The sequence below is a fragment of the Streptomyces sp. NPDC054975 genome (genome assembly GCF_053609105.1).
The window spans coordinates 1-55919 of sequence record NZ_JBSGWV010000003.1; the positions used below are offsets into that span (position 1 = coordinate 1).

Below are 55919 nucleotides of genomic sequence, written 5' to 3' on the forward strand. Positions count from 1 at the left end.
GCCATGGCTCCGCCATGGCGCCCTCCTCCGCCTTGCGATCCACGGCACCAGACCCCGCTCCCTGATCCGGCCTGATCCAAACGAAAGACCCTAGGCGGCCGCGGGCGGCACCACGCGGATGCCGAATCCGAACGAGTTGATCGCCTTGGCGATGCCGACGAAGAGCAGCGCGAAGTGCTCCTGCCCGCGGGCGGTCACGATGCCCCCCAGGTCGAGCTGGGACTCACGGGGCCAGCCCAGATCGAGCAGCAACCCGCTCACCGTCCGCTTGGCGTCCGTGTCGTCGCCGGACAGGAAGATCGTGCTCGGCCCCTCCAGCGACCCGGGAGCGGTCATCAGCACGCTGTCGACCGTGCAGAGCGTCTTCACCACCGGCGTCCGCGGGAAGGTCCGCTGGAGCTCCTCGCCGAGGCTGACCACCGGGTGCGTGAGGGTGTCGTCCACCTGGTAGCCGACGGCGATGTCGAGCAGGATCTTCCCCTCAAGCGCCGATGCGCCGATCGACTGCAGGAGGGGCACCGACGCCGCCCCCGGCGTCGCGTTCACCAGCACCTCCGCGTGCGCCGCGGCGGCCGACGGATCCCCGACGCGGACGCCCGCGTCGAGCAACTCCTTCAACTCCCCATGGAGTTCGGTGTCCTCGGGTCGCCGCGACCCGAGGACGATGTCATGGCCCGCGCGGTTCCAGCCCGCCGCGAGCGCCTTGGCCACATGTCCCGTACCCAGAAGTCCGATTCGCATGACCATGACGCTAGGCGCGCACGACCGCGTGCCACATCGGACCATGGTCGGGCCGGGGCGTGCGCACGGCCTAGGGCGGGCGGACCAGGCCGATGATCCGGTGTGCCGGTGGAGCTCCCAGCGGCTCGGCGGCGCCCAGGGTTGGTGGCGGGGCTGAGATGATCGTACGTATGCACGCCTCACCCTCCGCCGCGTCGCACGGCGACCTCACCACCGAGCGGCTGCTGCTGCGGCCCGTGCGGGCGGCCGACGTGCCGGCCGTCACCCGGCTGTGGACCGACCCCGAGGTCCGGCGCCACCTGGGCGGGCCGGTCAGCGAGCATGTCGTACGGATCCGGCAGCGGCGGGTCGTCGGAGCACCCGGTGTCCACGCCGTGGTGCGGGCGGCCGACGGGGCCCTGCTCGGGCTCGTGACGGTGGAGCCCGGGGCACGCGACGGGGAGACGGAGGTCTCGTACCAGTTCCTGCCCGAACACTGGGGGCACGGCTACGCGCGCGAGGCCGTCGCCGCCGTCCTCGACGCGACGCTCCGGGACACGCCGAGCGTCGTCGCGCTCACCCAGGAGGCGAACCACCGCTCCCGACGGCTCCTCGAAGCCGTCGGCATGACCCACGTCTCCTCGTTCGTCGAGCACGACGCCCACCAGGTCCTCTACCGACGCGGCGGAGGCCGCACCACGGCGCCGGTCACACCCCCGCCCGTCAGGTGACCTTCTCGCCGGCCGCCAGTTTCGCCACCATCCGCTCCAGGCGCTGCGCCCTGCCCTTCGGCGTGCGCGCCTGCCACAGCCGCATGATCACGAGATACTGATCGGTCTTCCCGAGCCCCTCGTAGAAGACCCGCGCCCGCTCGTCGGCCGCCAGGGCCGCCGCCAGGTCGTCCGGTACGGTCGCCTCCGCCTGCGAGGGGTACGCGGAAGCCCACCGTCCGTCCGCCTGCGCGGCCCGCACCTCGGCGAGGCCCGGCTCCCGTATCCGCCCCGCCGCCGTGAGCGCCTCGACCTTGCGGACGTTCACCTGCGACCAGAGACTGCGGGGCCGACGCGGGGTGTACTTCTGGATGTAGTACCTCTCGTCCCCGCCCTTGCGCTGACCGTCGATCCAGCCGAAGCAGAGCATGCAGTCGAGGATCTCCGGAATGGTGAGGGAGGCGCCGCCCTTGCCCTTCTTCGCGACCCTCAGCCAGACCCCGGGCGTGTCGGCGTGGTGGGCCTCCAGCCACGCCTCCAGCTCCGCGGTCTCGGTGACCGTCATGAGCTCCAACCCCTCGTACCGCTCCATCGAGGCCCCCTGCCGTCGGCGGATGTCGTCCCCGGACGTCGTCCGGAGCGTTCGGTACCACCTTAGGGACCGCCACTGACAAGCGGCCCGACCAGCGCGCGGGACCGGGGCGGGCGGAGGCCCGTGCGCCCCAGCGTGGCGGAGGTGCGTGCGCCCCTTCGTCAGAACCGGGCGTGCGTGGTGATGTCCGACTCGAACTGGGTGATCATCTCCGGCGTGACCGTCGGCCGGCACTGCCCGATGGCCTCCAGGTAGTCCGCCGTCGTCGCGCCGGGCAGCCGCTCGTCGGCCGCCGAGCGGGCGCCGACGGCGACCAGATCGCGTTCGAAGGAGTTCTGCGCGGCGATCCGCGCGGCGTGTTCGATGTCGGCGGGCGTGAACAGGTCGCTCGCCGCCACCAGTTCGTCGATGTCGACATCGGGACGGCCCTCGGTGTAGCGCGCCCAGATCGCCGCGCGGGCCGCCTTGTCCGGCGTACCGATCGGGATGAGGTAGTCGAAGCGCCCTGGGCGCAGGAAGGCCGGATCGAGGGAGCGGATCGAGTTCGTGGCGCAGACGAGCAGCCGCTCGTCCCGCTCACGGAACCCCGGTATGAGCTTGAGGAGTTCGTTGGTCACGCCGTGCATGCCGCCGGGCTGCGCGGGCTCCTGCCGGACCGGGGCGATCTCCTCGACCTCGTCGATGAAGACCAGGACCCGCTCCAGCTCGGCGATCCGGGCGAACGCGGTGCGCAGCGCGGCCGCCAGATTGCCCTCGTCGGCGAGTCGGGACGGCAGGATCTCCACGAACGGCCAGCCGAGCCGGGAGGCGATGCCCCGCGCGAACGTCGTCTTGCCGGTTCCCGGCGGGCCGAAGAGCCCCACCGCGCGCGGTGGCCGCACGCCGTGCCGCGCCGCACGCTCCGGCTCGGCGAGCGGAAGGACGACGCGCCGTTCGATCAGGTCCTTCTCCCGCTCCATGCCGGCGACCTTGGCCCACAGGTCGCCCGGCAGCAGCCGTCCGCCGAGGTCGTCGAGGAGATTGGCGGCGGGCCCGTGCAGCGGCTCCACCTTCTCGAAGTAGGCGACGGCCGGCTGCCGCGTGTACCCGGCGTTGAGGAGACCCTCGCCGAGCAGCTCCTCCTCGGGCAGGACGTACGCGATCCGGCCGACCCGCGCCGCGACCAGCCGCCGCTCCAGCTCGACCAGGAGCGCACTGGCGAGGCCCCGGCCGCGCCACGCGGAGGAGATGGCGATCCGCATCACCCAGGCCCGCTCCCCGGAGACGGAGGCGAGCGCGGCCCCGATGGGAACGCCCTGGTGGACGGCGACGACCGCCGGCTGGCGGGAGGTGAGGGCGCTGATGCACTCGGCCAGGGAGAAGACGGACTCCTGGCCGAGCTCGGCCGTGGTGTCGATCAGGTGGACCACTGCGGCGAGATCGCTCTCGCGGTAGTCATGGATCAGCCAGTTCACCGGTACCGCCCCTCGTTCGTTTGTTCGTGTCGCGCCGTTCCGGTGAGGCTAGGGGCGGGGGAGGAGGCGGGTCGTGCGCCATCGTGCACAAGGCGACACGGGCGATTGCTACGAACCGTCACTGGGCTTGCGGCGCGGAACAGGGGTCCGGAAACGGGGAAGCCCCCGAAGGGGCTTCCTTCGGGGGCTTTGTCGCCGTGGAGCTCAGTACGCCGGAGCGAGCTTCGGGTTCGGGCCGTGGGCGTTGGCCTGCTGGTCACCCTCGGTGGCGAGGAAGACGATCAGGATGATGAAGCCGACCAGCGGGATCAGACTGATCAGGAACCACCAGCCCGAACGGCCGGTGTCGTGCAGACGGCGGACCGTCACGCCCAGGCCGGGCAGGAACACGGCCAGCACGTAGACGACGTACAGCAGCGGGTACGTGCCGATGGCCATGTCGACGACAGCGATGACGATCGCTGCGATGAGGTTGAACAGCGCGAACATCCAGTATTCCTGGCGGCGCGCACGGCCGGTGAATACGGCGTACTTCTTGAGAACGTCGAGGTACCAGTTCACTGAGTCCCCCCAAAGACTGGGAAATGCGAGCGGAGCCTGTCCCTGTGGAGGAGCTTACGCAGAACTTATGTGACCGAAACGCCGCGGCTCAATTCGTTACCCAAGGTGGGGCGTTGGGGGTTGGTGGGTCTGGATTTGATCCTGAGGCATGGCGACGGCGCCCCGTCCCGGGTGGGGACGGGGCGCCGTTCTCGGAGAGGATCAGGCCTTGATCGCTATTTTCGTGCCCTGCTGATCAGCATTCCGCCCGCCGTGAGGGCGAAGAGGCAGACGCAGGCGCCGGTGATGACGTTGGACAGGATCGCGCCGGTTCCGGCATCGGTGGTGGCTACCACCCAGGGGGAGAGGATCAGCCATACGCCGAGCGCCAGGACGACGAAGTTCAGGTCCTGGGACCGCTCCGGAGCCATCGACATACAGAGGCCGAGGACCGCGAGGGCGATACCGGTGACCAGGTTGCTGAGGGCGAGTTCGGGCCTGGCGGTCGAGAAGTGAACCACCCACCCGGAGACCGCGGCGTAGATACCGGCGAGGATCACAAGTTCCTCGACCGCCGCGACACCCCGTGTCTGGAGTATTTGCGAGTAGCGCTCCCGCATTTCCGTCGCGTCGGGGTGTCCCCTGATGTCACCAGGACGGTGAGAGACGTCAGACATACGACTCGCCTCCTTACTGGCGTCCAGCACGTCTGATCGCGCTTGCGGCGTCGTGCCGCGGTTACATTGTGCGCTTATCTGGCCTTTATGTGTAGGTCTGTCCGATATCGGATCCGAACAGAAATCATGGGCCGGAATGCGGTGGATCCCCCAAAGCGAGCGGGCGTCCGTGAATATTCAAGGAAGAGTCATGCGCTGTAGGGGCGGGTGATGATCTCCATGTTGTGGCCGTCGGGATCGTCGAAATAGGCGCCCCGGCCGCCGAAGAGGCCGTTGACGTGCCCGGGATCCTTATGGCCCGGGTCGGAGTAGTACGTGACTCCGGCCGCCTCCAGCCGGGAGATCATCAGGTCGAACTCGTCGTCCGGCACGAGGAAGGCGTAGTGCTGCGAGACGATCGGCTCGTCGGCGTTCTCGTAGAAATCGAGCGTCACGCGGTTGCCCGTGGCCACCGGGAGGAAGGGCCCGAAGGGCGCCCCGACCTCCAGGCCCAGGATCGTGGCGGTGAACTCGGCGGAGAGTCGCTTGTCGGTGGCGTGCACGATGGTGTGGTTGAGCTCGGCGGTCACGGGCGCTCCCGGTGGGTGGACGGCGGAGGTCTTCCTGTCTCGACGGTAGTCCGTCAAGGGGGGCGGGGAGGGGCCTGCGCGACGGCCGGAGGTGGGACGGGCGGCCGGTGAGGAGTGGTCGGCGTAGCCTGGAAGAGGACTCGGGGAACTCACGTCCCACCGCCGGGAGGCGGATGACCATGACCGGAATCGTCTCCAAGAACTTCGACTCGGCGGATGAGACCCGTCCGTTCGAAGGGGGCAAGGGAAGACTCGACCTGATCACCACGGAGCGCGGCCCGGTCGGCCGGGCGGTCTTCGAACCGGGCTGGCAGTGGAGCAAGCACGTCAAGCCCATCGCCGGCACGGACAGTTGCGAGGCCTCTCACGTCGGCTATGTCGTCGGCGGCCGGATGAAGATCACCATGAATGACGGCGAGTCCGTCGAGGTGGGACCCGGCGACTTCTTCACCGTCCAGCCGGGCCACGACGCCTGGGTCCTCGGCGACGAGCCGTGCGTGGCCCTGGACTGGGTCGGCTTCGGCGACTACGCGGTACGCCCGGGTGATTGACGCCCTGACGGGAACGAAATCCGCTGGCGGTTCGACGCCGTGCTTCGGCACGATGACCGGATGTACGAAGATCACCGCGTCCAGCCGCCCCGTACCGCGGACGAGCGGGCCACGCTCACCGCCATGCTTCAGTTCCAGCGCGACACCCTGGAGTTGAAGTGCGCGGGGCTCACCGCCGAGCAGCTCAAGGAGCGGGCGGCGCCTCCGTCGGGCCTCTCCCTCGTGGGGCTGGTGCGGCACGCGGCGGAGGTGGAGCGTGGCTGGTTCCGCAATGTGATCAACGGTGAGGACAGCCGTAGTCCCTGGACCCCGGCCGGTTCGACCGATTGGACCGACTTCGATGTCGACGACCTCGACGAGGCCGGGGTCGCCGAGGCGTTCACCGTCTGGCGCGAGGAATGCGCCCGAGCGCGTGCCGTGGTGGACGCGGCCCGGTCGCTGGACGTGTGCGGTCAAGTGGGGGAGGAGGCGTACTCCCTGCGCTATGTCATTGCCCACATGATCGAGGAGTACGCCCGTCACAACGGCCACGCGGACCTGCTGCGCGAACGCCTCGACGGCGTGACGGGCGAGTAGCGACCCGGGCCAAGGGGGCAGTGCCTGCCGCCCCGAACGGCCACCGAAAGCCCTGATCAACGGAGGCATTGGCCTGTTATCGTCGCCCGCATGCCTGAATTGGTCACCCCCACCACCCGCCTTCACCGTTCCTGGCTGGAAGCACACGCCGAGTGGAACCCCGGCGCCCGCCAGTCGGGCGCGGGGATAGGGCTGGCCGAGGAGGAGGCCCTCGCGATCCCCGAGGTCTTCGCCGCATGGGTGGGCCGGCTGCGAGAACAGGCCGACACGGCGCGCACGTTGAGCGGGGGCCGGGTGCACGCCACGCACTGGTGGATCGTCGAGGACGAGGCGTACGTCGGCGCGATCGACCTGCGCCACCGGCTCAACGACTTCCTGCTGCGCGCGGCCGGCCACGTCGGGTACAGCATCCGCCCGTCCGCCCGCCGCCGCGGCCTCGCCACCTGGGCCCTGGGCGCGATCCTCCCCGAGGCCCGAGCCCTCGGCCTGGACCGCGTCCTGGTGACCTGCGACGAGGACAACATCGCCTCCGCCCGCACGATCGAACGCAACGGCGGCGTCCTGGAGGACATCCGCACCACGGAGCTCGGCCGCAAGCGCCGCTATTGGATCACCTTGTGAGTTCATGCGAGGCGCGTGAAGGGGCCGAGGCGCCCGGGGTGGACGAGTTGCGCGGATCGCGCGGGAAGGTCGAGGGGTCGGAATGAACGAGATGCGGAACGCGCCCGAGGCGGCCGTCGGGCGCGACGCGGCCTTCACCGGCGAAGTCGCCGAGGCGATCGCGGCGGAGCTGCGGCTGCTGGAACCGTCGGTACGTTCCTCGCGCTTGCTGGCGCGGGACCTTCTCGACCCCGAGTTCGTGGAGGTCGGCGCGTCCGGACGTCGGTGGACGTACGAGGAGATGCTCGCCGCGCTGCCCGAGATGCAGGGCGCCGCCGACGACGGGCCGCGCTACGAACCCGCCGGGATGACCGGCACCCTCCTCGCGCCCGGCCTGGTCCACCTGACGTACGCGACGCACATCGACGGCCGACACGCCCTCCGCAGCTCCCTCTGGCGCCGCCACACCGACGGCACCTGGCGCATGTACTACCACCAGGCAACCCCGGTTCCGTCGAACCGACCCGAGGCGACCTGACGTACAAGAAGGGCACGAAGCCTCGGCGTACCGGATGGACGACGAGGCCAAGGACACAAGACAGAATCTCGGCGTCGGCTCGTCACTCCACCGAGGCGCCGGTGAGAGCCTTGGGCTCCCGAGGTCGAACGCGTGCTTGTCGAAGCGGAGGCGTCGAGAACGCAGCGCCGAACCTGCTCGACAGGCGGACAAGAGCCATCGCGACCCACACGGAGAGTGCCCAAGGCGGGCCGCCCTCATGATCGAGCAGTGCGGAAGCACCGATCATCGCGGGCGGCGCGTGAGTGTGGGATGGGTCCGGGGCGGCCCGAAGGCGCCGGCTGCGTGAGTACCGGGACCGCGTCCACCCCGTCACGGCGCGTGCGCGTTCACCCGTAGGCGTCCGTCATGCAGTCCTGGGCGCACGCGCCGCGTTCGTACTCGTGGCGGAGGGCGGCTGCTGCGAGGTGGGGGTTCCCGTTCGGATGGTCGAAGTGTTCGGCGGCCAGGCGCAGGACGTCCGAGACCGTGATGATCGCCGGCTCTCCCGTGCCGGCCGCGCCCCGCGCGGAGGCGATCGCCATGCCCGCCGCCCGCCGGAGCACCCGCCAGTGCTCCCCTTCCGTGGCTGGCCACGCCCGTGCGGGAGCCCACGGCCGCGCCGCGCGGCCCTGGCGGGCGGCGCCGAGCACCATGAGGCCGACCCCGGCGGCGACCGCGAGGATTCCGACCGCCGTCCCCGTCTGCAGTCCCGCCATGCGCGGCCTCCCTCCCCGACGAGCCCTCGTGTCAGTCGTACCCCGGTCGGACGGGCTCCAGTCGGGGCGCCTGCGGAGCCTCGTGACACGCGTAAGTGACACGTGTCACCTTTCCCCTCCAGCCGTTGACGTGGCTGATCAACGGCCGGACGCTGCTTCCATGACCGCCACCACCGTCACCACCACCCGCGGCCCCGTGCGCGGCGAGCGCCGGGCCGACGGGAGCCTCCGCTTCCTCGGCATCCCCTACGCGCAGCCGCCCGTCGGCGATCTCCGCTTCGCGGCGCCCGTGCCGCCGGAGCCGTGGAGCGAACCCCTGGACGCCACCGCCTACGGGCCGACCGCCCAGCGCCGCCCCTTCGCCGACGTCACCACCATCCCCGAGCCCTCCATCCCGGGCGCCGGGGTCCTCAACCTCAACGTCTTCACCCCGGACACCGACCCTGAGGCAGGGCTTCCCGTCCTGGTCTGGATCCACGGCGGCGGTTACGTGGCGGGCTCGGCGGCCAGCCCCTGGTACGACGGAACGGCCTTCAACCGGGACGGTGTCGTCCTGGTCTCCCTCGGCTACCGGCTCGGCATCGAGGGCTTCCTGCACCTCGACGACGCCCCCGACAACCGAGGCGTACGCGACTGGGTCGCCGCCCTCGAATGGGTCCGGGACAACATCGCAGGCTTCGGCGGCGACCCCGCCAAGGTCACCGTCGCCGGCCAGTCGGCGGGCGGCGGCGCCGTGCAGACGCTGCTCGCCGTCCCCGCCGCCAGGGGTCTGTTCCGGGGCGCGCTCTCCGTCTCGGGGGCGGTCATGCGCCCCGACGGCCCCGAGGTCGCCCGCGCCGTGTCCCGCCTGTTCACGGCGCGTACCGGCGTACCCGCCACCGCCGCCGCCCTCCGGGACCTGAGCGACGGCGAACTCCTCGACCTCCAGGACCGCCTGGGCGCTCCCGGCCCGGACCGCGCGGGCCTGCCGCCCCTGCTCTCCCTGGCGCCCTTCGCCGACGGAGAGCTGATCCCGGAACCCGTCCTCGACGCCCTGACGGCCGGGGACGCGGGCGCCGACGTACCGCTGATGCTGGGCTTCACCGCCCACGAGTTCAACGCCGTCCCCGGCCCCGACGGGCCGCCCATGCCGTTCCTCCTCGGCTCGCTCGGACTGGCCGAGGACCGCGTCGAGGCCTTCACCACGGCGTACGCGGCGGCCGGACCGGACACGCTGTTCGGCCAGGCGCTCACGGACGCCACCTTCCGTGCACCCTCACTGACTGTCGCGGACGCCCGCGCCGCACGCCAACGGCCCACCTGGCTCTATGAGTTCCAGTGGACGTCGCCCGTGGACGGCACGGCCTTCCACTGTCTTGACCTGCCGTACGCCTTCGACCTGCTCGACGCCGAAGGCGTCACCGCCGCCGCGGGCGACGCGCCGCCCCGCGCTCTGGCCGACGCGATGCACCGCGCCTGGGTCGCCTTCGTGCGGGACCAGGATCCGGGCGCGTCCTGGCCGCGCTACACCGCCGACGAGCACGCCACGATGCTCTGGGGCGCCGAGCCGCGCGTGGAGCGCGACCCGCTGGCGTCCGTCCGCGAGATCTGGCTCGACTGATCGGAGAATCGGCGGATCGCACGAGTCGGCGCCGGTGGGCTCCCCGGCCGCCCAACATCGGTCCGGGGAGCCCGCCTCCCTCAGGCCATGTGTCTCAAGCGGCCGTCGGGAGTCCTGCCCTGGCCAGGGCTTCGATGATGGCCTCGGAGAATGGCTGGATGTCGGCCGGCTTGCGCGAGGTGATGAGCGGGAAGCCGCCGGAGGCGTCGACCACGACCTCGCGGTCGCGCCAGGTGCCGCCCGCGTTCACGAGGTCGGTGCCGAGCGAGGGGTAGGAGGTGACCTCCTTGTCCGCGACCAGCCCGCTGTCGATGAGCAGCCACGGTCCGTGACAGATCGCCGCGACGATCTTGCCGCCCGTCGCGAACGCCGTGAGGAGCCCCTGAGCCGTCTGGTCGGTCCGCAGCCGGTCGGCGTTGAGGGTCCCGCCCGGCACGACCACCGCGTCGTAGTCGTCCGCCGACACCTTGGCGTACGTCGTGTCGGGTCGGACTTCTTCACCGGGGCGCCGGTCCGACACGAGCGTCACGACGGGTTCGTCGTCCTGCGCGGCCACGGTGACCTGGGCACCCGCCTCCCGTAGGGCCGCGACCGGCTTCGTCAGCTCGTCCTGCTCGGTGCCGTAGTTCGTCGTGAGGACGAGTACGCGCTTTCCGTTGATCGACACGACGTGTGCCTCCTGCCTGTCCGTCCGTCCTGAGCGGCTGTCGTGGTCGTACGCCCTGTCATGGCCGTACGTGTGCTTCGGGCCGGCCTGCCGGCCACACTCAGGCGACTCACCACGCACGGCGAGGTCAAACCGTGCAGGTTCAGCCCGCGCGGAATCCGATGGTCCCGTCGGGCAGGACGGCCTCCACCGTCGCACCGTGCTCGACGGTGCGGCTCACCGTGCAGAACTTCTCGTGCGTGAGCCGCACACCGCGCGCGAAGACCTCGGCGGCCTTCGGATTGTTGTCCGGCAGCTCGAACTCGTAGCTGACCCTGATCCGGCCCACCCGGCCGTCGTCCTCCGGCAGGGAGACCGACTCCACGACGATCCGCAGGTCGTCGTGGTCCACGGCGCGCGCCGTCCGGTCCACGACCATGCCGCCGCAGCCGCCCATGGCCGCGAGCAGCAGTTCGACGGGGGTGAAGGAGGGCTGGGCGTCCGCGTCGTCCGCCGCCCCCATGCGTACCTCCGCGCCCCGGTCGTTGCGGGCGGTCCACTGCCGGTAGCCGGTGCGGACGGTCTCGATGCGGTAGTCGGCCATGGTGTCGTGACTCCTCGTGCGTGGGTGCGATGCGTGTGCGTGGGCGCGGGTGTGCGTGGGCGTGTGCGTACGGTGCGGTCGACCGCCCACGCAACCCCACCCGGGCCACGGCTCGCCAGAGGGCGCGCCGCGACGGCCGCGGGCCGGCCTGAGTATCCCGGGCAGGCCGGGTGAGTACATCGCCGGATGCCCGGCCCCGGCCTCCTCCGGTCGAATGGGGTCATGACCACGGACGCCCGGCCCACCAGCCGTATCCAGCACGTCACGGCCACCGGTTCGGCCGTGGCGGTCGCGCTGCTCCCGCTCGTCGTCGGCATGATGCTGGCGCGGAGCGTGGGAGTCGACCCGATGACCTCTGTGAACGCCCTGATCACCAGTGGTGGCCAGCGTGCCCGGCTCTCCCGCTGCCAGCTGCGCGCCGTACGTCGTCCGGCGCTCCCCACCCTCTCGGCCCTGCCCGCGTTCCCCGCCCGCCGGGGGCGGTGAGGCTTCACCCGACCTTCTCCCCACTCTCCGCCCAACTTCCCATTGGGCGCCCGCCCGTGCGGCCTGACGCCCCGCCCCTGATCCGCCGCGCCCCCGCCCGGCCTGACGCGCCCGCCCCCGTCGCGCGGCCGGCCGCCCGGGGCATCTGCCGTCAGACGGGCTTGCGCGCCATCAGGAGGGCCTGCGGGGTGTTCTCGGTCGCGTCGCCCGGCGCCCGTACCAGGCGGGCGGTCTCGACGAGACCGGCTTCGCCCAGGAGGGCGGCGACGCGGTCCGGTGGGTAGCGGTAGACGTCGAGAGTGACGTCGTGGCCGTACGCCTTCTCCAGCGGCACCCGCTCGTCGCCGACCTTGAAGCCGACGAGGACGAGGCCCCCGGGTGCCAGGACGCGGTGGAACTCGCCGAAGAAGACGGCCAGTTCCTCCTCCGGCGCGTGGACGGTCGACCACCAGGACAGGACGCCGCCCAGTGAGCCGTCGGGCAGGTCAAGGGCCGCCATCGACCCCACCTCGAAGCGCGATCCGGGGTACTCCTCCCGCGCCACCGCGATCATTCCCGGCGACAGGTCGACCCCGAAGACGTCGGCCCCGAGGCCCTGCAGGTACGCCGTCACCCGGCCGGTCCCGCACCCCAGGTCGCCGATCGGTCCCAGGCCGGCCGAACCGACCTGTGAGGCGAAGGCGTCGAGTACCGCGCGGTCCAGGGGAGTGGTGTCGAGGTGGTCACGGAGCAGACGCTGGTAGTCGGCGGCGACGGTGTCGTAGGAAGCTCGGGTCCGGCGCACGCGAAGGTCTTCGGTCATGCGCAGGACCCTAGAGCGGGTAGAGGCCACCGTACCCGAATCCGGCCAACCTCGGCCTCCGAAACCGGCCCGACCTCAGCCCCGGAACGTCGCGGGCCGTTCCGGGGACGCCTCCGCGAGGGCCTTCGTGACCGCTTCCGCTCCGGCCCGCAGGCCGTAGACCGGGGTGTCGGGCTGCTGGCGCCAGGACTCGTCGATCCCGCCCGCGTCGACGGTGTCGAAGCCCAGCTGGTCGATGAGGGCGCGGACGGTCTTCTTCGCGACCTCGTCGTCGCCCGCGACGGGCAGCGCCATGCGCTCCGGGTCTCCGGCCGGGAGGGGCTTGTCCAGGATGTCCTCGGCGTAGGTGCCGTTGAACGCCTTGATCACCGGGTGGCCGAGGTGCTGCTCGACCCAGCGGCTCTCGGTCAGTCCCTCGTCCTCGATCGCCGCGATCCGGCCGTCGCGCTGCTGCGGGTAGTAGTTGTTGGTGTCGATGAGGGCGAAGCCGTCCGCCGCCTCGTCGAAGAGGCCCGCGGGCAGATCCGGAATCGCCTTCAGCGGAATGGTCACCACCACGATCTCGGCGCCGCGCGCCGCCTCGCCGACGGTGACGGGCGTCGCGCCGGTCTCCTCGGCGAGCGCGGTGAGGGTGTGCGGCCCACGGGAGTTCGCGACGGACACGTCGTGGCTGAGGGCGGTGAGGCGACGGGTGAGGTTGCCGCCGATGTTGCCTGCGCCGATGATGCCGATCTTCATGGACGTTCCTTCCGAGCGGGTGCGACGGGGTGTCACGCAAGCCCTGAACCGCCGTTCCCGGGCGTGGTATTCCCTGGTTCGCCCCGCCGTGGCGTGAAGGCACCGCGTGGCCGCCGTGAATCCTGCGCTCTCGCGGACGCGGACCGCCGCGCATGCGCGATGATCCCTCCGACGGGGTGGTTCGTGGAGAGGGCAGTCGATGACCGTGGGCGACGACGCGCAGCAGCAACGCCGACAGGAGGAGTCAGGGCCGGGCGAAGGGCCGGACCGGCGCCGCTTCCTCGGATACGTCCTCGCCGCGCCGACCCTCACGGTCGCCGCGCAGCTCGGCGAGGCGGTCCTCGCCCCCGCGCCGGCGGCCGCAGCGGCTCCCGCGCTGGTGCCCTCCCTGCCCGGGCCGTCCGAGATCTACGACCTCAACGACATGCTCACGCACGCGGCCCTGCCCACCGCGAACCTGATCACCATCCGGATCGAGGCCGACGGCACCGCCTCCTTCGCCCTGCCCCGGGCCGAGGTCGGCCAGGGCATCACCACCTCCTCCGCCATGGTGATCGCCGAGGAGCTCGACCTCCCGCTGGAGAAGGTGCGCGTCACCCTCGCCGACGCCCGCCCGGAGCTGCTGTTCAACCAGATGACCGGCGGCTCCAACACCACCATCGCCACCTTCACCCCCATCCGCGTCGCCGCCGCCGTGGCCCGGGGCCGGCTCCTGCGCGCCGCCGCCCTGGAGCTCGGGGAGCTGCTCGGCTCGCTCACCGCCAAGGCAGGGGCGATCGTCTCGTCGGCGACCGGCCGGAGCATCGGCTACGGCGAACTCGCCGCCAAGGCCGCCGCCGTCAGCGACACGGCGGTCGCGGTCGCCCTCAAGAAGCCGTCCGAGTTCAAGGTCATCGGCACCGCCCAGCGCCGGATCGACGCGCTGGAGGCCGTGACGGGGCGGAAGAAGTTCGCCATGGACGTGGCTGTGCCCGACGCCCTTCCGACGATGGTCTGCCGACCGCCGACGATCAACGGCACCGTCCGCTCGGTCGACAACCTGGCCGAGGCGCGGGCCATGCCCGGCATCACCGACGTCGTACGGATCTCCACCGGCGTCGCCGTCCGCGGCCGCACCTTCGGCCAGTGCATCGACGCCGTCCGCGCCCTGAAGGTCACCTGGGGGCCCGGCACCGCCGAGGGCGCCTCGGACGCGACCGTCCAGCGCACGCTGCGTGCCGCCGAACTTCCGCTCGTCGTACCGCCGTTGCCTCTGCTGACCAAGGCCGTCGACGCCCGCTTCACCTTCCACTTCTCCAGCAACAGCGCCCTGGAGACCAACTGCGCCATCGCGGACGTGCGTCCGCACTCGGCCGAGATCTGGGCGAGCCTGAAGACGCCGATCGTCGCCCAGGAGCAGATCGCCCTCCAACTCGGCCTCCCGGTCACCGCGGTCAAAGTCCATGTCACCGAGGGCGGTGGTTCGTTCGGCCGCAAGCTCTTCCACGACGCCGCCGCCGAGGCCGCCGAGATCTCCCGGGCCATGGGCAAGCCCGTGAAGCTGATGTGGCACCGGACCGACGACTTCCGCCAGGGCCGTACGCACCCCATGTCGACGTCCCGGGTCCGGGCCACGTACACGCTCGGCGAGGTACTGACGTACGAGCAGCGCCACACCTCCGTCGCCACGGACTTCGGCCACGGACTCGGCGAGGTCATCACCTCCACGGCCGCCCAACTGCCTGTGGGTGACCTCGCCTTCTCCGAGACGATCTTCGCGCTCACCCAGCAGAGCCCGTACCACTTCGGCGTGACCACCCAGCTGCTCAGCGAGACCGACAAGGGCTTCAACACCGGCTCCATGCGCGGCATCTACTCGCCCAACGTCCGCTGCGCGCAGGAGCTCGTCGTGGACGAACTCGCCCGGCGCATGGGCAAGGACGCGTACGCGTTCCGTCGCCGGCACCTCAAGGAGGAGCGGGCCCGGGCGGTCCTGGACAAGGTCGCCGAGGTGGGCGACTGGGGTCGGGCGCTGCCCGCCGGCATGGCCCAGGGCATCGCCGTCCACCCCGAGTACCACGCCTTCGTCGCCGTACTCGCGGAGATCGACTGCCGGCCGGAGACGACCGGCCGGAAGATCCACGACGCGTACACCGGCCCCCGTGTCACCAAGGTCGTCTGCGCGGTCGACGTCGGCCTCGCCGTCAACCCGCGCGGTCTGGAGGCCCAGATGATGGGCGGCATCGTGGACGGCATCGCGCTCGCCCTCACCTCCGGACTGCACCTGCGCGACGGCCACTTCCAGGAGGGCAGCTGGGACAACTACTTCTACACCCGGCAGTGGAACACCCCGCCCGAGCTGGAGATCGTCGTCATGCCGCCGACCTCGGACCGGCCGGGCGGTGCGGGCGAGCTGGCCGTCGGCGCGGCGATGGCGGCGGTGGCCTGCGCGTACGGCCGGGCCACCGGCACCATGCCGACGACCTTCCCCGTCAACCACGCCGAGCCGCTCGCCTTCGAGCCGCTGCCCACCACCCCGCCGATCCCCGCCTCGCCGGTCGACGGCCTCGACCACGCGTTCTAGGACCCAGGAGCCACCGTGCCGCGCCACACCTTCATCCTCAACGGCAAGGCCGTCACGGCCGAGGTCGAGGACGACGTCCGGCTGCTGTGGGTGCTCCGGGACGTCCTCGGCGTCACCGGCCCCAAGTACGGCTGCGGGCTCGGCGTCTGTCAGGCGTGCACCAGCCACATCAACGGCAAGGCGTTCAACCCCTGCTCCGTTCCGGTCAAGGACATCGCCCCCACCGACGAGATCACCACGATCGAGGGGCTCCCGGCGACCGTCGGCAAGGAGCTGCACCCCATGCAGGAGGCATGGCTGGATCTCGACGTCGTCCAGTGCGGCTACTGCCAGCCCGGTCAGATCATGACGGCTGTCGCCAAGGTCCGCGCCGCGCGGGACGCCGGACGGGAGATCGACGAGGCCGACCTCGACGAAATCCGCAACATCTGCCGCTGTGGGACCTATAACCGGATCCGTGAGGCGATCGTGGCGGGAGCCCGCCGCATGCCCTGACCGGGCCGCCCGCGCCATTCGCGCACCCCGAGCCCAGCACGAGGGAGACCTGAGCATGCCACGGAAGATCGTCCTGATGATGCAGGTCTCCCTCGACGGGTACATCGAGGGCCCGGACCGCGACATCGACTGGCACATGGTCGACGAGGAACTGCACCAGTACTTCAACGAGCAGGTCGCCTCCATGGGCGGCATCCTCAGCGGCCGGGTCACCCACGAGCTGATGGCCGATTTCTGGCCGACCGCCGACGCCGACCCGAACGCGGCGCCGGAGATGGTCGAGTTCGCGCGGATCTGGCGCGACATCCCCAAAATCGTCTACTCCACGACGCTGGAGCACGCCGACTGGAACACGACGATCGTCCGCCGCGTCGACCCGGACGAGGTCCGGGCCCTCAAGGAGCAGCCCGGCGCCGACCTCGTCCTGGGCGGCGCCGACCTCGCCGCGTCCTTCATGGAGCACGACCTGATCGACGCGTTCCACATCTGCGTCCAGCCGGTCCTCATCGGCCGCGGCAAACCCCTCTTCCGTGAGACGGACGCCGCGACCCCGCTCACCCTCACCGGAACCCGCACCTTCGGCAACGGAGTGGTCCTCCTGCGCTACGACCGGGCCCGCTGACGAGCACCGTCCTGCGCCAGAAGCCGATCGCGCGGGCCTACACCAACGGCTGATCCGAACGAGGTGTTCCGACCTCTTGTGGGCTGCGCGGCAACTCCTTACTGTCGGGTAAGTCGCCCTGGCAGGCAGGGCAGTTGATGCCGCACGGTCTCCTGGAAGGAACACCGATGTCCGCTGCCCGGACGCGGGGCGCCCGTCGCCTCCTGCTCGGTTCCCTGGCCGCCGCCCTGGTCCTCTCCGTCGGGGGCGGTGGCACCGTCGCCGCCGCCTCGCCCGACGCGCCAGGGGCGGCCGACGGGCTGCGCGAGGTGATGTTCGTGGGGAACAACTGGGACGGCACCGCCGACGTCATCGAGGCCTCCGGCGACTTCTCCCGCCTCGGCCGGATCAACGTCATCCCCGACCGCGAGGCCCGGATGTGGGAGATCGGGCTGAACCCGCTCAAGCTCGCGTTCTTCCTCGGCATCCGGCAGGGCCCCGGCGAGGGCCACGACCAGTTCGTCGACGACATGTACGCCACGCCGGACGGCTCGGCGATGGTGGTCTCCCGGCCGAGCTTCGCCGACGTCGTCTCGATCGACCTCCGCACCGGTGGGATCAACTGGCGCTTCCTCGTGTCCGGTTTCCGCTCCGACCACATGGCGGTCTCGCCCGACGGCACCCGTGTGGCCGTCTCGGCCTCCACCTCCAACCGGGTCCACGTCCTCGACATCAGCACGGGCAAGGAGCTCGGCTCGTTCGCCACCGGTGACAAGCCTCACGAGAACGTCTTCACCGCCGACGGCCGGTACCTGTGGAACATGGCCATCGGCGAGGTCACCACCGCTCTCGACGGCCCCGGCTGGGACTGGACCAAGGGCGACCGCAAGATCACCGTCGTCGACGCCCGCACCTTCCAACAGGTCCGCGTCATCGACATGCGCGCCCGGCTCGACGCCTTCGGCCGCAAGGACCTCTCCGACGCGGTCCGGCCCGTCGCCTTCACCCCGGACGAGTCCACGCTCTACTTCCAGGTCTCGTTCTTCAACGGATTCCTGGAGTACGACGTCGCCACCGATCGCATCACCCGCCTGAAGACGCTTCCCGAGAACCCGGCGACCAACCCGGACCGCACCACGTGGGTCAACGACTCGCGCCACCACGGCATGTCCATGAGCCCCGACGGCTCCAAGCTCTGTGTCGCCGCCACCATGGACGACTACGCCACCGTCGTGGACCGTGCGAGTCTGCGGGAGGGCCCGCTGGTCACGGCCGCCAAGCCGTACTGGGCCACCGTCAGCGGCGACGGCCGCTCCTGCGTCATCTCGGAGAGCGGCGCGGACAAGGTGACCGCGATCGACTTCGCCACCGGCCGCGCCGTCGCCTCGGTCCCGGTCGGCGACCACCCGCAGCGCGTCCGCCTGGCCCGAATCCCCGCCGGCTGGACGGCTCCGGCCGCCCGCTGACGGTGGCCCGGTGAGCGTCGAAGGAGCCCGCCGCTGTCAGTGCGCGGCGGGCGAACCCGACGCCAACTTCTCCCGTACGGCGTCGAGATACTCGGCCACCGCGTCCCGGTTCCGGGTCAGGAACCGGATGCGTTCGGTCATCCGGTCCCGTTCGTTCTCCAGTGTGGCGAGCATCTCCGGTGTGGCGTCGGGGAAGTGGATGACCCGGGGCTTGTCGAGGCAGGGCAGGATCTGCTTGATGATCCGCGTCGGCAGCCCCGCGTCGAGGAGGCCGCGGATCTGCAGGACCCGGTCCACGTTCGACTCGTCGTACACGCGATAGCCGTTCGGCAGACGATCGGCGACGATGAGTCCCTGCTCCTCGTAGTAGCGCAGCATCCTGCGCGGAGTGCCGGTGCGGTCCGCCAGTTCTCCGATGCGCATGTGGTCCACCTCACACCACGTCCCTTTGACCTTCACATCAATGTGAAGGTTTCAGCATACGTGGCATGACCAACCACACCGTACAGAAGGCCCGTTCGGGCCGGACCGTGGACAGGCGTCCCACCGGGCGACTGCCGCTGCCGGCGCTACTCGCCCTGGCCACGGCCGTCTTCATCACGAGTCTCACCGAGACCCTGCCCGCCGGAGTCCTCCCCGCGATGAGCGCCGACCTCGGCGTCGGAGAACCCGCCATGGGCCAGTCGGTCACCATCTACGCGATCGGCACGGCACTCACCGCGATCCCGCTGGCCTCCGCCACGGCCGGCTGGCGACGCAAACGACTCCTGCTCACGGCCGTCGTGGGCTTCGCCGTCGCCAACACGGTCACCGCGGTCTCCACCCACTACCCCCTCACCATGGCCGCCCGCTTCCTCGCGGGCGTCGCCGCCGGTCTCGCCTGGGCGCTGCTCGCCGGCTACGCCCGCCGGATGGTGCCCGTCCCGCTCCAGGGCAGGGCGATCGCCGTCGTCATGACGGGCGTCCCGGTCGCCCTCTCCCTCGGCGTCCCCGCCGGCACCTTCCTCGGCGCGGCCCTCGGCTGGCAGGTGGCGTTCCTCCTCATGACCGCGCTCGCCGCCGTCCTCGTTGCCTGGATCGCCCTCACCGTCCCCGACTTTCCCGGGCAGCAGCGGGGCGGCAGGGCTCCCATCCGGCGGACCCTGGCCGTCCCCGGCGTCGCCCCGGTCCTCCTCGTCACCCTCGTCCTCGTCCTCGCCCACACCGTCCTCTACACCTACGTCGCCGCCTTCCTCGACCACCTGGGCATGGGCTCCTCCACCGGCGCCGTCCTCCTGGTCTTCGGTATCGCCTCACTCCTCAGCATCTGGTTCACCGGCCTGCGCATCGACCGAGGCGTACGGGCCCTCACCCTCGCCGGTACCGCCCTGTTCGCCGTCGCCGCGGCCGCCCTCGCCGTCCAGGCGGACAGCGCCGCCCTGGTCTACGCGGCCGCGACGCTGTGGGGACTTGGCTGGGGCGGCGCGCCGACCCTGTTGCAGACAGCCGTCGGCGACGCGGGCGGCGAAGCGGCCGACACCGCGCAGACCATGCTCGTCAGCCTCTGGAACGCGGCCATGGCCGGCGGCGGCATCGCCGGCGGCCTGCTGCTCGACCGCCTCGGCGCGAGCGCCCTCCCCGGGACCGTCCTGGTGCTCCTGATCCTCGTCCTGGCCGTCGTCACGGCCGCCCGCACCCACGGTTTCCCCGCCCGACGAGGCCGCGCCGACGGGTGACGGGGGGCCGGCGACGGTGACGGCGGGCCGGCGGAGGGGGCGGGCCCGCTCCCGGAGAAACGCCACCCTCGACGCCCGGTACGCCACCAACCGGGACGCCGCGCTCGCCGCCACGCGGACCGCCGCCGACTACGGCGACCGGAGGCGTGCCGCCGCCCCCCAGGCGACCGTCTACGCCCACGACACCGGCCTGGTGCGCCCGGCCGGTCGCTGGCCCGCCGGTCGTCGAACGTCAGGCCGTGTCCGTGGCGGGGCTGATCGCGACACGGGGCGCGCCGCCCCGAACGGCCGCGGGTCCCGTTGGAGACCCGTGGCCGCTCGGGCACAGCCCCGTCAGACGGCGGGCGGCACCCGTGACGGGCGGCCGGAGCCACGCGTCAGCGTGTGCCCGGCGACACCGGCAAGTGCGGCGAGCACCCCGCCGGCCGCCGTCCAGATCCAGCGGTCGGACCACCAGCCCGAGGACCAGCCGTCCTCCGGCGCCCGCGCGTCCACGGCCGACGGGGTGTCGGCCGAGGCGGCGTCCTCCGTCGTGGCGCCCGGCACCAGCGGTGCGGCGAGCGAGCCGCCGCCGGCGTACGCCCCACCCTTCTCGGCCGAGACGGCACCGATCCGGGCCGTGAACGACTGTCCGAGGTCCTCCTCGGGCAGGGCCGTCACGGTGAGGCGGACGTAGTAGCTGCCGGGCAGCGGGTCGTCGTCCCAGGTGTCGGCCCACGGGCGGACCGGGCGCAGGGTGCAGGACAGCTCCACGGTCGCGGCCTCCCGGGCCGCCGCGCGGGACTGCATCCCGTACATGCACGGCTGCCGGCGGCGCAGCCCGTCGTAGACGTCGATCCGCCAGGTGGAGGAACCGTGCCGGGCGGTGGACTCGGGCAGGGTGACGGAGGCCGTCACCGTCGGCCGCTGCCCGGTGTCGGCTGGGAAGACCCAGTACAGGAAGTCACCGGTGGAGGCCTCGGCGGTGGCCTGCTGGCCCTGCCGGAAGAAGGCGGCGGTACGGAAGGTGGTGCCGGCCTCGGTCGGTCCTGCCGTCGCGGCGCTCGCGCTGCCGCTCGGGGTCGGGGTGGCGGAGTCCGCGAGGACCGGCACGGCGGCCGGCCCGAAGAGGGCGGCTCCCGCCAGGAGGGCGGCGCTCAGCGCGCGTACGGTACGCATCAGTTGGTCCTCCAGACGGCGACGCGCCAGCGGGACACCCAGCCCCACAGCAGACCGCCCACGAAACCGGCCAGGACGAGCGCGCCGAGCAGCCACCAGCCCCGGCCGAGACCGAAGGCGGCCACGTCGGAGGCCTCGTCGGGCGCGTCGACGATGTCGAGAGCCAGCTCGATCGGCATGCCGGGCGTCGTCTTCACCGACGGCGGCGCGGAGAAGGAGTTGCTGATCTGCAGGCAGACGGTCTCCGCCGCGGGCTTGTCCGCGTCGACGCCGTCCACCGGCTGCTTGGGGTAGCGCAGACCGGTGGAGATGACGTCCGTCCGGCCGTCGCCCGCCTCCGAGCCGCGGACGATCTCCCGGCCGCGCAGGGTCACGGCCCGCATCAGCACGCCGTAGTCGTTGTTGACGGCGCGGTCGGCGAAGACGCTCACCGAGGCGCGGAGCTCCTGGCCGGGCAGGACGTCCACCCGGTACCAGCGGTGCTGACCGAAGGTCTCGCGGTCGGTGTACAGACCCGGCTTGAGCACCGGGGCGTCGGCGCAGCGCCGGGCGCCCTCGGTGGCCACCGGGGTGGCGACCGGGTCGGCCGCACGGTCCACCAACTGCCTTACGCGCTTGGAGAGTTCCTCGGTGTGCCGGACCGAGGTGTACGTGCCGCCGGTCGCCTCCGCGATGCAGGTGAGCTGCTGACGGATCTTGGCGTTCGGGACCAGGCCCAGGGTGTCGATGGTGAGGTGGATGCCCCGGGCGGCGATGTCACGCGCCACCTCGCAGGGGTCGAGCGGGGCGCAGGTGTCCTCGCCGTCCGTGATGAGCACGATGCGGCGGGTGGCGTTCTTGTCGCCCTTGAGGTCCTCCGCCGCGCCGAGCAGGGCGGGCCCGATGGGGGTCCAGCCGGTGGGCGCGAGAGTGGCGACGGCGGTCTTGGCCTCGGTGCGGTCGAGCGGGCCGACCGGGTAGAGCTGCCGGGTGTCCTTGCAGCCCTTCTTGCGATCGTCGCCGGCGTAGTCGGCGCCGAGGGTGCGTATGCCGAGCTCCACCTCCTCGGGCACCGCGTCGAGGACCTCGTTGAAGGCCTGCTTGGCGGCGGCCATCCGGGACTGGCCGTCGATGTCGCGGGCCCGCATCGAGCCGCTGACGTCGAGCACCAGCTCGACCTTGGGGGATTCCTTCGCCGCGGGTTCGTCGGCGGCGGCGCCGCTCGGGAACAGCCCGACGGCCAGGACGGCGAGCAGTGCGCAGGCCCCGGTCGACAGCTGTTTTCTCGTGATCATGGGGCGGATCGTAGGGATGATCGTCCGACAATCCAAAACGGCCTCGTGCGCGGACTCCAGAAGACACGGCCTAGCGGTGTTCGGGGTTCGGGAAGTCGCCGCGCCAGCCGGCGTCCCAGGCCGAGCGTTGGTTGCCGAGGGCGGGGATTCCGCCCGTCCGCTTGAGTATCGCCGCGAGGTGTATCAGGTTCCAGGCCATGAACGAGGTGTTCCGGTTGGTGAAGTCGTTGTCCGGTCCGCCCGAGCCCGGGTCCAGGTACGACGGCCCGGGACCGGCCTCGCCGATCCAGCCCGCGTCCGCCTGCGGCGGGATCGCTTGCCGGGTCGTGAGGCGACGCCGTCCGGGAGGGCCGGAAGCCTGTCGGCGTCGAACAGTCCCGCACTACGCCGACATCGCCGAACGGCGCCTGCGCGGCGAGCTGGAACAGGACGACTTCGCCCTGGCCGGCCCGGAGGAACGCTCACGAGAAGGAAGAGCCCGGGGCCGATGGGCCGCAGACGCCGAAGGGCGGCCGGAACATCGAGAAACAAGTGATCCAGCCGCCCTTCTGCTGAGAGCGCGCCCGTCTGCCGATCCCGGCGTCGTGCGTACGCTCGAAGAGCTCGTAGCGGCAGGCGAGGCCGTCCCCACCGCAGGGTGGGACTTCAGGTCAACTTGCGTGAGGGGCCCGGATTTTTGTTATCCGGGCGGGGTGTAACGCGCCGGAGATGCAACTCGTCGAAAAGCGTTGACGGAACATCAGCTCGAAATCTATCTTCTGCTCGAAGTGCCGCACGCTGTTCGTGATTTCGAACAATCAGGCCCTCCGTCGCAGTGGATCGACCGCGCGGAACGGCCCGGGCCCGGAGGACGCATCGAACGGAACCGCAAGAACGCTGCTCGCCCCGCTGGGCACCCTGTTACTCGTCCCGCCGGGGTCCCCGTCCTTCACAGGTGCCACCTCCGGCGCACTCGCCCCACACGCGGTACGGACTAGGCCCTGTCATCAAACTCCCGCACGCCGAGAACACGCACCGGACGCCGCAGGGCCGCTCTTCAGGCGACGGCGGGAGCTTGAGGACAGGGCCTGGTCCGGCGGCGCCGGAGACCGGGCACCGCATGTCACCGCACCCCTTCAGGCGTCCCGGCTCCGGGCCAGGGCGCTCGAACCGCCTGCTCAAGGATGTGAGAGGTCACCATGCGCAGACGTCGACTCCACCGCGGACACCCGTCCCTGGCGCTCCACGCCGTGCTTGCGGCCCTGGTCTCGCTGGCCGCGATGCTCGTCGCCGGCCCGGCCGAGGCGGCCACCAGCGGCGCCTTGCGCGGTGTCGGTTCCGGCCGGTGTCTCGATGTGCCGGGCGCCGGCCGGACCGATGGCACGAACGTGCAGATCCGGGACTGCCATGGTGGGAGCAACCAGCGCTGGACCCTGACGGACGACAACCGGCTGACCGTGTACGGCGACAAGTGCCTGGACGTTCCGGGCCACGCCACCACGGCCGGGACCCGACCGGTGATCTGGAGCTGCAACGGCGGTACGAACCAGCAGTGGCGGGTCAACGCCGACGGCACGGTCGTCGCCGTGGAGTCCGGGCTGTGTCTGGACGTTTCGGGTGCCGGTACCGCCAACGGCGCCGCGGTGCAGCTGTGGAACTGCAACGGCGGCAGCAATCAGAAGTGGACCGGTCTGTCCGAGCCTGGCAACACGTGTTCCCTTCCGTCGACGTACCGGTGGACCTCGACAGGTCCGCTGACGGAGCCGGCGCATGGGTGGGTCGCGCTGAAGGACTTCACCACCGTGCCGTACAACGGCCAGAACCTGGTCTACGCGACCACCTCCGACGGTTCGTCGTGGGGCACGACGGCGTTCCGTCCCTTCACGAACTGGTCGGACATGGCGACGGCCACCCAGACCGGGATGAGCCAGGGATTGGCGGTGGCGCCCAAACTGTTCTACTTCGCGCCCAAGAACATCTGGGTACTGGCCTCGAACGGGTGGGGTACCGCCTGGCCCTTCACCTACCGCACGTCCAGCGACCCCACCAATCCGAACGGCTGGTCCGCCCCGCAACCGCTGTTCACCGGCAGCCTCCCCGAGTCCGGCCCCATCGACCCGACCCTGATCGGCGACGACCAGAACATGTACCTGTTCTTCGCCGACGACAACGGCAAGATCTACAAGTCGACCATGCCGATCGGGAACTTCCCGAGCAGCTTCGGTTCGTCGTACACGACGGTCATGAGCGACACGGCGAAGAACCTGTTCGAGGCGCCGGAGGTCTACAAGGTCCAGGGCCAGAACCAGTACCTCATGATCGTCGAGGCCCGGGGGCTGAACGAGCACCGCTACTTCCGGTCGTTCACCGCGTCCGGCCTGAACGGTCCGTGGACCCTCCAGGCCGGCAGTGAGAGCAGCCCCTTCGCGGGCAAGGCCAACAGCGGTGCCTCCTGGACCAACGACATCAGCCACGGTGACCTGATCCGCGTCAACGCCGACCAGACCATGACCATCGACCCCTGCAACCTGCGGTTCCTCTACCAGGGCTACGACCCCGGCACACCGCAGGGGACCCCCTACCAGCGACTGCCGTACCGGCCGGGCCTGCTCACCCTGCAGCGCTGATCCCCCGCATCTGATCAACGGCTCATGCCCCCCACCCATCCGGTCCGCACAGCGGCTTCCGTTGTGCGGACCAGGAAGGAATCCTCATGGTTCCCCTGCTCCCACGATTACTGCGTCTCCTCACGGCCACCGCATTGACGCTCACCGCGTGCGTCACCGCCTCCGCCCACACGACCGCCGAGGCCGCGCCGGGCAGCCCGGCGCTCACCCCGCCGATGGGGTGGAACAGCTGGAACAGCTTCGGATGCGGGATCACCGAGGCACAGGTCCGCCAGGCCGCCGACACGATGGTGTCCTCGGGCATGAAGGATGCGGGCTACCAGTACGTCGTCGTCGACGACTGCTGGTTCGACCCGCAGCGCGACGCGGCGGGCAACCTCCGGGCCAATCCGACCACGTTCCCGAGCGGCATGAAGGCGCTGGGGGACTACATCCACAGCAAAGGCCTGAAGTTCGGCATCTACCAGGCACCCAACGAGCGCACCTGCGCCCAGGGCGTGGGCACCTACCCCGGCTCCACCGGCAGCAAGGGCCACGAGGCCCAGGACGCCGCCGCCTTCGCCTCCTGGGGCGTGGACTACCTCAAGTACGACTGGTGCTCCGGCAACGGCACCCTCCGTGAACAGGTCGAACGGTTCACGATCATGCGCGACGCCCTGCGCGCCACCGGTCGCCCGATCGTCTACAGCATCAATCCCAACAGCTTCCACGCCCCCACCGGCGCCACATACGACTGGGGTGAGGTCGCCGACCTGTGGCGGACGACCGAGGACCTGCTCGACATCTGGCAGAACAACAACACCAACAGCTACCCGATGGGCGTCGGCAACGTCCTGGACGTCACCGCGCCGCTGGCCGCTCAGTCGGGTCCGGGTCACTGGAACGACCCCGACATGCTGGTCGTCGGCCGCCCCGGCCTGTCCCTGACCGAGTCCCGCAGCCACTTCGCCCTCTGGGCGCTGCTGGGCGCCCCGCTCATGGCAGGCAACGACATCCGCACCATGTCCGCCGACGTGAGCTCCATCCTGCGCAACCCCCGCCTGGTGGCGGTGAACCAGGACCCGCTGGGCGCGGGTGGACGCAGGGTGCGAGACGACGGCGGCACCGAGGTGTTCGCCAAGCCCCTGGCCGACGGCTCGGTCGCCGTGGGCCTGCTCAACAGGGGAGGGAGCGCGACGACCATCACCGCCACGGCCGCGCAGGTCGGCCTTGCCGGGCAGTCGTTCGCCCTCACCGACCTGTGGACCGGAGGCACGTCGAGCACCTCCGGCCAGATCTCCGCGAGCGTGCCCGCGCACGGTGTCGCCGTGTTCAGGATGACCGGGGGGAGCCCGCAGGCCGCGACCACCGCACGCCTGCGCGGTACCGGATCGGGCCGCTGCCTGGACGTGGACCGCGCCTCCACCGCGGCCGGGGCGCGGGCGCTGATCTGGGACTGTCACACCGCCGCCAACCAGCTCTGGACCACGTGGGCCGGAGGCGAGATCCGCGTCTACGGCGACAAGTGCCTGGACGCCTCCGGCCAGGGCACCACCAATGGCACGCCGGTCGTCATCTGGCCCTGCAACGGCCAGAACAACCAGAAGTGGACCGCGCAGGCCGACGGGTCGATCCGCAACGTCCACGCCGGTCTGTGCCTCGACGCGAACGGGGCCGGCACCGCCAACGGAACCCCCGTCGTCCTGTGGACCTGCAACGGCCAGAGCAACCAGAAGTGGACCACGCTCCCGTGACGCGCCACCCCAAGAAAGGGAACCCCATGAGAAGGTCCTGGATCCGCCCCTTGATCGCGCTCGCCGCCGTCGTGCTCGGAGTGACGGCGGCAGGGGTGGCCCCCGCCTCCGCCGCCTCCGACACACCTCTGAGGGTCATGCCGTTGGGCGACTCGATCACCTGGGGCGTGGGAAGCAGTACGGGCAACGGCTACCGGGCGCCGTTGTGGGACAGGCTCGCGGCGGACGGCCATCCGCTGGACTTCGTGGGCGCGGGGCGGGCCGGTTCGATGTCCGACCCCGACAACGAAGGCCACTCCGGATACCTCATCGAGCAGATCGCCGCCCTCACCGACGCCTCACTGACCCGTTACCGGCCCAACGTCGTGACGCTGCACATCGGCACCAACGACCTCAACCGCTCCCACCAGGTGTCCACCGCCACCGCCCGGCTGAAGTCCCTGGTCGGCAGGATCACCGCCGCCGCACCCGACGCCACCGTCCTCGTGGCCTCCCTGGTGGTGTCCACCAGCGGGTCCGAGGAGCAGTACCGGGGCGCGTACAACCAGGCCATTCCCCAGATCGTGAGCGAGGCGCAGGCCGCGGGCAAGCGCGTCGCGTACGTCGACATGAGCGGCCTGACCACGGCCGACCTGGCCGACGCCCTGCATCCCAACGACTCCGGCTACCGGAAGATGGCCGACGCCTTCCACCGGGGCGTTCAGGCCGCGGACAGCGCCGGGTGGCTGAGGAACCCCGCCCCCGCCCCCGCGCGCGTGCAGTCCGGCATCGCCGGCAAGTGCATGGACGTCAGCGGCGCCGGCACCGCCGACGGGACCGCCGTCCAGACGTGGAGCTGCGGCGGCGGTGCCAACCAGTTCTGGTCCGCGTACACCGACGGCACCCTGCGCTCCGTGGGCAAGTGCCTCGACGCCGCCGGCGGGAGCACCGCCAATGGCACCAAGGTGCAGGTCTGGGCCTGTCACGGCGGCGCCAACCAGGTCTGGCAGCCCCACAACGGCGGCTACCGCAACCCCGCCTCCGGCCGCTGCCTCGACGTCCCGGGCTCCTCCACGGCCGACGGCGCGCAGCTCCAGCTGTGGGACTGCCACGGCGGCTCCAACCAGAAGTGGACGACTCTGACCGCCGGATGACACCTCGTTCCCGGAGCTGACTTCCACAGGACCTCCGAGCGTTCAGGCCCGCACTCAACGGTGCTCTGGGTTCTCGAAGTCGAAGCGGCAGCCGGCGTCCCACTCGGAGCGCTGGTTGCCGTACGCGGGGATCCCGCCCGCGTCCTTGAGCATCCGGGCGAGGTGGAGCTGGTTCCAGGTCATGAAGGTCGTGTTGCGGTTGGTGAAGTCGTTCTCCGGACCGCCCGAGCCCTCGTCGAGGTAGGAAGGGCCGGGTCCGGCCGGGCCGACCCAACCCGCGTCGGCCTGCGGCGGAATGACGTAGCCCAGGTGCTGAAGGCTGTAGATGACGTTCATCGCGCAGTGCTTGGCGCCGTCCTCGTTACCGGTGATCAGACAGCCGCCGACCCGCCCGTAGTACGCGTACTGCCCCTCGGAGTTGAGGATCGAGGAGCATGCGTACAAGCGCTCGACCACCTTCTTCATGACCGAGGAGTTGTCTCCCAGCCATACAGGTCCAGCCAAGGTGAGGATGTCTGCGGCCATCACCTTCGAGTAGATGACGGGCCAGTCATCGGTCTCCCACCCGTGCTCGGTCATGTCCGGCCACACACCGGTCGCGATGTCGAGATCCACCGCCCTGAGCACCTCGACCTCCACGCCCTGGCGCTCCATGATCCCGGTGCTGATGTCGATCAGCCCATGAGTGTGGCTGCGCTCCGGCGACCGCTTGAGGGTGCAGTTGATCACCAGGGCGCGGAGATCACGGTAAGACGTGCCGGTTTCGGCCATCGATGGGTTCCCCTGCGGACGAGTGGGCGGTGGGCGGCGAAACACGCCCGGCTGCCGACATCGATAGGGCCCCGGGTTGGTCCGGCCGAAAATCCCGTCTACTGTCCCGCCTCGTTGGGCGGAATGATCGAATGCCGCGCCAACGGTCACGGAGCCGGCCACCAGATCACCCGCATGGCCCCGCACCGATGACGGTCGATGCGGGAGATGGGTTTGCTCGGCGGTGGCTCCGGCTATCGGCGCAGATCTGGGAGAGGGTGCATCGCCACCCCTCGCAGAGGTGTAGCCGGGGTGCCGGCGTCGTGACCTCGACCGGTTGTGCGCTGTCGTGCCAACCCCTGGGCGCAGGAGGTCAACACGGTCGGTCGGGTCGCTCATAGCTTGAAGGAGTGCCGAGCCGCGGAGGCGGCGGGCACGTTACCGATGGCTTCGAAAGGACCCCTCATGTTCGACCTCGACAAGGTGCAGGCCGCTCCGAGCAAGGACCTGCTCACGCCCGACAACTCGGTCATGCTCTTCGTGGACCACCAGCCGCAGATGTTCTTCGGCACCGGCAGCGGTGACCGTGCCGCGATCATCAACAGCACGGTGGGCCTCGCCAAGGCGGCCAAGGCGTTCGACGTTCCGGCCGTCCTGACCACGGTTGCCGCCGAGTCCTTCTCCGGGCCCCTTCTGCCGCAGCTCGCCGAGGTGTTCCCCAAGCACGAGGTCATCGACCGTACGACCATGAACGCCTGGGAGGACGAGGCGCTCGTGGCGGCGGTCAAGGCGACCGGGCGCAAGAAGATCATCCTGTCCGGCCTGTGGACCGAGGTCTGCCTCGTCCTGCCCGCGCTCTCCGCCCTTGAGCAGGGGTACGAGGTGTACGTCGTCTCCGACGCCTCCGGTGGCGTCAGCCCGGCCGCCCACGAGCACGCGCTGCAGCGGATGATCGCCGCCGGTGCCGTCCCGGTGACCTGGGTGCAGGTGCTCCTGGAGCTGCAGCGCGACTGGGCGCGTCAGGAGACGTACGGCGCGGTCATGGAGATCGTCAAGGCCCACGCGGGCGCATACGGCCTGGGTGTCGTGTATGCGCAGAGCGTCATCGGCGCGCACGCGGCCGGCTGACCCCTGTGGACACCGGCATTCTGATCCTGCGTCTGCTGGTGGGACTGCTCGTCGCCGGCCACGGTGTGCAGAAGGTCAGTTCACACCTGGGCGGCAGGGGACTTGAGGGCGGTACCGAGGAGTTCCGCGCCGACGGCTTCCGCGGCGGCGCCCTCACCGCCGTGGCGGCGGGCGGTGGCCAGATCGGTTCGGGCCTGCTGCTCGCCGCCGGCCTCATGACCCCGCTCGCCTCCACCGGCGTCATCGGGGTCATGACGGTCGCGCTCACCGTGAAATGGCACAACGGGCTCTGGGTGCAGAACGACGGATACGAGTACCCGCTCGTCCTGATAGGCACCGTCACCGCCCTGGCCGCCACCGGCCCCGGCGCCTGGTCCCTCGACGCGGTCCTCGGCCTCACCCCGTACCCGCTGGGGTGGGCCGCCCTCGCGCTCGTGGCCGGGCTCGGCAGCGGACTCCTCACCCGGCTCGTCCTGCACCGGATCCCCGCCGCCCCGGCGACCGCCGAGCGCTGAGCGCCGAGCGCGAGCAACGCAGACCGGGTCCGGCCGCCCGTGTACCCCCGACCGGGCGGCCGGGCCCTCCACCCACTTCTCCCTGTACAGGAGCACTCGATGGACACCCTCACGACCCCGCCCGGCGGCGGCCAGCCGTTGCTGCACCAGAAGGGCGCCGAGACCCAGGCGTTCGGCACGCTCAAGCAGCTGCCGATCGGCCTCGGCCACGACACCCGCATGTACGCCTGCCAGCGGCTGAACCGCGTCCTCGCCGACACTCAGATCCTCTATTCCCTCTACAAGAAGCACCACTGGCTCATGCGTGGGGCGACCTTCTACTCGCTCCACCTGATGCTGGACAAGCACGCGGAGGCCCAACTGGCCATCGTCGACGCGCTGGCCGAGCGCGTCCAGAGCCTCGGGGGCGTCGCCGTCGGGGACCCGCGCCACGTCGCCGAGCTGACCGCGATCCCCCGCCCGCCGGACGGCGTCGAGCCGGTGCCCGTCATGCTGTCGCGGCTCCTCGACGCGCATGAGCGGATCCTGATCGACGCCAGGGACGCCGCCGCCCGGCTCTCCCGGGAGGGCGACGAGGGCAGCGCCGACCTGCTCGTCTCCGACGTCATCCGCACCGGCGAGGCTCAGGTGTGGTTCCTGGCCGAGCACCTCGTGGACACCCCTCTGGTGCACGGCTGATGGACACGTACGACGACGTCGTCGTGGTCGGCGGCGGCCCGGCCGGCGAGGTCGTCGCAGGCCGGGCCGCTGGGTCGGGGCTGACCGCCGTCGTCGAGGCCGAGGCGGTCGGTGGCACGCCGTGCCCGCCTTCCCGACGGTGAGCGAGGTCTGGCTCCGGCTCCTGGAGGCGTACGGCCTGTGAGTCCTGGTCCCCCCGCACCGAACCCCGAGCCCCACTCGACCGAGCGCACCCGAACGCTTCACCACCCGACAAGGAACCACCCACCCATGCAGCTCACGAGGCGCACCCTCGCCCTCGCCATGCCCGCGACGCTCGCCGCCCTGATCGGCGCCGCACCCGCGAGCCGCCCGGCCGCCGAGAACACCGACCGGCCCGATCCCAGGCCCACCATCGTCCTGGTCCACGGAGCGTTCGCCGACGCCTCCAGCTGGAGCGGCACGATCAGGCGGCTGCAGCGCGCCGGCTACCCCGTCCTGGCCCCCGCCAACCCGCTGCGCGGCCTCGCCGAGGACACCGCCTACCTGCGCAGCGTGCTGGCCGCCGTCGACGGACCCGTCGTCCTGGTCGGCCACTCCTACGGCGGCGCCGTCATCAACGGCGCCGCGGTGGGCAACAGCCGGGTGAAGGCCCTCGTCCACATCGCCGCGTTCACCCCGGACAAGGGCGAGAGCGCGGCCGAGCTCGCCGCCAAGTTCCCCGGCTCCACCCTCGGCGACACCGTGAACCCGCGGTCGTACCCGCTGCCCGGCGGTGGCACCGGCACCGAACTCGTCATCGAACGGACCAAGTTCCACCAGCAGTTCGCCGCGGACGTCCCCACCGCCGATGCGGCCGTCATGGCCGTGACCCAGCGCCCGGTCGCCACCGCCGCGCTGGAGGAGAAGGCAGGGGAAGCCGCCTGGAAGACGATCCCGTCCTGGGCGCTGATCGCCACCGCCGACAACAACATCCCTCCGGCCGCCCAACAGTGGATGGCCCGGCGCGCGGGCTCGCACGTCACCGAAGTGGCCGCGTCGCACGCAGTGGCCGTCTCCCGGCCGGCCGTGGTCACCCACGTGATCCTCGCCGCCGCGCGGGCGACCCGCTGACGCGCCACCCCGTCCCGTACATCCCCCGAAGGAGAACCCCTCATGAAGAACCGTCCGGTCCTCGAACCCGCCGCCCAGGCGTTCGCCGACGCCACCGCCCAGCCACCGTTCCTCCACCAGATCCCCGTCGCGGAGGGCCGCAAGGCCGTCGACGACGTCCAGAGCAGCGAAGGGGTCCCGCTGCCCGACGTCGACGAGGAGTGGATCACCGTCCACGGCGGCCCGACCGGCGACGTCCGCGCCCGGATCGTCCGGCCCCGCGGCGCCACCGGCACGCTCCCCGTCATCCTCTACATCCACGGCGCCGGATGGGTCTTCGGCAACGCCCACACCCACGACCGGCTCGTCCGCGAACTCGCCGTCGGCACGGGAGCGGCCGTGGTCTTCCCCGAGTACGACCTCTCGCCCGAGGCCCGCTACCCCGTCGCCGTCGAGCAGAACTACAGCGTCGCCCAGTGGGTCGCCCGCGAGGGACACCACAAGGACCTCGACGGCACCCGGATCGCCGTCGCGGGCGACTCCGTCGGCGGCAACATGACCGCCGCCCTCACCCTCATGGCCAAGCAGCGCGGCGACGTCCGCCTCACCCACCAGGTCCTCTTCTACCCGGTCACCGACGCGAGCTTCGACACCGACTCGTACCACCGGTTCGGCGAGGGCTACTTCCTGCGCCGCGACGCCATGAAGTGGTTCTGGGACCAGTACACGACCGACGAGGCCGAGCGCGTACAGATCACCGCCTCCCCGCTGCACGCCTCCACCGAGCAGCTCACCGGCCTGCCGCCCGCCCTGGTCGTCACCGCCGAGGCCGACGTCCTGCGGGACGAGGGCGAGGCGTACGCGGCGAAGCTCCGTGCCGCCGGGGTCCCCGTCACCGCCATACGCGTCCAGGGGGTCATCCACGACTTCGTGATGCTGAACGCGCTGCGGGACACGCAGGGCGCGGAGCTCGCCATCGGTCTCGCCGTCGACACCCTGCGGAAGGCCCTCGCATGACCATGACCGGGTCCTCGACGAGCATGCCGGTGGCGGGTCTGGTGCCCGCCCCGCGCCGGGAACACGCGCAGGCCGACCTCCTCGTCCGCAACGCGAAGGTGTTCACCGGAGACCCCGACCGTCCCGAGGCCCGCGCCGTCGCGATCCGCGACGGCCGGGTCACGGCCCTCGGCGACGACCACGACCTCGCCCACCTCGTCGGGCCGGCCACCAAGGTCGTCGACGCGCTGGGCCGCCGGGTGATCCCCGGACTCAACGACTCGCACCTGCACGTCATCCGGGGCGGCCTGAACTACGTACTGGAGCTGCGCTGGGACGGGGTGCGCAGTCTGCGCCAGGCCCTGGCCATGCTGCGCGAGCAGGCCGGCCGGACCCCGAAGGGGCAGTGGATCCGCGTCGTGGGCGGCTGGACCGCCGAACAGTTCGTCGAGCGCAGGATGCCGACCGTCGCCGAGCTGAACCTTGCCGCTCCCGACACCCCGGTCTTCGTCCTGCACCTGTACCAGTCGGCCCTGATGAACCGAGCCGCGGTACAGGCAGCCGGATTCACGCGCGACACCCCGGATCCCCGCGGCGGGCAGATCGTCCGGGGCCGGGACGGCGAACCCAGCGGCGTCCTCCTCGCGGCGCCGAGCGCCCTCATCCTGTACTCGACCCTGGCCAAGGCGCCGGCTCTCGACGAGGCCGACAAGCGGACCTCGACGCGCCACTTCCTGCGCGAGCTGAACCGCTTCGGGCTGACGTCCGCGGTCGACGCCGCCGGCGGGTTCCAGAACTTCCCCGACAACTACGCCACGGTCATCGACCTCGCCCGGTCGGGGGAGCTGACCCTCCGGATCGCCTACCACCTGTTCCCGCAGACGGCCGGTCAGGAACTGGCCGACCTGAAGCGCTGGACCGAGATGGTCAAGCCCGGGGACGGGGACGAGTGGCTCCGGCTGAACGGGGCGGGTGAGAACTTGACCTGGGCCGCCGCCGACTTCGAGAACTTCTCCGAGCCCCGTCCGGAGCTCGCCACGGGGTACGAGACCGAGTTCGAGCAGGCCGTACGGCTCCTGCTGGAGAACGGCTGGGGCTTCCGGCTCCACGCGACCTACGACGAGACGATCCGCCGCGACCTGGCCGTCTTCGAGAAGCTCGCCGCCGAAGGACTCTTCCCCGGCGGCAACCGCTGGCTCTTCGACCATGCGGAGACCGTGTCGGCCGGCAGCCTGGACCGGATCGTGGCCCTCGGCGGCGCCGTCTCGGTCCAGAACCGGATGTCCTTCCAGGGCACCGCGTTCCTCGACCGCTACGGCGCCGAGGCGACCGCCCACACCCCTCCGGTGCGGGCCATGCTGGACCAGGGCCTGACCGTCGCCGCCGGAACCGACGCCACCCGCGTCTCCTCGTACAACCCGTGGGTCGCGCTCCACTGGCTGGTGACCGGCCGGACCGTCGGCGGCACCGCGCTCTACCCGGCGGGGAACCTGATCGACCGGGAGACCGCCCTCGACCTCTACACGCGCGGGGGAGCCCGGCTCACCGGCGAGCAGGACGTCAAGGGAACCCTGCGCGAAGGTTCGTACGGCGACCTCGCGATCCTGTCCGACGACTACCTCACCGTGCCCGAGGACGTCATCCCTGACATCGAGTCCGTCCTCACCGTCGTCGGCGGCCGCATCGTCTGGGCGACCTCGGAGTACGAGGGTCTCGACGAGGCCGTCCCGCCGGTGAGCCCGGAGTGGAGCCCGGTGGCCCACTTCGGCGGCTACCAGTCGGGCCAGGGGGGCGTTCGTCAGGCCTCGCTCGTGGCCGAGGCCGTCGCGGAGTCCGAGCAGCACCGCCTGTGGCGCGTCGCACGCGGCTCCCTCCCCGACACCCAACCGTCGTTCGTCGACCCCTGCTTCGAGCACTGAGAGAGATCCACACGATGAGTACCGCCTCACCCACCGCCGACAGCGGCGCTGACAGCGGCGACGACGCCGTGGGCACCTCGCCGGACGCACCCGCGGGGCGCCGTTTCGAGCCGGACCTCCGGTCGATGACCCGGATCAACCTGCGCCCCATCGCCTCACCCATGCCGCTCGGCTTCTTCACGATCGCCATCGCGTCCGTGATGACGGGCTGCCTCCAGCTCGGGATCTTCGGCGAGGAGGCCCGCACCGCCGTCGCCTTCACGGTGCTGCCGGCCTTCGTCCTCCAACTCCTGGTCAGTTTCCTGGCCTTCGGCGCCCGTGACGTGATCGCGGCCACGCTGATGGCGGTGTTCGCCGGCAGCTGGCTGCCCTACTCGCTCATCATGCTCAGCGGCGCGGCCGACGGCCTGAAGGTCCTTGGCGTCTTCAACCTGGCGTTTTTCTGCTTCGGCGCGCTGATGACAGCCGTGACCGGGCCCAAGCGGGCGCTGTGGCTCGTCCTCGCGGTCTCCCTGCCCCGCTGGGCGGCCACCGGACTCGCGGGCGTCACCGGCGCCGAATGGCTGACGCGCACGTCCGGGGCGCTCGGCCTCGTCGTGGCGTTCGTCGCGATGTACACGGCGTTCGCGCTGATGCTGGAGGACATGCGCAGCGAGCAGGTCCTGCCCATCGGCCGCAGCGGCCCCGCCCACCTCGCGGTGGAAGGCGACCTGGCCGTCCAGCTCCGCAACCTGGAACGCCAGGCGGGCGTGCGCCGCACGCTCTGACCCCTGCCACTGGCCTCCGTAACACCACGACCAGACAGGAACGCCCATGGAACCCCAGGTCATCGACCGGCCCGAGAAGTCCCGTTACGAGATCGTCGCCGGCGACGACGGCGCCGGGACCGCCGGCTTCGCCGAGTACCACCTCTCCGAGGGCGAGATCGCCTTCATCCACACCGAGATCGATCCCCGCTTCGGCGGCCGGGGTCTGGGCGGGCTGCTCGCCCGTGGCGCCCTCGACGACGCCCGGGCCCGCGGGATGCGCGTCCTGCCGTATTGCCCCTTCATCCGGGGCTGGATCGGTAAGCACCCCGAGTACGCCGACCTGGTGCCCGAGGCACGCCGTGCCCGCTTCGGCCTGTGAACCACCCCACAAGCACGCCACAACGACCTTCCCCGTCCGCTCACCGAGGAGTTCCCCTCATGCCCCGACACGCCCGCCCCACCGTCGTCCTGGTCCACGGAGCCTTCGCCGACGCTTCCAGCTTCGCCCGCGTCATCCCCGAACTGACGGCCGCCGGCATGGAGGTGATCGCCCCGGCGGTGCCCAACCGCAGCCTCGTCGACGACGCCGCGTACATCGCCTCGGTGGTCCGTGCCGTCGAAGGCCCCGTGATCCTGGTGGGGCACTCCTACGGGGGCGCCGTCATCACCCTCGCCGGGACGGAGGACAACGTCCGCGCTCTGGTGTACCTCGCGGGATACGCGCTCGAGGAGGGCGAGAGCCTGGGCGAGCTGCAGGGCGGATTCCCCGACTCCGGTCTCGGCGAGGCGCTCGTCCACACCCCGTTCCCGGTGGCCGGCTCCAGCGAGACCGGTACCGACGTCTCGGTGGAGATCGAGAAGTTCCCCGCCCTGTTCGCCGCCGACGTCGACCCCGCCCTCGCCGCGGTGCTCGCCGTCTCCCAGCGCCCCCTGGCCGCGCGGGCCTTCTCGGAGGCGGCGCCGGTCGCGGCGTGGAAGACCAAGCCCTCCTGGGGCCTGGTGGCTTCCGCCGACCGCACGATCAACCCCGATGTGGAGCGATTCGGGTACCGGCGCGCCGGCATGACCACCGTCGAGGTCGAGTCCTCGCACCTGGTCATGCTGTCCCAGCCCAAGGCCGTGGCAGATCTGATCCTGGACGCGGCCCGGTCCACGGGGCACTGATCCGACACTTGAACATCGAACGATTGGTCTATGTCGTTCGAACGAGGTAGCTTTCCGAAACGCCCGCCGAGAGCATGGGGCGGGCGATCGGAGGAAGCACACCCATGAGGTTCGGCGCGAGGCTTGCGCTCGCCGTCATCACCCTCGCCGTCACGGCCACGGCCTGCGGCACCCCGCAGGACAGCGACGCGCGGTCGCACACCACCGCGGATTGCGCACCGTACGCCCGCTACGGCAAGCACCCCGGCACCAAGGTCACCGTCTACGCGGAGAACCGGGACCGGGAGGCCGATCTGTTCGAAGAGACCTGGGCGGACTTCGCCGACTGCACGGGAATCGACGTCCAGTACGAGGGGGACGGGGAGTTCGAGGCCCAGATCCAGGTCCGGGTCGACGGCGGGAGCGCCCCCGACGTGGCGTTCTTCCCTCAGCCCGGGCTCCTGGAACGCTTCGCGCGGGCCGGGAAGCTCAAGCCCGTGAGCCCCGGGGTCGCGACCCTGGCGAAGCAGGGCTGGTCGGCGGACTGGAACCGCTACGCGACCGTGAACGGCACCCTCTACGGCACGCCGCTGGTCGCGAACGTGAAGTCGTTCGTCTGGTACTCCCCGAAGTTCTTCCGCGACAGGGGACTGAGCGTTCCCCGCACGTGGGCCGAGCTGATGGCCGTGACGGAGAAGGTCGCGGCGTCGGGCGTCAAGCCGTGGTGCGCGGGCGTCGAGTCCGCCGAGGCGACCGGCTGGCCCGTGACGGACTGGATCGAGGACGTCCTGCTGCGCCAGCAGGGCACCGACGTGTACGACCAGTGGGTCGCCCACGAGATCCCGTTCAACGACCCGCGTGTGGTCAAGGCCATGGACACCGTCGGGTCCATCCTCAAGAACGACCGGTACGCCAACGGGGGTTTCGGTCCAGCCCGGTCGATGGCGTCGATCTCCTTCCAGGAGGCCGGCACACCGGTCCTCTCCGGCGACTGTGCGATGCACCGTCAGGCCTCGTTCTACGCCGACATGTGGCCGACGGGCACCGAGATCGGACCGGACGAGGACGTCTACGCCTTCCTCCTGCCGGGTGCCGACCCGGCGAGCCGCCCCGTCCTGGGGGGCGGAGTGTTCACCTCGGCGTTCGCCGACCGCGCCGAGGTGCGGGCGTTCCAGGAGTACCTGGCCTCCGCCGACTTCGCGAACGCGCGGATGAGGAAGGGCCCGTTCGTCTCGGCGAACGTGGGCGTGGATCCGGCGAACTCCGCGACCCCGGTCGACCGGCTCTCGATCCAGCTACTCCAGGACCCAGGGACTCAATTCAGATTCGACGGTTCGGACCTGATGCCGGCGTCGGTCGGCACCGGGACGTTCTGGAAGGGAGCCGTCGACTGGATCGGCGGCGCGAGCACCCGGCAGGTCGCCGACTCCATCGAACGGTCCTGGCCGAGCCGCTGATGTCGTTCGACGCCGTCGCCCAGCAGCCCAAGCTGGTGTATCTGCTCCAGGGTGTCGCCGCCTTCGCGGCGGTGGTCGCCTTGATCCTGCTCGCACTCCATCGGGGGCCGGTACGGAGGAGGGCCGCGGCCCTGATCCTGCTGGCCCCGGCTCTGCTGCTCCTCACGGTTGGTCTTCTCCTCCCTGGTCTGCGCACCCTGGTCCTGTCGTTCACCGACGGCGGGGGAGACGCGTGGGCCGGGTTCGACAACTACGTCTGGATGGTCACCGACCCCCGGGCGCTGGTGGCGCTGCGCAACACCCTGGCGTGGGTGGTGCTCGTGCCGCTGACGGCGACCGCGGTCGGTCTGCTCTACGCGGCGGCCGTCGTACGGTCGCGGTTCAGAGCGTTCGCGCTCTCCCTCGTCCTGACACCGATGGCGATCTCCTTCGTCGGCGCGGGTGTCGTGTGGAAGTTCGTCTACGCCTACCGTCCTGCGGCGGTCGGGCAGATCGGGCTGCTGAACCAGCTCGTCGTGGCGTTCGGCGGTGAACCGCGGCAATGGCTCGTGGACTCCCCCTGGAACGTCCTGTTCCTCATCGTGGCGATGGTGTGGACACAGGCGGGCTTCGCGGCCGTCCTGCTGGCCGGCGCGATCAGGGCCGTTCCCGGTGAGCTGATCGAGGCGGCCCGACTCGACGGCGCGTCCCCCCGACAGATCTTCTGGCGGATCACGATGCCGTCTATCAGGCCCACGCTGCTCGTCGTGGTCCTCGCCCAGGCGATCGGCACCTTCAAGGCCTTCGACATCGTCAAGACCATGACCGGCGGGCAGTTCGACACGGGCGTCATCGCCCACGAGATGTACGGCCAGGCCTTCCGCCACGGCGAGACGGGCCGCGGCGCGGCGCTCGCCGTGCTCCTCTTCGTCCTCGTCACCCCCTTCGTCGCCCATCAGATCCGGGCGCAGCGGAGGAGGGGGTGATCGGCGTCCGGGAGCGTCTGGTCTCCCGTGCCTTCACGTCGATCGCCGTGGTGATCGCGGTCCTCTGGACGACACCGACCCTCGGTCTCCTGCTCTCCTCGTTCCGCCCCGAGGAGGAGATCAAGACGACGGGCTGGTGGACCGTGTTCGGCGCGCCCCGCCTCACGCTCGACAACTACGGCGACGTGCTGTCGGGCGGCGGGAACGGGTCGGGGCGGCTCGCGGAGTACTTCGTCAACTCCGTCGTCATCACCGTTCCCTCGGTACTGTTCCCGCTCGTCCTGGCCTTCTTCGCGGCGTACGCCCTGGCCTGGATCGACTTCAGGGGGCGCGACGCGCTCGTCGTCGGCATCTTCGCGCTCCAGGTCGTGCCGCTCCAGATGGCGCTCGTCCCCCTCCTGAAGCTCTTCTCCGAGGGCTGGCTGTTCCTGCCCGCGTGGAATCTCACCGGCCCTGCGCGGTTCGGTCACGTCTGGTTCGCCCACACGGTCTTCGCGCTGCCGTTCGCGGTGTTCCTCCTGCACAACTTCCTGGCCGGGCTGCCCCGGGACCTGATCGAGGCCGCCCGCGTCGACGGCGCGTCGCACGGGACGCTACTGCTCCGGATCGTGCTGCCCCTGGCCCGCCCGGCCCTGGTCACCTTCGCCATCATCCAGTTCATCTGGGTGTGGAACGACCTCCTCGTCGCGCTGACGCTGTCGGGCGGAACGGCCGAGACCGCGCCGATGACGGTCAGACTGGCGAGCCTGGCCGGGACGTACGGCAACGAGTGGCAGCGACTCACCGCGGGAGCCTTCGTGGCGGGGTTCGTCCCGCTGCTCGTCTTCCTCTCCCTCCGGCGGCACTTCGCACGAGGACTGCTCGCCGGATCGGTCAAGGGATGAGCCCCGACCGGCCCGAGGAACAAGGCGTGATGAGGCTGAGCCGGCCCGGGTTGCGGGGGCGCGAAGCCGAGCTGGAGCGGCTGCGCGCCCTGGTCGAGGCGGTGCGCGACGGCGAGGGAGGAGCGATCGCGCTGCTCCTGGGCGAGCCCGGGATCGGGAAGACCGCGCTGCTGCAGGAGACCGTCTCGCTCGCGCGCTCCCACGGATTCCTTGTCAGCAATGGACGGGCCGAGGAACTGCACGAGCTGGCACCGTTCGCCTCACTGGCCTCGGGCCTCCTGCACGGCGACCCGCCGCTGCTGGCCGGCGCGGACTTCGCGGACCTCGCCGGCCACCACGACCAGCGCATCTGGCTCGTCGAACGGCTGGCCCAGCTGATCGAGGAACGCTCGGCGGGTACACCGGTACTGATCGCGGTCGACGACGTCCAATGGGCCGACCCGCTGAGCCGGTTCGCCTTGAGTGTCATGCCGGCACGGCTGCTGAGCTCCCCGGTCCTCTGGCTGCTCACGGGCCGGGAAGACCCGGAACTGTACGGGCAGGGGCCGGTGGCGACGACCCTCCCGCTGCGGCCGCTGTCCGGTACGGCCCTGGCCGAGCTGGCACGCGATGTCCTCGGCGACGACGTGCCGGCGCGGGTCGAGGGGCTCCTCGACGGGGCGGGCGGCAACCCCTTCCTCGCGGCCGAGACGCTCGCGGGCATCGCGGCGTCGGGTGCGGACGGGCCGGAACCGCCCGAGCGGCTGGTCCTCGGCGTACGCGGCCGACTGGCCGGCCTCCGGCCGGACACCCTGCACTTCCTGCGGATCGGCTCGGTCCTCGGCCGCGCGTTCTCGCTCGCCGACGCCGCCGCCCTCTGCGGCCGACCCGCCTCGGGACTCAGCGCCGAAGTGGACGAGGCGATCGCCGCCGCCCTCCTCCACGACGACGGCGAACGCCTGCTGTTCCGCCACGACCTGCTCCGCCAGGCGGTGTACGCCGACCTCGCCCCCTCCGTACGCCGGGCGCTGCACCGGGAGACCGCGAGGGTGCTCGTCGCGGTGGGCCGGAGCTCCGTCGACGCGGTCCCGCACCTGCTGAAGAGCGCCGAGCCCGGAGACATGGAGGCGATCGGACTGCTCGGCACGGCCGCCACGGACGTGGGCGCCGTGATGCCCGACCTCGCCGCCGATCTGGCCGTACGCGCCCTGGAACTCGTACCGCCGCGTGCGCCTCTGGCGTACGACGTGGGAGAACGGGCCATCGTCGCGCTGACCCGCGCGGGCCGGTACACGCAGGCACGGGACACCGGCGACGCGCTGCTCGCCCGGCGGCCGCCCCTCGACGTCTTCGCCCGTCTGCAGTCCGTACTCGGTGACGTGCTGTGGCACCTCGACGACATCCAGGAGCTGACCCGCCGCTCCACCGCGGCACTGGCAGCTGTCACCGACCCGGTGATCCGGGCCCGCCTGACCGCCCGGCAGGCACTGGCCCGGTCCCGCGGACGCGACCTCACGGCCGCGCGCGAGACCGGCGAACGGGCGCTCGCCGAGGCGGAGCTGGCCGGTGACCGGGAGGCCCGCGTCCTCGCGCTGTGGGGTCTCGGCGAGATCGCCCTCAACGCGGGCGACTGCGCCGCCGCCGTCGAACACCACACGGCGCTGAGCGTGTTCGACGCGGCCTTCCTTCCCGAGGAGGCCGTCGCCCTGATCCACATGGACGAGTTCGACACCGTACGGCGACTGCTCCGGACGGCGGGCGACGCTCCCCTGCGCCCCGCCATGTTCGTCTGGGCCCAGGGAACCCTGAACCTGGGGCTCGGGCGGCTTGACGACGCGGATGCCGACTTCGCCACCGCCGGGCGTCTCGAAGCGGAACTCCACGTGCCCAGCAACCTGGTCAACATCCGCGTCAACCGCGGCCTCCTCGCCATGCTGCGCGGCGACCGCGAAGCCGCGCGGGAACACCTGGACGTCGTGCGCGCGACCGTGGCCGACCGGCCGAACACCGGCAACCACGCCACACACCAGTACTTCGAAGCCGTCGTCGCGGACGCCGACGGCGACCACGCGGTGGCGGCCGAACTCGTTCGGTCCGTGCAGCGCGACCACCCCTTCCTCCGGTGGCGGCTCCTGCGCCCCCATGTCGTCCAGGCCGTGCGGATCGCCGTGCGGGGCGGGGACCGGCACCTCGCCGAGGACCTCGCCGCCCAGGCCGGCGACCACGCCACCCGCAACCCCACCGTGCCGACCGCCCAAGGGACGGCCGCCCACGCGTCCGCCCTGGTGAACGCCGACCAGGGACTCCTGGAGCGGGCTGTCCGTATCCTCGGCACGGGTCCCCGGCCGCTGCACCTCGCTGCGGCGTCCGCCGACCTCGGGCGCGCTCTCCTCTCGGCAGGCGACTCCGCCGCGACACCCGCCCTGACCAGGGCGCACGCCATCTACGCCCAGGCCGGGGCCGACGCCGAGGCCGACCGGGTCCGGGCCGATCTGGAACGGGCCACCAGCCGATCCGGTCGGCGTACCGGGCGCCGCCGGCCGCGCGTCGACCAGGGGTGGGACGCGCTCACGGCCTCGGAACGCAAGGTGGCCCGGTTGATCGCCGCGGGTCACACCAACCGGTCGGCCGCGGAGGCACTCGTCGTCTCCCCGCACACGGTCAACACGCATCTGGCGTCGATCTTCCGCAAGCTCGCGGTGCGCTCCCGGGTCCACCTGGCCCGGATCGTCCTCGCGGAGGACGACGCCGGAACGGCCACCGGCGACTGAGTGACCTCTGCGTCCCTGTGCAAGGGGTGGTGCGCGGGACGGCAAGAGGAGGTGCGCGACCGGTCCTAGCGTGACGGGCATACCGCGCCGCGCCGACGCGCGGACCAGTCACCCCGAATCGAGGAAGCATCCCCATGCCGTACATCACCGTGGGCCAGGAGAACACCAACCCCGTCGAGCTGTACTTCGAGGACCAGGGAGACGGGCAGCCCGTCGTCCTCATCCACGGCTTCCCGCTCGACGGCCACTCGTGGGAGCGCCAGAGCGCAGCTCTGCTCGAAGCCGGCCACCGCGTGATCACGTACGACCGCCGCGGCTTCGGGCAGTCCTCGCAGCCGACCACCGGATACGACTACGACACCTTCGCGGCCGACCTGAACACCGTGATGGAGACGCTCGACCTGAACGACGCCGTCCTCGTCGGTTTCTCCATGGGCACCGGCGAGGTCGCCCGCTACGTCTCCACGTACGGCTCCGCCCGCGTCGCCAAGGTCGCCTTCCTGGCCTCCCTGGAGCCCTGCCTGCTCAAGAGCGACGACAACCCGGAGGGCGTCGCCCCGAAGGAGTTCTTCGACGGCGTCGTCGCCGCGGTCAAGGCCGACCGGTACGCCTACTACACGGCCTTCTTCAACGACTTCTACAACCTCGACGACAACCTGGGCACGCGCATCAGCGAGGAGGCCGTCCGCAACAGCTGGAACACCGCGGCGCGCGGCGGCTCCTTCGCCGCGTCCGCCGCGCCGGCGACCTGGTACACGGACTTCCGCGCCGACATCCCCGCCGTCGACGTGCCGGCCCTGATCCTGCACGGCACCGCCGACCGGATCCTGCCGGCCGAGGGCACCGCGCGCCCCTTCCACAAGGCGCTGCCGTCGGCCGACTACGTCGAGATCGAGGGCGCCCCGCACGGTCTGCTGTGGACCCACGCCGAGGAGGTCAACACCGCTCTCCTCGCCTTCCTGGCGAAGTGACGCCGCACGGTTGACCCACCGGGTGACGCCGGAGCCCCGGCGTCACCCGCCCCCGGTTTCGCCGGTTCTCCGGTGAAGGAACCGGACGAGCTCAGGAGAGTAGAGACACCCATGCAGTTCGGCATCTTCACCGTCGGGGACGTGACCCCCGACCCCACCACCGGCCGCACTCCGACCGAACGCGAGCGCATCAAGGCGATGGTGGCCATCGCACTCAAGGCCGAGGAGGTCGGCCTCGATGTCTTCGCGACCGGCGAGCACCACAATCCGCCGTTCGTACCGTCGTCACCGACCACCATGCTCGGCTACATCGCGGCCCGCACCGAGAAGCTGATCCTGTCCACGTCCACGACGCTGATCACCACCAACGACCCGGTGAAGATCGCCGAGGACTACGCGATGCTCCAGCACCTGGCCGACGGTCGGGTCGACCTCATGCTGGGGCGCGGCAACACCGGTCCCGTCTACCCGTGGTTCGGACAGGACATCCGCCAGGGCATCAATCTCGCCAGGGAGAACTACGCGCTGCTGCGCCGGCTGTGGCGCGAGGACGTCGTGGACTGGGAGGGCACGTTCCGCACGCCGCTCCAGGCCTTCACCTCGACACCGCGGCCCCTGGACGGCGTCCCGCCCTTCGTCTGGCACGGATCCATCAGGTCCCCCGAAATCGCGGAGCAGGCCGCCTTCCACGGCGACGGCTTCTTCCACAACAACATCTTCTGGCCGGCCGACCACACCAGGCGAATGGTGCAGCTGTACCGGCGCCGGTTCGCCCACCACGGCCACGGCCGGCCGGAGGACGCGATCGTCGGCCTGGGCGGACAGGTCTTCATGCGGAGGAACTCCCAGGACGCCGTGAGGGAGTTCCGGCCCTACTTCGACAACGCGCCGGTGTACGGCCACGGCCCGTCGCTGGAGGACTTCGCCGAGCAGACGCCGCTGACGGTGGGCTCTCCCCAGCAGGTCATCGAACGGACCCTGTCGTTCCGGGAGACCGTCGGAAACTACCAGCGCCAGCTGTTCCTGATGGACCACGCGGGCCTGCCCCTGAAGACCGTCCTGGAACAGCTCGACATCCTCGGCGAAGAGGTGGTGCCCGTGCTGCGGAGGGAGTTCGCCGAAGGGCGTCCGGCCGACGTGCCGGAGGCTCCCACGCACGCGTCCCTGCGCGCCGCCCGGGAGGTGTCCGCCGCGTGAAGCTGATCGTCGTCTCCGCGGGGCTGAGCACCCCCTCCTCCACCCGTCTGCTCGCGGACCGGCTCACCGAATCGGCCCGCGACGAACTCGCCCGACGGAGCCACGAGGCGTCCACCGAGGTCGTGGAGCTGCGCGAACTGGCCGGCGACATCGCCAACCACCTCGTGACCGGATTCCCACCCCCGCGACTGAGCGCCGCGATCGACGCGGTGACGGCGGCCGACGGCCTGATCGTCGTGACTCCCGTGTTCGCGGCCTCCTACAGCGGTCTCTTCAAGTCCTTCTTCGACGTGATCGATCCGGACGCCCTCACGGGAAAGCCGGTCCTGACCGCGGCGACCGGCGGTACCGCCCGCCACTCCCTGGTGCTGGAGCACGCCGTGCGCCCGCTCTTCGCCTACCTCCGCGCCGTCGTCGTGCCCACCGCCGTGTTCGCGGCCTCCGAGGACTGGGGCTCTGGTGGGGACGAGTACACCGACGGCCTGCCCGGCCGCGTCCGCCGGGCGGGCGCCGAGCTCGCCACGCTCATGGCGGCGCGCCCGGCCGGGGAGGAGCTCGAGGACGACGTCACGGTCCTCGAACGGCAACTCGCCGACCTGCGCTTCGACTGAGACGGGCCCCGGGCCGGGCGACGGCGGGGTGGTTCATGTGGTTCATACTGTTCCGCCGTATGAGCGTGAACCGAGTGACGACAACGACCGTGCCCCCGGAGCTCGACGGAGTACGGACGCCCCTGCGCGGCAGGGACGTCGAACTGGCGTTCATCGAGGCGCGGCTCGACGCCCTCGACCGGGGCGAAGGCGGGATCGTCCGCGTCGAAGGCCCCGCCGGCATCGGCAGGTCCAGGATCCTCGCGGAGGCCGCGGCAGCCGCGCGGCAGCGCGGGACGAGGGTCTTCGAGGGGTCGGCGGACCCCGACGCACAGTTCGTGCCGCTCGGCCCGCTCCTCGACGGCGTGCTCGCCGCCACGGGGCCGCTGTCGGGCACCGTCCGTCTCCGGGACCTCGCCACGACACCCGGCCAGCGGTTCTGGCTGCTCCAGGAACTGGGGGACCGCTTGCGGGAGACCGTGCGAAACGGCCCCCTGCTCGTCGTCCTCGACGACCTCCAGTGGTGCGACGACCTGACCCTCCTCACCTTCCACACCCTCGCGGCCGGACTCTCGTCGCACGCCATCCTCTGGCTGGTCGCCGTGCGCGGCGGCAGCGTGCCGTCGGGAGTGCGCACCACCCTGGACAGGATCCGGCAGGCAGGCGCACGCGAGCTGGCGCTGGGCGCCCTGGGGGACCGGGCGACCGCACAGATCAGCGAGGACGTCCTGGGAGCCACTCCCGACCCGGACGTCCTGCGCGTCGCACGCCGTGCCGAGGGGGTGCCGCAGCTGCTGGTCGAGCTTCTCGGCTCGCTGCGGGAGGACGAGGCGGTGACGATCGAGAACGGCATGGCGAGGCTGTCCGCCGGACCCCCGGCCCCACGGGTGCTTCCCTCCGTCGTGCGCCGTCTCGACCAGCTGTCGGACGAAGCGCGGGACCTGGTGCGGACGGCGGCCGCCGTGGGCGGGCCGGTCACCGTCGCACAACTCGCCGAGCTACTCAGCAAGTCCCCGGCGGTGCTGATCAGAACGGTGCAGGAGTCCCTCGAAGCCGATCTGCTTGCCGAAAGCGGCGATCGCCTCGCGTTCCGCCACGACCTGATCCGCGAGGCGGTGGAAGCCGGCATCCCCCTGCCCCTGCGTCAGGCCCTTGGCCGACAGGCCGCCGGGCTGCCGGCGGGGAGCGCACCGGCAGATGCGGCGGAGACCGGGAGAGCGGCGCCGGGAGACGTCGCGGAGGCCGACCGGCTGCGCACCGAAGCGGCGGAACTCGCGGCCACCGCTCCCGGACCCGCCGCGGAGCGCAGCCTCAAGGCCCTGGAACTCATCGCGGTGGACGCTCCGGAGCGGCCGCGGTTCATCGCCGAGACGATCCCCCTGCTCTGGCAGACGGGCCGGGCCGCACAGGCGCGTGAGCTGGGCGCCTCCGCCCTGGCGGCCGGCGGTCTCGGACCCGAGAACGAGGCGCTCATACGCCTCGCCCTGGCACGCCTCGCCGTACCGTTCGACTTCTCCGAGGCGGTCCGGCAGGCCCGCGCCGGGGCGGCACTGCCCGGGATCTCCGCGACCGCGAGGGGGCGTCTGCTCGCCATGCTCGCCGTCGGCCTGTCGATGTCGGGCGAGCACGCGGCGGCCGAGCAGGTCGCCACGGAGGCGTGGGAGACCGCCGCCGCAGCGGGGGACCGTACCGCCGAGGCCACGCTGACGACGGTCCGCTCGGCCGTCAGTTTCCACCGCATGGACCTGACCGAGGCGTTCCGGCAGGCCGAGCGGTCCGCCGCGCTGGCCGACGCCCTGGGCGTCACTACCTCGCTGTGGGTGCCGGAGGCCTTGTGGCACGCCCTCCTGTCGAACACCACAGGACGCACCGCGGAGGCGATCGCCGTCGCGGAGGAGGGCATCCGGATCACCAGGGAGCAGGGCCGTACGGCCGCCACCCGCATGTGGCTCATGACCCGCTCCCGCATCCTGCTGGAAGCCGGACGGCTGGCGGAAGCCCGGGCCGACTGCGAAGCCGCGTCCGCGACCGACGATCCCGGCCCGGGCAACCTCGCCGACGTCACACTCCGGTACGTGATGCTGCGCGTCGCCCTCCACACCGACGACCGGAAGACCGCACAGGCGTACGCGGCGGAGGCGAGGCGCATGCGGAGCGACGGCGCACCCGTCGTCCGGCACTTCGGCTCCTGGATGCTGGCACTGATGGCCGACTTCGAAGGCCGGCCCGACCGTGCCATGGCCGAACTCGACGCGGTGATGACGTCGCCCGCCGAGGACCGGCCCGCGTACGCCGGCCTGATCGACCCCGCCGACGCCCCGGTGCTCGTCCGTCTGGCGCTGCGGGCGGGCGCGCTCGAACGGGCCGCGCAGGCGGTCGCCCAGGCCGAGCGGCGAGCCGCACTCAATCCCGACCTCACGTTCCTCGCCGCCACCGCCGCGCACGCCCGGGGGCTCCTCGACAACGACCTCGGCTGGCTGGTACGTGCGGTCCGGTTGTACGAGGACTGCCCCCGGGTGCTGGCCCGGGCGTCGGCACTGGAGGACGCCGGACGCAGGCTGGCGGCCACCCGTACGTCCGAAGCGGTGCCGTACTTCGAGACGGCCCTCGCGCTCCATGTGCGAGCGGGCGCCGAACGGGACGCCGCACGGGTACGCCGACGCCTTCGGGCCGCCGGTGTCCGCCGGCGGCCCTCGCCCGCCGGACTCGACGGCGCATGGCCCGAGTTGACGGCCGCGGAGCTACGGGTGGTACGGCTCGTTGCCCGAGGGCTGACCAACCAACAGGCGGCCGAGCAGCTCTCCCTCTCACCGCACACGGTGAGTTCGCACCTGCGTCGGTCCTTCACCAAGCTGGACGTCACCTCGCGCGCGGAGCTGACCCGCCTGGTGAAGCACCGCGACAGCGGAGAGTAGTCACTTCGTATCCCACGTGGGCGTCACGGCAATGGACGATTCATGCGATGTGCCGACGTCGGCGTTTCCTCAAAATGATCAATATCCGCGGAATGGAGAAGTCTGCGGGGAACCCTTGATCGAAAGAGGAACAGCGCATGACCGTAAGGCTCCAGCGAGCCCGCCCTGGCAGCCCGGAGCTCCAGGCACTCGTCGACGAGCTGGCGGAGCGGCTCGGCCGGTCCGTCGCCGTCGACGACCCGCTGGTCCGCATGGTCTGCACGAGCCGTCACTTCGGCGACGAGGACCCGGTGCGCATCGGCACCCTGCTGCAGGGCCGCGCCGACAACGCGGCCATCCGCTACGTCCTCGCCCAGGGCGTGACCCAGTGGTCGAGGCCCGGGTTCATCGACGGCCGTGACGATCTCGGACTGCTGCCCCGCTACGTCGTGCCGCTGCGCGAGCGCGGGCATCTCCTCGGGCTGCTCATGGTGGTCGTGCCCGAGAAAAAGCTGGGGAAGGAGGAGACCGCCGCCATCGCCCGGGCCGCGGACGCCATGTCGGCCCAGATGTACGGAGAGCACATCGCCGCCGACACCCGGAAGACCGACGAGCGGGACCTGGCCCTCGCACTCGTCGGCGCCGACGCCGCCGCACGCACCACCGCGCGTCGGCACGGCAAGGAGCTCGGTCTGCTCGGGTCGGCGGAGCACGTCCTGGTCACCGTCGTCCAGCTGAGCTGCGGGACGCAGCTCGTACGGCAGTCCGAGGCGGCGCTGTGGGCGGCGTTGGAGGGCTTCCGGCATACGCGCTCCGCCCAGGGCCTCATAGCGATCGGAAAGGAGCGCGCCATACTGCTCCAGCTCCGCGACCGGCCGCCCGGCCCGGACGAGATCGCCGCCCAGTCCGCTCGCATCCTCGACGAACTCCGCACCTTCCTGGACCCGTCGGCGGACCCCGTGATCGGCGTCGGTGGCCGGCACCCCAGACTGGACGACGCCTGGACGTCACACGAGCAGGCGCTCGTGGCGGCCCGCGCGGCACGCCGGCTGCCCTCCCTGAAGAGCGCCGGTGACTGGGAACTCCTCGGGGAGCTCGCGGTTCTGCTCCAGCTCCCCGAGCACGCCCTGAACACGTCCCTGGTCCCGAAGCCGCTCCGCACTCTGGCCGAGGCTCACAGCGGCGACCGCCTGCGGGACACCCTGCGCTGCTTCCTCGAACACGCGGGATCGATTCCCAGGACCGCGGACACGCTGGGAATCCACCGCACCTCGCTCTACTACCGCCTGCGCCAGATCCAGGAGATCACCGGACTCGAACTCGACGACGGGGCCCACCGGCTCGCGCTCCACCTCGGCCTCAGGATCGAGGAACTCCTCGCCCCGGGCGACGGCGGGGCCGTCTGACCACGGACTCGCTTCGACAAGGCGAGGAGGATCCACGGCCCGATTCCTACAGCTCGCGGTGGTGCGGGCGGCGGGCCTCATTCGATGATGTTTGGGACGGGCGGGGACGACGTACCGCCTCTGACCAGGGGAGAGGTCATGAAGCAACTGATCACGACGGACGGCGTACGGCTCGCGTACCAGGACACCGGCGGCGAGGGCGTCCCGCTGGTGATGCTGCACGGCTGGGGGCAGACGCAGGCGATGTTCCGCCACCAGGTCGAGGGGTTGGCGCCCGGCCGTCGCGTCGTCACCGTCGACTTCCGCGGCCACGGGAAGTCCGGCATACCGCATCACGGCTACCGCATTGCCCGGCTGTCCCGCGACGTGCTCGAACTCGTCGACCATCTCGGTCTCGACGGTTTCGACGCACTGGGCTGGTCCATGGGCGTCTCGGTGTGGTGGAGCTTCATCGACCAGTACGGGACCGGTCGGATCCGGCGATTCGTCGCCGTCGACCAGCCCGCGGCGGTCGCCGCCGTGCCCTGGATGACAGAGCGGGAACAGCGGGACTCCGGCGCCATCTTCGACGTGTCGGGGCTGCTGTACCTGGGCGCGTCCCTCGCGGGGCCGGAGGGCGACACGGTCCGCGCCGACTTCGTGCGCGGCATGTTCTCCGGCGAACCCGACCCCGAGGTGCTGGCCTTCGTCGCCGAGGAGATCAGGTCGATGCCCGCCTACGCGGGCGTGCCGCTGCTGTTCGACCACTGCGCGCAGGACTGGCGGGACGTGCTCCCCCGGATCGACGTGCCGACCCTGGTGATCGGCTGCGAGGGAAGCCATGTGCACCCCGATTCGCAGCGCTTCGTCGCCGAGCGGATTCCCGGCGCACGCCTGCACGTCTTCACCTCCGACGTGGCGAGCTCGCACTTCCCCTTCCTGGAGAACCCGCCGGCCTTCAACGCCGTGGTGGGGAAGTTCCTGGCCGAGGAGCCGGCGAACGGGGCGTGAAATCGTCCGCCACCCGCACGAGCCTACGGCTAGGAATTCCCATGCCCCTTACACTGATGTCACATGCGCCCGACCGGGCGCCCCGGCAGGCGCCCGCTCCGACCGCGCGCTCCTCCCGCTCGGGGTGGCTGGTCCAGGTGCTCTCCGAGATGCCGGACACGAACGACCGCAACCACGTCTACCTCGGCGTCCATGTCCGTGGGGCCGTCACCGTCGTCCATGAGCGTGCCAAGACCCTGCTGGAGCCGGACGACCTGGTCTTCTGCGACCCGGCCCGACGGCACCTGCTGCGGTTCGGCGAGGACTGCCAGATGATCTTCTTCCGGGTGCCTCGCTGCTATCTGGGCGTCTCGGAGTCGGAACTGGACCGGGTGCTCGGCGTCCCCGTGCGCGGCGGGGAGGGCATCGGGGCGCTGGCGTCCGACTTCCTGACCGCGCTCGCCGCCAAGGCGGAGTTCCGCCGTTCCACGATCGGGGACCGGCGTGCCCGCACGGCTGTACACCTCCTCTCCGTCCTGGTCATGGAGCTCCTCGAAGCGGACACGACGGACGCGGCCGACGACGCGTTCGGGGCCGGCAACGAGATGCTGTCCCGTATCCACGCCCACATCGAAGAACACCTGATGGACCCGGGCCTCTCGCCGGAGTCGATCGCACGCGCCCACCACATCTCCGTCCGGTACCTGCAGAAGCTGTTCCAGAACGACGGCAGCACGGTGAGCCAGTGGGTGCGGCAGCGCAGGCTCGAGTCCTGCCGGTTCGAGCTGGGCCGCTCCACCCGGAGAATCACGATGGCCGCGATGGCACACCGCTGGGGCTTCAGCAGCCCCTCGCACTTCAGCCGCACGTTCCGCGGGGCCTACGGCATGAGCCCCAGCGAATGGCAGGCCCTGGCGACCTCGGCCCTCGCACCGGTGATCGCCGACGCCCAGGACGAGCGACGGCGCTGAGACACGTGCGCTCCGTCATGCCCGACACCGAGAAGAGAACTCGCATGCCCCACCCCACCGTCGTCCTCGTGCACGGTGCCTTCGCCGACGCGACCGGCTGGATAGGCGTCATCGCGGAACTGCGGAGCAGCGGTATCCCGGTGATCGCCCCGCCGAACCCGCTCCGGGGCCTGGCATCGGACGCGGCCTACCTCGCCTCCGTCCTGTCGCAGGTCGAGGGTCCGGCCGTACTCGTCGGCCACTCGTACGGTGGTGCGCTGATCACCGTGGCCGGCGCCGCGGAGAACGTCGTGGGGCTCGTCTACGTGGCCGCCTACGTGCCCCATGAGGGCGAGAGCCTCGGCCAGCTCCAGGGGAGATTCCCCGATCCTCCGCTGACGGGCAAGCTGAAGGAGTGGACCTACCCGCTCCACGATGGCGCCCACGCGGTCGAGGTCACCATCGAGGAGAGTGCATTTCCCACCGTCTTCGCGGCGGACGTGCCCGAGGATGTCGCCGGCGTCCTGGCGGCGGCCCAACGCCCGCTCGCCGCAGGCGCGTTCACCGAGACCGCAGCCGTGGCGGCATGGCGGACGAAACCGTCCTGGGCCCTGGTCGCCGGGGCCGACCGCACGATCAGCCCCGAGATCCAGCGCTTTGGCGCCGCACGGGCCGGCGCCGTCGTCTTCGAACTCCCGGATGCCTCCCACGCCGTCGCCCTCTCCGAGCCCACAAGGGTCGCCGATCTGATCAGGGCCGCGGTACGAGCGACGAGCTGACCGACCGACCGGGCTGGCCTCGACCTGCCGTTGTCGAAATGGCGCCCCCTTGCTCCTTCTTCGGGGTAAGGAGGAAAAGGAGAGTTGTGTACGGGAAGAAGCCCTTCGGCACCGTTCTGCGCGGTCTGCGGCAGCGAGGCCGTCTGACGATGGAGGAGCTGGCCGAGGCGTCGGGTGTGAGTGTCCGGGCCATTGGCGACATGGAGCGGGGACGCAGTCTGGTTCCGCAGCGGCGCACGGTGGTGGCGCTGGCGGAGGGGCTTGGACTGACGGACCATGAGCGGGAGGCGCTGCTGACCACGGCGCGGGCGGCGCGTCCGACGCGCGGGGTCGCGGTGGCGGGAACGGTCGTGCCGCCGCGATCGGTGGGGGACTTCACGGGGCGCGAACCGGAGCTGGCTCTCTTGCGGATGGCCGCGGAACGGGCCCCGGCCGACGGGGGAGCGTCGGTGTGGGTCGTCTCGGGTCCTCCGGGGTGCGGGAAGACGACGCTGGCGCTGAAGGCGGCGGCGGATCTGGCGGAGGGGTTCCCCGACGGCTGTTTCGTGGTGGACCTGCACGGGGTGGACGGCCCCGTGGACACCGGTGAGGCGCTGGTGAAGCTGCTGAAGGCCCTCGGCGTGTCGGACCGCCGGCTGGGGCAGGAGGACCAGCAGGGCCGCGCCGGGCTGCTGCGGGCGCTGTTGGGCAACCGCCGGTGCCTGGTGGTGCTGGACAACGCCCGCGGCGAGAGGCAGGTGCGTGAGCTGTTGCCGGCAGGCGGGCGGAGTCTGGTGCTGGTCACCAGTCGGCGGCCCTTGACCGGCCTTGAGGATGTCCACCGCCTCCCGCTGTCGGAGATGACGCAGGAGGAGGCGGTCGATCTGCTGTGCCGGATTCTGGGTGCGGAGCGGGCGGACGCGGAAGCCGCGGCTGTGGCGCGGGTGGCGGAGCTGTGCGGGCGACTGCCGCTGGCCCTGCGTGTGGCGGCAAACTGGCTGACGGTCCGCTCCGGATGGACCGTCGACCACCTGGTCCGGCGCCTGGCCGACGAAGAACGCCGTCTGGGCGCGCTCGCCGCCGGCGACGTGCGGGTGGAGGCGGCGTTCGAACTGTCCTACCGTCAGCTGACCGACCAGGCGGCGCGCATGCTGCGGCTGCTGAGTCTGGTTCCAGGGCCGGACATGACCGCTGCCCACGGTGCCGCTCTGACCGCCACCGACGTCTTCGCGGCCGAGGATGTGATGGAGGAGCTCGTCGAGGCCGGCTTGTTGCAGGCCACCTTCACCGGCCGCTACCAGTTGCACGACCTGCTGCGGCTGTTCGCCCGCGCCCGGCTGTCCCGCGAGGAGGAACCCGATGAGCGGGAGGAGGCCGAGGACCGGTTGCGCACCTGGCTCCTTGAGACGGCCGTCGTTGCCGGCCGCTGGTACAAGCGCGAGTACGGGCCGCCGCCGCCCTCCTGGCAAGGGCTGGTTCCGCTGGAGAGCGCCGAGGAGGCCCGTGCCTGGCTTCAGAACGAAGCCCCATCCTGGCTGGCCGCGCTGCGCGGCGCCCATCGACGGGGTGAGCACGCCCAGGTCCTGGAGACCACCCATGCCATGGAATGGTTCGTCAACCTGTGGGTCCACTGGGGACACTGGCCGGAGGTGTTCCGTTTGGCCGTCGTGTCCGCCGCCGCGCTTGACGACCTCGACATGCGGGCCTTTCACCTCAACATGCTCTCCTGGTCCCTCTCCTGCGAATCCCGGTACAGGGAGGCCGTCGAACAGGCCACCGAAGGGTTGCACTTCGCCCGACGCGCCCGGAACGCTCCCCAACAGGCCTCGGCACTGACGCTGGCGGCATGGGCCCAATCGGCGCTCGGCGAAGCCCAGGAGGCGGCCGACACGTCGCTCGCCGCGATAGGCCTCTACGAAGAGACCGACGACCGCGAGGGCTGGCTGGGTGCCATGTTCACCCACGGCACCTCTCTGCGCCTGCTGGGTCGTGCCGAGGAAGCCCTGATCCAGCATCAGCGCGTCATCGCCTTCCTGGACATGCCCGACTGCCCGGTGAGCGGGCACATCGCCGACATGAACCGTGCCAACACGACCCGCGCGCTCGGTCGCGGCTACGCCGAAGCACAGCGGTGGCGCGAGGCGGCCGACCACTATCGCGAAGCTCTGGTCCTGTCCACTCGCATCGGCATTCCCCACATCGAGGGCAGCACGTTCGTGTACCTGGGAGAGGCCCTGATCGAACTGGGAGAAACCGAGGAAGCCCGCTCCTGTCTCCGTCAGGCCGTCGCCCTCGGCGACGCGGTCGACAGCAAGGACCTGAAGACCGCGCACAAGCTCCTGGACTCACTCCCCGCCGCGTAGCTGACCCCTCCGGCGGAGGGCTCAGCCGCGGTGCCGGTGCAGTGCGACGTGCACGGTGTCGAGAGCCTGGATGAGGGCGGCGCGGGCGGCGTCCGTGTCGCGGAGCGGATCCAGCACCATGAAGTCGTGGATCGTCCCGTGGTAGCGCATGGACACCACCGGTACGCCGGCCGCCCGGAGCTTCGCCGCGTACGCCTCACCCTCGTCGCGCACCACGTCGGCCTCGCCGGTGACCACCAGTGCCGGGGGAAGCCCGGCGAGCTGTTCCAGAGAGGCTCGCAGCGGCGACGCCGTGGCCTGGCTCCGCTGTCGTACGTCGGGCAGGTACTGGTCCCAGAACCAGCGCATGGTCTCACCGCCGAGGAAGTAGCCGGTGGCGAACTCCCGGTACGAGGGGGTGTCGAATCCGGCGTCGGTGACTGGGCAGATCAGCACCTGCTGCCGCAGCCGTACCCCTCCGCGTTCCTTGGCGAGCAGGGTCAGTGCCGCCACCAGGTTGCCGCCCGTCGAATCGCCCACGGCAGCCATCCGGCTTCCGTCCAGGCCGATTTCGCTGCCTCGCTCGCAGACCCACTGCGCGACGGCGTAGCACTGCTCGACGGCGACCGGATACCGCGCCTCGGGGGCGCGCTCGTACTCGACGAAGACCACGGCCGCGTCCGTGCCGAGGGCGAACGAGCGCACCAGACGTTCATGGGTGTCGGCGTCGCCCAGAACCCAGCCGAGGCCGTGCAGGAACAGCACGACGGGGATCTCGCCGACGCTGTCGGCGGGCCTGACCACCTGCACCCGTATGTGACCGGTCGGCCCGCCCGGCAGGGCGAACCACTCCGTGGAGACGGCTTGCTCGTCGAGGGGGTCGGGGGCGTCCGTGCCCTGGAGACGCGCGAGGTCCAGACGGGCCTGTTCCAGGTCCTGGCCGTGCGCCGACG

The 55919-nt window shown here is 71.2% G+C and carries 54 protein-coding genes and 2 pseudogenes (1 of these 56 running past the window's edge); 39 read left to right on the forward strand and 17 right to left on the reverse strand.

Annotated features, from left to right (window positions below; genetic code table 11):
- Positions 1–90: 90 nt before the first annotated feature.
- Positions 91–741 (reverse strand): NADPH-dependent F420 reductase, encoded by a 651-nt coding sequence (locus ACWF79_RS04825; RefSeq protein ID WP_453726604.1) that lies wholly within the window; start codon positions 739–741, stop codon positions 91–93.
- Between the two features lie 170 nt (positions 742–911).
- On the opposite strand from ACWF79_RS04825, the gene ACWF79_RS04830 reads away from it, so the two are divergent.
- Complete coding sequence (locus tag ACWF79_RS04830) at positions 912–1451, forward strand: GNAT family N-acetyltransferase (protein ID WP_453726605.1); 540 nt, start codon at positions 912–914, stop codon at positions 1449–1451.
- On the opposite strand, the gene ACWF79_RS04835 is transcribed toward ACWF79_RS04830, so the two are convergent.
- The 5 genes from ACWF79_RS04835 to ACWF79_RS04855 all read right to left on the reverse strand — a co-directional run bounded on the left by ACWF79_RS04835 (position 1444) and on the right by ACWF79_RS04855 (position 5262).
- Positions 1444–2022, reverse strand: a complete 579-nt coding sequence (locus tag ACWF79_RS04835; protein WP_453726606.1) for a YdeI/OmpD-associated family protein — start codon at positions 2020–2022, stop codon at positions 1444–1446. The two genes, ACWF79_RS04830 and ACWF79_RS04835, sit on opposite strands and share 8 nt — an antisense overlap.
- A 161-nt stretch (positions 2023–2183) precedes the next feature.
- Entirely contained in the window at positions 2184–3476 is a 1293-nt protein-coding gene (locus ACWF79_RS04840; protein ID WP_453726607.1) for an ATP-binding protein, read from the reverse strand.
- 204 nt (positions 3477–3680) lie between these two features.
- Positions 3681–4037, reverse strand: coding sequence for a DUF805 domain-containing protein (locus ACWF79_RS04845; protein WP_453726608.1), 357 nt, complete (start codon positions 4035–4037; stop codon positions 3681–3683).
- Positions 4038–4252: 215 nt separating this feature from the next.
- Complete coding sequence (locus tag ACWF79_RS04850; RefSeq protein ID WP_453726609.1) at positions 4253–4693, reverse strand: SPW repeat protein; 441 nt, start codon at positions 4691–4693, stop codon at positions 4253–4255.
- 188 nt (positions 4694–4881) lie between these two features.
- Entirely contained in the window at positions 4882–5262 is a 381-nt protein-coding gene (locus ACWF79_RS04855) for a VOC family protein (protein ID WP_453726610.1), read from the reverse strand.
- Positions 5263–5441: 179 nt separating this feature from the next.
- On the opposite strand from ACWF79_RS04855, the gene ACWF79_RS04860 reads away from it, so the two are divergent.
- The 4 genes from ACWF79_RS04860 (at position 5442) to ACWF79_RS04875 (ending at position 7527) form a co-directional block, all read left to right on the forward strand.
- Complete coding sequence (locus tag ACWF79_RS04860; RefSeq protein WP_453726892.1) at positions 5442–5813, forward strand: cupin domain-containing protein; 372 nt, start codon at positions 5442–5444, stop codon at positions 5811–5813.
- Positions 5814–5873: 60 nt separating this feature from the next.
- Complete coding sequence (locus ACWF79_RS04865) at positions 5874–6389, forward strand: DinB family protein (protein WP_453726611.1); 516 nt, start codon at positions 5874–5876, stop codon at positions 6387–6389.
- A 90-nt stretch (positions 6390–6479) separates the two neighbouring features.
- Entirely contained in the window at positions 6480–7010 is a 531-nt protein-coding gene (locus tag ACWF79_RS04870; RefSeq protein ID WP_453726612.1) for a GNAT family N-acetyltransferase, read from the forward strand.
- Between the two features lie 91 nt (positions 7011–7101).
- The gene (locus ACWF79_RS04875; protein WP_453726893.1) at positions 7102–7527 is read left to right on the forward strand and encodes a nuclear transport factor 2 family protein; all 426 of its coding nucleotides are present in this window, start codon (positions 7102–7104) and stop codon (positions 7525–7527) included.
- A gap of 368 nt (positions 7528–7895) precedes the next feature.
- On the opposite strand, the gene ACWF79_RS04880 is transcribed toward ACWF79_RS04875, so the two are convergent.
- A complete protein-coding gene (locus ACWF79_RS04880) occupies positions 7896–8264 on the reverse strand; it encodes a hypothetical protein (RefSeq protein ID WP_453726613.1) in 369 nt (122 codons plus the stop codon).
- A gap of 160 nt (positions 8265–8424) precedes the next feature.
- On the opposite strand from ACWF79_RS04880, the gene ACWF79_RS04885 reads away from it, so the two are divergent.
- Entirely contained in the window at positions 8425–9864 is a 1440-nt protein-coding gene (locus ACWF79_RS04885; RefSeq protein ID WP_453726614.1) for a carboxylesterase/lipase family protein, read from the forward strand.
- A 94-nt stretch (positions 9865–9958) separates the two neighbouring features.
- Here ACWF79_RS04885 and ACWF79_RS04890 read toward each other — a convergent pair whose 3' ends face one another.
- Entirely contained in the window at positions 9959–10531 is a 573-nt protein-coding gene (locus ACWF79_RS04890) for a type 1 glutamine amidotransferase domain-containing protein (RefSeq protein ID WP_453726615.1), read from the reverse strand.
- Between the two features lie 142 nt (positions 10532–10673).
- The gene (locus tag ACWF79_RS04895; protein ID WP_453726616.1) at positions 10674–11114 is read right to left on the reverse strand and encodes an OsmC family protein; all 441 of its coding nucleotides are present in this window, start codon (positions 11112–11114) and stop codon (positions 10674–10676) included.
- A gap of 222 nt (positions 11115–11336) precedes the next feature.
- Here ACWF79_RS04895 and ACWF79_RS04900 point away from each other — a divergent pair, with 222 nt between their 5' ends.
- On the forward strand, positions 11337–11600 hold the full coding sequence (locus ACWF79_RS04900; RefSeq protein ID WP_453726617.1) for a hypothetical protein: 264 nt from the start codon (positions 11337–11339) through the stop codon (positions 11598–11600).
- A gap of 151 nt (positions 11601–11751) precedes the next feature.
- Here ACWF79_RS04900 and ACWF79_RS04905 read toward each other — a convergent pair whose 3' ends face one another.
- Both ACWF79_RS04905 and ACWF79_RS04910 read right to left on the reverse strand, forming a co-directional pair.
- The gene (locus ACWF79_RS04905; RefSeq protein ID WP_453726618.1) at positions 11752–12402 is read right to left on the reverse strand and encodes a class I SAM-dependent DNA methyltransferase; all 651 of its coding nucleotides are present in this window, start codon (positions 12400–12402) and stop codon (positions 11752–11754) included.
- A gap of 75 nt (positions 12403–12477) precedes the next feature.
- On the reverse strand, positions 12478–13452 hold the full coding sequence (locus tag ACWF79_RS04910; protein ID WP_453726619.1) for an NADPH-dependent F420 reductase: 975 nt from the start codon (positions 13450–13452) through the stop codon (positions 12478–12480).
- Between ACWF79_RS04910 and ACWF79_RS04915 the strand changes: the two genes are divergently transcribed.
- The 4 genes from ACWF79_RS04915 (at position 13340) to ACWF79_RS04930 (ending at position 18265) form a co-directional block, all read left to right on the forward strand.
- A complete protein-coding gene (locus ACWF79_RS04915) occupies positions 13340–15703 on the forward strand; it encodes a molybdopterin cofactor-binding domain-containing protein (RefSeq protein ID WP_453726620.1) in 2364 nt (787 codons plus the stop codon). The two genes, ACWF79_RS04910 and ACWF79_RS04915, sit on opposite strands and share 113 nt — an antisense overlap.
- A gap of 15 nt (positions 15704–15718) precedes the next feature.
- Complete coding sequence (locus ACWF79_RS04920) at positions 15719–16198, forward strand: (2Fe-2S)-binding protein (RefSeq protein WP_453726621.1); 480 nt, start codon at positions 15719–15721, stop codon at positions 16196–16198.
- A gap of 55 nt (positions 16199–16253) precedes the next feature.
- Positions 16254–16820 carry a dihydrofolate reductase family protein gene (locus ACWF79_RS04925; RefSeq protein WP_453726622.1) on the forward strand — a complete coding sequence of 189 codons (567 nt, stop codon included), beginning with the start codon at positions 16254–16256 and terminating at the stop codon, positions 16818–16820.
- Between the two features lie 167 nt (positions 16821–16987).
- Positions 16988–18265 (forward strand): YncE family protein, encoded by a 1278-nt coding sequence (locus tag ACWF79_RS04930; RefSeq protein WP_453726623.1) that lies wholly within the window; start codon positions 16988–16990, stop codon positions 18263–18265.
- A 36-nt stretch (positions 18266–18301) separates the two neighbouring features.
- Here the strand turns inward: ACWF79_RS04930 and ACWF79_RS04935 are convergent, their stop codons facing one another.
- Positions 18302–18688, reverse strand: coding sequence for a MerR family transcriptional regulator (locus tag ACWF79_RS04935; protein WP_453726624.1), 387 nt, complete (start codon positions 18686–18688; stop codon positions 18302–18304).
- Between the two features lie 65 nt (positions 18689–18753).
- On the opposite strand from ACWF79_RS04935, the gene ACWF79_RS04940 reads away from it, so the two are divergent.
- A complete protein-coding gene (locus ACWF79_RS04940) occupies positions 18754–19980 on the forward strand; it encodes an MFS transporter (RefSeq protein ID WP_453726625.1) in 1227 nt (408 codons plus the stop codon).
- Positions 19981–20313: 333 nt separating this feature from the next.
- Here the strand turns inward: ACWF79_RS04940 and ACWF79_RS04945 are convergent, their stop codons facing one another.
- The 3 genes and pseudogenes from ACWF79_RS04945 to ACWF79_RS04955 all read right to left on the reverse strand — a co-directional run.
- Positions 20314–21138, reverse strand: a complete 825-nt coding sequence (locus tag ACWF79_RS04945; protein ID WP_453726626.1) for a hypothetical protein — start codon at positions 21136–21138, stop codon at positions 20314–20316.
- A complete protein-coding gene (locus tag ACWF79_RS04950) occupies positions 21138–22412 on the reverse strand; it encodes a VWA domain-containing protein (RefSeq protein WP_453726627.1) in 1275 nt (424 codons plus the stop codon). The genes ACWF79_RS04945 and ACWF79_RS04950 overlap by 1 nt, the downstream gene beginning before the upstream one ends.
- Positions 22413–22482: 70 nt before the next feature.
- A pseudogene (locus ACWF79_RS04955) lies at positions 22483–22728 on the reverse strand (flavodoxin family protein); the annotation flags it as partial.
- A gap of 20 nt (positions 22729–22748) precedes the next feature.
- Between ACWF79_RS04955 and ACWF79_RS04960 the strand changes: the two are divergent.
- From ACWF79_RS04960 to ACWF79_RS04975, 4 genes and pseudogenes are all read left to right on the forward strand, one after another.
- Positions 22749–22870, forward strand: a pseudogene (locus ACWF79_RS04960) (site-specific DNA-methyltransferase); the annotation flags it as partial.
- Positions 22871–23590: 720 nt separating this feature from the next.
- Positions 23591–25018 (forward strand): non-reducing end alpha-L-arabinofuranosidase family hydrolase, encoded by a 1428-nt coding sequence (locus ACWF79_RS04965; protein WP_453726628.1) that lies wholly within the window; start codon positions 23591–23593, stop codon positions 25016–25018.
- An 86-nt stretch (positions 25019–25104) separates the two neighbouring features.
- Positions 25105–26751 carry a glycoside hydrolase family 27 protein gene (locus tag ACWF79_RS04970; RefSeq protein WP_453726629.1) on the forward strand — a complete coding sequence of 549 codons (1647 nt, stop codon included), beginning with the start codon at positions 25105–25107 and terminating at the stop codon, positions 26749–26751.
- Between the two features lie 26 nt (positions 26752–26777).
- Positions 26778–27884, forward strand: a complete 1107-nt coding sequence (locus ACWF79_RS04975; protein WP_453726630.1) for a ricin-type beta-trefoil lectin domain protein — start codon at positions 26778–26780, stop codon at positions 27882–27884.
- A 54-nt stretch (positions 27885–27938) separates the two neighbouring features.
- On the opposite strand, the gene ACWF79_RS04980 is transcribed toward ACWF79_RS04975, so the two are convergent.
- The gene (locus ACWF79_RS04980) at positions 27939–28655 is read right to left on the reverse strand and encodes a flavodoxin family protein (protein ID WP_453726631.1); all 717 of its coding nucleotides are present in this window, start codon (positions 28653–28655) and stop codon (positions 27939–27941) included.
- 444 nt (positions 28656–29099) lie between these two features.
- On the opposite strand from ACWF79_RS04980, the gene ACWF79_RS04985 reads away from it, so the two are divergent.
- The 23 genes from ACWF79_RS04985 to ACWF79_RS05095 all read left to right on the forward strand — a co-directional run bounded on the left by ACWF79_RS04985 (position 29100) and on the right by ACWF79_RS05095 (position 54987).
- Positions 29100–29762 (forward strand): hydrolase, encoded by a 663-nt coding sequence (locus ACWF79_RS04985; protein WP_453726632.1) that lies wholly within the window; start codon positions 29100–29102, stop codon positions 29760–29762.
- Positions 29763–29767: 5 nt separating this feature from the next.
- Positions 29768–30277 (forward strand): DoxX family protein, encoded by a 510-nt coding sequence (locus ACWF79_RS04990; RefSeq protein ID WP_453726633.1) that lies wholly within the window; start codon positions 29768–29770, stop codon positions 30275–30277.
- 99 nt (positions 30278–30376) lie between these two features.
- Complete coding sequence (locus tag ACWF79_RS04995; RefSeq protein WP_453726634.1) at positions 30377–30955, forward strand: Dps family protein; 579 nt, start codon at positions 30377–30379, stop codon at positions 30953–30955.
- Entirely contained in the window at positions 30955–31098 is a 144-nt protein-coding gene (locus tag ACWF79_RS05000; protein ID WP_453726635.1) for a hypothetical protein, read from the forward strand. Before ACWF79_RS04995 ends, ACWF79_RS05000 begins: the two co-directional genes overlap by 1 nt.
- Positions 31099–31225: 127 nt before the next feature.
- Entirely contained in the window at positions 31226–32047 is an 822-nt protein-coding gene (locus tag ACWF79_RS05005) for an alpha/beta fold hydrolase (protein WP_453726636.1), read from the forward strand.
- Positions 32048–32089: 42 nt separating this feature from the next.
- Positions 32090–33043 carry an alpha/beta hydrolase gene (locus ACWF79_RS05010; RefSeq protein ID WP_453726637.1) on the forward strand — a complete coding sequence of 318 codons (954 nt, stop codon included), beginning with the start codon at positions 32090–32092 and terminating at the stop codon, positions 33041–33043.
- Positions 33044–33045: 2 nt separating this feature from the next.
- Positions 33046–34941, forward strand: coding sequence for an amidohydrolase (locus ACWF79_RS05015; protein WP_453726894.1), 1896 nt, complete (start codon positions 33046–33048; stop codon positions 34939–34941).
- A gap of 14 nt (positions 34942–34955) precedes the next feature.
- Complete coding sequence (locus ACWF79_RS05020; RefSeq protein ID WP_453726638.1) at positions 34956–35708, forward strand: GPR1/FUN34/YaaH family transporter; 753 nt, start codon at positions 34956–34958, stop codon at positions 35706–35708.
- 46 nt (positions 35709–35754) lie between these two features.
- The gene (locus tag ACWF79_RS05025) at positions 35755–36069 is read left to right on the forward strand and encodes a GNAT family N-acetyltransferase (RefSeq protein WP_453726639.1); all 315 of its coding nucleotides are present in this window, start codon (positions 35755–35757) and stop codon (positions 36067–36069) included.
- A gap of 59 nt (positions 36070–36128) precedes the next feature.
- Positions 36129–36854, forward strand: coding sequence for an alpha/beta fold hydrolase (locus tag ACWF79_RS05030; RefSeq protein ID WP_453726640.1), 726 nt, complete (start codon positions 36129–36131; stop codon positions 36852–36854).
- A 104-nt stretch (positions 36855–36958) separates the two neighbouring features.
- Positions 36959–38290, forward strand: coding sequence for an ABC transporter substrate-binding protein (locus ACWF79_RS05035; RefSeq protein ID WP_453726641.1), 1332 nt, complete (start codon positions 36959–36961; stop codon positions 38288–38290).
- Positions 38290–39255 (forward strand): carbohydrate ABC transporter permease, encoded by a 966-nt coding sequence (locus ACWF79_RS05040; protein ID WP_453726642.1) that lies wholly within the window; start codon positions 38290–38292, stop codon positions 39253–39255. The genes ACWF79_RS05035 and ACWF79_RS05040 overlap by 1 nt, the downstream gene beginning before the upstream one ends.
- The gene (locus ACWF79_RS05045; protein WP_453726643.1) at positions 39252–40139 is read left to right on the forward strand and encodes a carbohydrate ABC transporter permease; all 888 of its coding nucleotides are present in this window, start codon (positions 39252–39254) and stop codon (positions 40137–40139) included. Before ACWF79_RS05040 ends, ACWF79_RS05045 begins: the two co-directional genes overlap by 4 nt.
- Complete coding sequence (locus tag ACWF79_RS05050; protein WP_453726644.1) at positions 40136–42889, forward strand: ATP-binding protein; 2754 nt, start codon at positions 40136–40138, stop codon at positions 42887–42889. Before ACWF79_RS05045 ends, ACWF79_RS05050 begins: the two co-directional genes overlap by 4 nt.
- Positions 42890–43023: 134 nt before the next feature.
- Positions 43024–43860 (forward strand): alpha/beta fold hydrolase, encoded by an 837-nt coding sequence (locus ACWF79_RS05055; protein WP_453726645.1) that lies wholly within the window; start codon positions 43024–43026, stop codon positions 43858–43860.
- Positions 43861–43971: 111 nt separating this feature from the next.
- Positions 43972–45057 carry an LLM class flavin-dependent oxidoreductase gene (locus ACWF79_RS05060; protein WP_453726646.1) on the forward strand — a complete coding sequence of 362 codons (1086 nt, stop codon included), beginning with the start codon at positions 43972–43974 and terminating at the stop codon, positions 45055–45057.
- Entirely contained in the window at positions 45054–45668 is a 615-nt protein-coding gene (locus ACWF79_RS05065; RefSeq protein WP_453726647.1) for an FMN reductase, read from the forward strand. The genes ACWF79_RS05060 and ACWF79_RS05065 overlap by 4 nt, the downstream gene beginning before the upstream one ends.
- Positions 45669–45727: 59 nt before the next feature.
- On the forward strand, positions 45728–48562 hold the full coding sequence (locus ACWF79_RS05070; protein WP_453726648.1) for an ATP-binding protein: 2835 nt from the start codon (positions 45728–45730) through the stop codon (positions 48560–48562).
- A gap of 137 nt (positions 48563–48699) precedes the next feature.
- Positions 48700–49947 carry a PucR family transcriptional regulator gene (locus tag ACWF79_RS05075; protein WP_453726649.1) on the forward strand — a complete coding sequence of 416 codons (1248 nt, stop codon included), beginning with the start codon at positions 48700–48702 and terminating at the stop codon, positions 49945–49947.
- Between the two features lie 138 nt (positions 49948–50085).
- Positions 50086–50937, forward strand: a complete 852-nt coding sequence (locus tag ACWF79_RS05080; protein WP_453726650.1) for an alpha/beta fold hydrolase — start codon at positions 50086–50088, stop codon at positions 50935–50937.
- 41 nt (positions 50938–50978) lie between these two features.
- Positions 50979–51887, forward strand: coding sequence for a helix-turn-helix domain-containing protein (locus tag ACWF79_RS05085; protein ID WP_453726651.1), 909 nt, complete (start codon positions 50979–50981; stop codon positions 51885–51887).
- 44 nt (positions 51888–51931) lie between these two features.
- Positions 51932–52645 (forward strand): alpha/beta fold hydrolase, encoded by a 714-nt coding sequence (locus ACWF79_RS05090; RefSeq protein WP_453726652.1) that lies wholly within the window; start codon positions 51932–51934, stop codon positions 52643–52645.
- A gap of 86 nt (positions 52646–52731) precedes the next feature.
- Complete coding sequence (locus tag ACWF79_RS05095) at positions 52732–54987, forward strand: helix-turn-helix domain-containing protein (RefSeq protein WP_453726653.1); 2256 nt, start codon at positions 52732–52734, stop codon at positions 54985–54987.
- Between the two features lie 21 nt (positions 54988–55008).
- On the opposite strand, the gene ACWF79_RS05100 is transcribed toward ACWF79_RS05095, so the two are convergent.
- On the reverse strand, positions 55009–55919 hold the 3' portion of the coding sequence (locus ACWF79_RS05100) for an alpha/beta hydrolase (RefSeq protein ID WP_453726654.1). 22 nt of this gene lie beyond the right edge of the window; the window shows 911 of its 933 coding nt (coding positions 23–933); the start codon falls outside the window, past its right edge — the gene reads right to left on this strand; it ends in the stop codon at positions 55009–55011.

Excerpts from the sequence above, each read along its gene's own strand:
- ACWF79_RS04825 (WP_453726604.1), bottom strand. The coding sequence starts at position 741 with ATGCGAATCGGACTTCTGGGTACGGGACATGTGGCCAAGGCGCTCGCG.
- ACWF79_RS04830 (WP_453726605.1), top strand. The coding sequence starts at position 912 with ATGCACGCCTCACCCTCCGCCGCGTCGCACGGCGACCTCACCACCGAG.
- ACWF79_RS04835 (WP_453726606.1), bottom strand. The coding sequence starts at position 2,022 with ATGGAGCGGTACGAGGGGTTGGAGCTCATGACGGTCACCGAGACCGCG.
- ACWF79_RS04850 (WP_453726609.1), bottom strand. The coding sequence starts at position 4,693 with ATGTCTGACGTCTCTCACCGTCCTGGTGACATCAGGGGACACCCCGAC.
- ACWF79_RS04860 (WP_453726892.1), top strand. The coding sequence starts at position 5,442 with ATGACCGGAATCGTCTCCAAGAACTTCGACTCGGCGGATGAGACCCGT.
- ACWF79_RS04865 (WP_453726611.1), top strand. The coding sequence starts at position 5,874 with ATGTACGAAGATCACCGCGTCCAGCCGCCCCGTACCGCGGACGAGCGG.
- ACWF79_RS04870 (WP_453726612.1), top strand. The coding sequence starts at position 6,480 with ATGCCTGAATTGGTCACCCCCACCACCCGCCTTCACCGTTCCTGGCTG.
- ACWF79_RS04875 (WP_453726893.1), top strand. The coding sequence starts at position 7,102 with ATGCGGAACGCGCCCGAGGCGGCCGTCGGGCGCGACGCGGCCTTCACC.
- ACWF79_RS04880 (WP_453726613.1), bottom strand. The coding sequence starts at position 8,264 with ATGGCGGGACTGCAGACGGGGACGGCGGTCGGAATCCTCGCGGTCGCC.
- ACWF79_RS04885 (WP_453726614.1), top strand. The coding sequence starts at position 8,425 with ATGACCGCCACCACCGTCACCACCACCCGCGGCCCCGTGCGCGGCGAG.
- ACWF79_RS04895 (WP_453726616.1), bottom strand. The coding sequence starts at position 11,114 with ATGGCCGACTACCGCATCGAGACCGTCCGCACCGGCTACCGGCAGTGG.
- ACWF79_RS04900 (WP_453726617.1), top strand. The coding sequence starts at position 11,337 with ATGACCACGGACGCCCGGCCCACCAGCCGTATCCAGCACGTCACGGCC.
- ACWF79_RS04905 (WP_453726618.1), bottom strand. The coding sequence starts at position 12,402 with ATGACCGAAGACCTTCGCGTGCGCCGGACCCGAGCTTCCTACGACACC.
- ACWF79_RS04915 (WP_453726620.1), top strand. The coding sequence starts at position 13,340 with ATGACCGTGGGCGACGACGCGCAGCAGCAACGCCGACAGGAGGAGTCA.
- ACWF79_RS04925 (WP_453726622.1), top strand. The coding sequence starts at position 16,254 with ATGCCACGGAAGATCGTCCTGATGATGCAGGTCTCCCTCGACGGGTAC.
- ACWF79_RS04930 (WP_453726623.1), top strand. The coding sequence starts at position 16,988 with ATGTCCGCTGCCCGGACGCGGGGCGCCCGTCGCCTCCTGCTCGGTTCC.
- ACWF79_RS04935 (WP_453726624.1), bottom strand. The coding sequence starts at position 18,688 with ATGCGCATCGGAGAACTGGCGGACCGCACCGGCACTCCGCGCAGGATG.
- ACWF79_RS04940 (WP_453726625.1), top strand. The coding sequence starts at position 18,754 with ATGACCAACCACACCGTACAGAAGGCCCGTTCGGGCCGGACCGTGGAC.
- ACWF79_RS04945 (WP_453726626.1), bottom strand. The coding sequence starts at position 21,138 with ATGCGTACCGTACGCGCGCTGAGCGCCGCCCTCCTGGCGGGAGCCGCC.
- ACWF79_RS04950 (WP_453726627.1), bottom strand. The coding sequence starts at position 22,412 with ATGATCACGAGAAAACAGCTGTCGACCGGGGCCTGCGCACTGCTCGCC.
- ACWF79_RS04965 (WP_453726628.1), top strand. The coding sequence starts at position 23,591 with ATGCGCAGACGTCGACTCCACCGCGGACACCCGTCCCTGGCGCTCCAC.
- ACWF79_RS04970 (WP_453726629.1), top strand. The coding sequence starts at position 25,105 with ATGGTTCCCCTGCTCCCACGATTACTGCGTCTCCTCACGGCCACCGCA.
- ACWF79_RS04975 (WP_453726630.1), top strand. The coding sequence starts at position 26,778 with ATGAGAAGGTCCTGGATCCGCCCCTTGATCGCGCTCGCCGCCGTCGTG.
- ACWF79_RS04980 (WP_453726631.1), bottom strand. The coding sequence starts at position 28,655 with ATGGCCGAAACCGGCACGTCTTACCGTGATCTCCGCGCCCTGGTGATC.
- ACWF79_RS04985 (WP_453726632.1), top strand. The coding sequence starts at position 29,100 with ATGTTCGACCTCGACAAGGTGCAGGCCGCTCCGAGCAAGGACCTGCTC.
- ACWF79_RS04995 (WP_453726634.1), top strand. The coding sequence starts at position 30,377 with ATGGACACCCTCACGACCCCGCCCGGCGGCGGCCAGCCGTTGCTGCAC.
- ACWF79_RS05000 (WP_453726635.1), top strand. The coding sequence starts at position 30,955 with ATGGACACGTACGACGACGTCGTCGTGGTCGGCGGCGGCCCGGCCGGC.
- ACWF79_RS05005 (WP_453726636.1), top strand. The coding sequence starts at position 31,226 with ATGCAGCTCACGAGGCGCACCCTCGCCCTCGCCATGCCCGCGACGCTC.
- ACWF79_RS05010 (WP_453726637.1), top strand. The coding sequence starts at position 32,090 with ATGAAGAACCGTCCGGTCCTCGAACCCGCCGCCCAGGCGTTCGCCGAC.
- ACWF79_RS05015 (WP_453726894.1), top strand. The coding sequence starts at position 33,046 with ATGACCGGGTCCTCGACGAGCATGCCGGTGGCGGGTCTGGTGCCCGCC.
- ACWF79_RS05020 (WP_453726638.1), top strand. The coding sequence starts at position 34,956 with ATGAGTACCGCCTCACCCACCGCCGACAGCGGCGCTGACAGCGGCGAC.
- ACWF79_RS05025 (WP_453726639.1), top strand. The coding sequence starts at position 35,755 with ATGGAACCCCAGGTCATCGACCGGCCCGAGAAGTCCCGTTACGAGATC.
- ACWF79_RS05030 (WP_453726640.1), top strand. The coding sequence starts at position 36,129 with ATGCCCCGACACGCCCGCCCCACCGTCGTCCTGGTCCACGGAGCCTTC.
- ACWF79_RS05035 (WP_453726641.1), top strand. The coding sequence starts at position 36,959 with ATGAGGTTCGGCGCGAGGCTTGCGCTCGCCGTCATCACCCTCGCCGTC.
- ACWF79_RS05040 (WP_453726642.1), top strand. The coding sequence starts at position 38,290 with ATGTCGTTCGACGCCGTCGCCCAGCAGCCCAAGCTGGTGTATCTGCTC.
- ACWF79_RS05050 (WP_453726644.1), top strand. The coding sequence starts at position 40,136 with ATGAGCCCCGACCGGCCCGAGGAACAAGGCGTGATGAGGCTGAGCCGG.
- ACWF79_RS05055 (WP_453726645.1), top strand. The coding sequence starts at position 43,024 with ATGCCGTACATCACCGTGGGCCAGGAGAACACCAACCCCGTCGAGCTG.
- ACWF79_RS05060 (WP_453726646.1), top strand. The coding sequence starts at position 43,972 with ATGCAGTTCGGCATCTTCACCGTCGGGGACGTGACCCCCGACCCCACC.
- ACWF79_RS05070 (WP_453726648.1), top strand. The coding sequence starts at position 45,728 with ATGAGCGTGAACCGAGTGACGACAACGACCGTGCCCCCGGAGCTCGAC.
- ACWF79_RS05075 (WP_453726649.1), top strand. The coding sequence starts at position 48,700 with ATGACCGTAAGGCTCCAGCGAGCCCGCCCTGGCAGCCCGGAGCTCCAG.
- ACWF79_RS05080 (WP_453726650.1), top strand. The coding sequence starts at position 50,086 with ATGAAGCAACTGATCACGACGGACGGCGTACGGCTCGCGTACCAGGAC.
- ACWF79_RS05085 (WP_453726651.1), top strand. The coding sequence starts at position 50,979 with ATGCCCCTTACACTGATGTCACATGCGCCCGACCGGGCGCCCCGGCAG.
- ACWF79_RS05090 (WP_453726652.1), top strand. The coding sequence starts at position 51,932 with ATGCCCCACCCCACCGTCGTCCTCGTGCACGGTGCCTTCGCCGACGCG.